This window comes from Bradyrhizobium sp. C9 (genome assembly GCF_002532045.1).
Classification (GTDB): domain Bacteria; phylum Pseudomonadota; class Alphaproteobacteria; order Rhizobiales; family Xanthobacteraceae; genus Bradyrhizobium.
The window spans coordinates 110457-164434 of the sequence record NZ_NWTG01000010.1 but is presented as its reverse complement, the minus strand read 5'-3'; the positions used below and the strand labels follow the sequence as shown (position 1 = coordinate 164434).

Sequence of the window (53978 nt, the reverse complement as noted above, 5' to 3'; positions counted from 1 at the left end):
GGCACCGGCGGCGGATGGCGATGACCGGGACGCGCGGGCTCGAATTCCTGCTCGATCTCGAAAACGCCGTCGCGCTGCGCGGCGGCGATGCACTGGTGCTGGAGGACGGCCGCCTCGTCGAGGTGGTCGCAGCTCCCGAGCCGCTCGCGGAAATCCGCGGTAGCGATCCGCATCATCTGATCCGGGTCGCCTGGCATCTCGGCAACCGCCATCTGCCAACGCAGATCATGCCGAAAGGCCTGCGCATTCGGCGCGATCACGTGATCGAGGCGATGGTGAAGGGGTTAGGGGCCCGTATCATCGAGATCGAAGCGCCGTTCGATCCCGAGGGCGGCGCCTACGCCGAGCATGCGCATGCCGACGCGCACGCGCATGGTCACACCGGGCACGATCATGCCCATAGCCATGCGCACGATCATGGACATCGCCACAGCGATGGACACCACCACGGTGATGGTCATGATCATGATCACGCGCATGACCACGACCACCATCATCATGATGAGCATTGCGACCACGCCCATCATCATCACGACCACTCCCATGCTCATGACCACAAATGAGCCTGATCCCGCTGCGGTGCGCGGCGGGATGGCGGAGGACGAGGCGGCCGCGCTGTACCGGCTGATGACGTGGCTGTCGCCGTCCTTTCCGGTGGGGGCGTTCGCCTATTCCAGCGGCATCGAATGGGCCGTCGAAGCCGGCGACATCACCGATGCCGCGTCGCTGCGCGCCTGGCTCGCGGCGATGCTCACCGACGGCAGCGGCTTTTGCGACGCCGTATTCCTTGCACAAAGCCATCGCGCGGCATCGGAGCCCGGCCACGCCGGGCTGAAGGAGATCGCCGAGCTTGCTGCTGCCTTCGTGCCGTCGCGCGAGCGGCAGCTCGAGACCACGACGCAGGGGCGCGCCTTCATCGAGATCGCCCGTGCGGCGTGGAATTCGTCCGGCCTCGATGCGATGATCGCGGCCTGCGACGGCCCGATCGTCTACCCGGTCGCGGTCGGTATCGTCAGCGCCGCGCATGGCATCCGGCTTTCGCCGTCGCTGCATGCCTTCCTGCATGCCGTGCTGTCGAACTGGATTTCAGCAGGCAGCCGGCTGATCCCGCTCGGGCAGACCGACAGCCAGCGCGTGCTGGCCGATCTCGAGCCGGTCGTTGCCGCAACCGCGGCGCGGGCCAACGCGGCCTCGCTCGACGATCTCGGCAGCGCGACCTTCCGGGCCGATCTCGCCAGCCTGCGTCACGAGGCGCAATACACGAGGCTGTTCCGGTCATGATGGGCAGCTTTCCCCACATGTTGTCCCGGCGAAGGCCGGGACCCATAACCACAGGCCTTCGTGGTTATGCAAGTCTGCGGCCCCAGCTTCGCGCAGCAATTGAATTCGGTGGTAATGGGTCCCGGCCCCCGTGCGCAATTGCGCACTAGGCCGGGACGACGATGGATGGATTGATATGGCAACCTCTCATGGCCCGTTGCGCGTCGGCGTCGGCGGTCCGGTCGGCTCCGGCAAGACCGCGCTGATGGATCTGCTCTGCAAGTCGATGCGCGAGCGCTACGACATCGCGGCGATCACCAACGACATCTACACCAAATGGGACGCCGAGTTTCTGGTGCGCTCGGGCTCGCTGACGGCGGATCGCATCGCCGGCGTCGAGACCGGCGGCTGTCCGCATACCGCGATCCGCGAGGACGCCTCGATGAACCTCGCCGCGGTCGCCGACATGCGGGCGAAATTCCCCGATCTCGATCTGGTGCTGATCGAATCCGGCGGCGACAATCTGGCGGCGACCTTCTCGCCGGAATTGGCTGACCTCACGATCTACGTCATCGACGTCGCCGCCGGCGACAAGATCCCCTCCAAGGGCGGTCCCGGCATCACGCGGTCCGACCTTCTGGTGATCAACAAGATCGACCTCGCGCCCCATGTCGGTGCGTCGCTTGAGAAGATGGACACCGACGCCAGGCGGATGCGCGGCGAGCGGCCCTTCGTGATGACCAATCTGAAGAAGAGCGACGGCCTCGACCGCATCATCAGCTTCATCGAGACCAAGGGCGGCCTTCGGTCGCAAGGCCCGGGCAAGGCGGGTACGAAGGCGGGCTAGTCGTTAATCATTGTGGCACCGGTCCCGTCACCCTGAGGTGCGAGCGTAGCGAGCCTCGAAGGGGCGACGGCCACCAGCCGGGCCGTTCATCCTTCGAGACGCGCTACGCGCTCCTCAGGATGACGGTCAGTGGTCCGGCGCACCCTGCCGCAAAAAAGCTGCGCAATCGCCGGAACAATTTCCAACTTTGACGATTAGCAACCTTTGGCGCCGCCAAAGACCGCCGGGTGGCGTCGTCGTTAATGTTGCCGACCGGCTCCTGTTGCGTACCGATGATCGCTATTCCATATTCCTTTGCGGCTGGCGTTCATCGCACCCGGATTTGTCGCCGCCCCCGCAGAAGCCAGATGCCTACCGTCCCCTTTCGCCACCCCCTGATTGCCGAGTAAGCGTGTGGTTCGACTGGGCTTCATCGTTGCATTGATTGCGCTGATCGGAGTTCTGCTCTCCGGTCTTGCCGCCTATCGGGTGCACGATCAGGAGCTCGCGATCGACGGTATCGCGCTGGCGCGGGCGATCGACGTCCATGCCAGCCTGGTGCAGGACCGCCTGACCGAGCGCGAGCTGCTGGCGCGGGTGGCCTCGGGGCTGTTCCGGACGCCCTCGATGGTAAAGGCCAACATGCTGCAGCCGCTGCGCTCGGCGATCTACGCCTTCAAGACCGACTTCGTCGTCGCCGCCTGGATCGCGCGGCTCAAGCCGAACGAGCTGACGGCCGCCGAGGCGGAGCTGAAGGCTGCCGGCTTCACCAATCCCTCGATCCGCGATTTCGACGACCAGGCCCTCGACATCAAGGCGCTGGACAAGCCGATCAACGTGCTGATGGACGTCGAGCCGCGCAATCCGGAGACCCTGAGCATCCCGGGCCGCGCCTTCGATCGTCACTCGGTGGTCGGTCCGATGCTGGCGCGGGCAATGGAGAACGCCAAGCCGGTGGCCTCGGACCCGGTGCCGCTGCTGCGGCAGAACGGCCCGGTCGGGGTCGTGCTCGCCGCGCCGGTGTTCCAGGAGGGTGGGTCCGAGCCGGCCGGCTTCATCACCTTTTCGTACGAGCTGTCGTCGCTGATGCTGACCAACGACGATTCCTCGCTGTTCGCGGTGGCGTTGAAGGACCCGCGCGATTCCAATGACGAGTTCACCGCCAACGAGCAGGGCATCGTCACCTCGCGCGCGGTGCGCCAGGACGGCCCGCTGCCGTCGATGGTGCGCACGGTGACGTTCGGCGGCAGGGACTGGTCGCTCGATTATTATGCCAAGAGCAACGCCACGGTGCGTGCGCAGCAGACCGCGACCATCGTCGCTGCGATCGGCCTCGCGCTGACCGGCATCGTCTGCGGCCTGTTCGGCTATGTCGCCTACAACAACCTTCGCCTCAGCCGCGAGATCGAGGTCCGGATCGGCTTCGAGCGCCGGCTTACCGCTGTGATCGACGAGCTCAACCATCGGGTCAAGAACATCCTTGCGGTGATCCAGTCGATCGTGACCCGCACGCTGCGGCACGGCGCCGACATGGATGTCGCGCGCGAACTGTTGATCGGGCGCATCCACGCGATGTCGAATGTCGTCACGCTGCTCAGCGAGAGCCAGTGGCAGGGCGTCAAGCTGAAGGGCCTGTTCGAATCGCGCGCGATTCCGCATGCCGACCGGATCGCGGTGAACGGTCCCGACATCACCGTCAGCGCCCGCGCCGCGCAATCGCTGTCGCTGCTGTTCTTTGAGCTCGCTTCGCATTCCGACGAAGGGCTGTCGCTGGTCGGCAAGCATCCGCACATCGTCGCGAACTGGGAGGTCGCCGGCGAGGATGCGGACGCGGTGTTCCATTTCCGCTGGGAGGAGTTCAACACCAGCCAGGCGACGCGGCGCGCCGATAGCGATTTCGGCCTGATCCTGCTCGACCGCGTCGCACCAGAGGCGCTCGGCGGCACCGCGAAGCGCTACTTCACCGACGTCTCCTACGTCTATGAGCTCACCGCGCCGATGGACACCGTGGTCGACATGACCGAGCGCGACCGCACCGAGCAGCTCTCCGCGCCGCTCCGGCCGGCGAAGAAGTAGAGCGCCGCAGCCGCCTCAGGTTGAGTGGCTACGTTATTGCGCGGATTGATCGAAATAAGGCGCGCCGGACGACGCTCACATCGTCTGTGTCGAAATCCGGCATCCGTAATAGCCCGCAACCGAGCGTTAAAACTTCGTTGAACATGCTTGGGCATATACCGAGCAGGATACCGTCTGAGGACCCCGATGAGGCTTTGGGTCAGCCTGACCTTGCTCGCGGCAGTTTTGCCTGTCGGGCTGTCGCTTGCCTTGACCCCGGCGACGGCGCCCCGCGACCCTGCGACGATCCGTGCCAGCTATCGCCGGCCCGAAATTGTTCCGTTTCCGAGCAGCAATCCCTATTCGGAGGCGAAATCGGCCCTTGGGCAGATGCTGTTCTTCGATCCGCTGCTGTCGCGGTCCAAGACGCATTCCTGCGCGAGCTGCCACAAGCCAAGCCTGTCATGGGCCGACGGCCTGCCGCGCGCCATCGGTGAGGACCCGAAAGGCCTGCCGATCCGCTCGCCGACGCTGATCGACGTGGCGTTCTTCGAGCCCCTTGGATGGGACGGCAAGTTCAGGGATCTCGAATCCGTTGCGTTCGGGCCGATCCTGAGCCCGATGAACCTGAACATGACCGAACCGGAATTGATTGCCCGCCTCGCGGCGATCCCCGGCTATGTCGATGCGTTCACCCACGCGTTCGGCGACGGCGCGATCACGCGGCCGAGGATCGAGCAGTCGCTGGCGACGTTCGAGCGCTCCATCGTTGCGGGCGAAGCCCCGTTCGACCGCTGGATCAAGGGCGACGAAAGCGCGATCGGCGCATCAGCCCAGCGCGGCTTTGAGCTCTTCAACGGCAAGGGACGCTGTTCGTCCTGCCACAGCGGCCCGTCCTTCTCCGACGGGTCCTTCCAGGATATCGGCACCGCCAAAGGCCACGACATCGGGCGCGGACGTTACTTTCCGACCTCGGCGAAGCTGAAATATGCGTTCAAGACCCCGACATTGCGCGATGTCGCGCGCCGTGCGCCCTATATGCACGACGGATCGGTCGCAACGCTGGAAGATGTCATCGAGCTCTACAACAAGGGCGGGATCGAGCGGCCGAGCCGGTCGCCCGACATCAAGCCATTGTCTCTGACGGCTGGCGAGAAGAAGGACCTCATCGCCTTCCTGCAAACCCTCACCGCCACGGCCCCACCGGTGGTGGGGATCCCTAAACTGCCGCGCTGAGCGCAACAGGGGGCGTTGAACGGGGGTTCGTCAGGCGAGGTGCGGCAGCGCGGCCCCTAGCAGGCCGAGCCCGACGACCAGAAGCGCGCCGGCGCAGGTCTCGAGGGCCGCCGTGCGCGACGGGGACGATTTTGTCACGTAGGCGAGGGCTGACCCCACCCCGATACTCACGACGCTCAGCACTCCGAACATTTAACCGGCCTCCCGATCCGATTTGTCCGGGTTTCACTACGACAGTTGAATTGAGCCCCCGTGCCGGAATTGGCTAAAATTCGATGGAACCGGCCGGAAAAGATGCACTGAGGGACGGGGTGGGGCCTGCCTGCCGCAATTAACCACAATGCAACCAGCGGATGTCGGAGGCAGGCGCAAAGCGTAAAATTTGATATAAGTTAAACAAGTCCTTAAGCGTGCAAGTCCTTAAGCGTATCTGTGTGTGGGCGGTTAGTTCAATGTTTAGTGGGCGGGAGCGAGATGCCGCGTCGGCTGTGCGCTCCTTTTTCGCCACGTGCCTTGCAGCGGTTTTGTTTTGCGTCACAGCCGCGCGCAGTGCCGAGGCACATGTCAAATGGTTTTGCGCTTACGATGTCGCCGGTCAGCCGCGCGGACTCGAGAATGTCCTTTGCCTCGATTTTGAACTGCTGCTCGGCGTCGCCGTCTTCTGGCTGTTTGCGGGCTGCCTGATCGAGCCGACGTCGCTCGGCGATGCGACCATTCGTGTGCTGGACCGCATTACCGAAGGACTTCGGCTGCACACCGAACTGATGATGCGCGCAGTCTGCGCGTTCTTCTTCATCTCGATCTGGGCCGTCGGCGGGATCCTGCTGACGCCCGAGTTGAAGACGTCGTCACCGCTGGTGGGTGCGTTGCAACTCGCCATCGCCGCCGGCATGCTGTCACGACGCACGCTGCCGCTGTCGGCCGTGGGGATGGCGATCCTGTTCGGGATCGGCGTCCGCGACTACGGCGTCTTCCATCTCGCCGACTACCCGATTTTTCTAGGCGTTGCGGCCTATTTTGCACTGATCGGGCTGAACAAGGATCTGTTTGGAATCCGGCCGATCGACGTGATGCGGTACGCGGCGGCGGTGACGCTGATGTGGGCCTCGATCGAAAAATGGGCCTATCCTGAATGGAGCTTCCCGCTGCTGATCGAGCATGCCGGGATGACCCTCGGCTTCGACAATGAGTTCTACATGCGCGCCGCCGGCATGGTGGAGTTCACGCTCGCCTTTGCCCTGATCTGGACGCCGTTGATCCGGCGCTGCGCCGCCACCGTGCTGGCGGGGATGTTCATCAGCGCGTGCTTCGAATTCGGCAAGATCGACACCATCGGGCACTCGGCGATCATCGCCGTGCTGTTTGCGATTCTCGCCGACAACAAGGTGCTGCCGCGCGATCGTCGCGCGGCATGGCTTGCTCCGGTCGCGCTCTGTGCCGCGCTGACGCTGACGCTGTTCGTCTATTATTTCGGCCACGCCGCGATCTTCAAGACCTCGGTCCTGTAGATCGTTGATGTCTGTGGGGGACTATTTGGCGACGTGGACGGCAAGCTTCATCTTCGGATGAATGCCACACAACACGGTGTAGTCGCCGGGCACCGAAAAGGTGACGTCGAACTTGCTGCCCGGCTGCTGGTCTCCCGAGTCGAAACTGAACGTATCGCTGCTCAAATAAGCGTGATGAAGCAGCTCGCCGTCATCGTTAATGAATCGTAAAATCTCGCCGCGCTTGATCGAGATTTCTGCGGGCTTGAATTCGCGATCCTTCTGCGAAATGACGTAGGGCGCCGCCCCCAGAGCGGCGCCGGCTAGCGCTCCGATGACAATCGCGGCCACCAAAGGCACGCGGCCGGACCGGCCGAGGCGCAGAATGCGCAACAAGCCTGACTGCATGAGACCCCCGCCTGGAATTCCAACACCGGCTACTTGAGCGTGCAAATGATGCGTCCCGGATTACCTGTAAGGGTGATTATCGCCAGCTGATCTTAACGATTTCAGCATGAGTTGCAGTCACTACTAAAGCAATTTTGAGCAGACAGTCATTTTTCCGCAAGCGCTGCGCGTTTCTGCGTAGCTTGAACATCGAGCACTACGGCGAAACGCGGGTATGGATAGCCTATTGGGCAACCTCAAGGTAAAGATCGGTGCAGCCTTCCGGCTCGCAACCGGCGGCCTGCCGCGTCTTGCCCTGACCACGGGTTCGATCCGCACCCAGATTCTGATTTTCTGCCTCGCGATGAGCGCCGTTGCCGTCGCGCTCGGCGGATACTCGATCCTGGGTATCCGCCATGCCGGCGATCTGGTGGCCAAGACGTTCGACGAATCCCTGATGTCGATCAATTACGCCCGCGCGGCCGGTGCGGACTTCGCCTCGATGCGGGTTGCGTCGTCACAGCGTCTGCTCACCACGGATTCGGAAATTCGTGCCAGCCTCGACAGCCAGATTGAAAAGCTCGCCAAGACGCTTTCGGAAGACCTGACGATCGCCGCCGATCGTTCGCAGTCCTCGCGCGCCGCGCAAGCCGCGGCAAAGGTTCAGGAAGCCGCCGACGCCTGGATGGCGCTGCATCGCCGTGCAATCGGATCGTCGGTCGAGGGAAATTCGGCGGCAGATCCGCATGCATCGGGAACGACGGTCGGCGATATCGACCGCTACTCCAAGATCGTCAGCCAGCAGGTCGAGCTCCTGGTCAACTATACGGCCGGTGACGGCTTTCTGTTCCGGCAAAAGGCGCTCTCGACCATCAAGCGGGATCTGCAGCTCAACGTCGCCGGGCTGACCGTCGCGCTGTTCCTGTCGGCGCTGTTCTCGTGGTTGCTGGCGCGTCGGATCATCGGGCCTGTCGCCATTGCATCGCGGGCCGCGCGGAGCATCGCCGGCGGCGACCTCGACGCGACCGTGCCCAAGGGCGGCACCGACGAACTCGGCACGCTGCTGACCGCCATGGAAACCATGCGCGACAACATCAGGCGGATGGTCGATCAGGAGGTGTCGCAACGCCGCTCCGCGCAGGCGCGGCTTTCCGATGCGCTCGAAACGTCGCGCGAAGGCGTCGTGCTGCTCGATGCGGACGGCCAGATCGCGCTGGCCAACTCGCGGGCAAGCGAATTCATCCGCCTTTCGCCGCAACTCCTGCAGTCGGATCGGCTCGATGCGCCCAGCCTGGCGCCGGTCGACGCTGACTTCGATGGCTTCGCGAGCGAGGCGCAGCTTTCCGACGGGCGCTGGCTGCGGGTCAGCCGCAGCGAGACGCAGGAAGGCGGCGTCGTTCTCGTCTACAGCGACATCTCCGCATTGAAGCAGCAGAAGGCGGAGCTGCATGAAACCAACCTGCGGCTCGACGCGGCGCTCACGCACATGTCGCAAGGGCTGTGCCTGTACAACAGCGAGGCGCGGCTGCAGGTCGCCAACCGCCGGTTCTGCGAGATCTTCGATATTTCGCCGGAGCTCGTCGTTCCCGGAATGACCATGGAGGACGTGCTCGGCCTCAGTGTCGCCGCCGGCAGTCACGGTGAGCGGAGCGTTGCCGACTTGCTGGCGGAACGCGAGCGATCGATGGCCCAGCACGAGGGCAACTATCTGCAGCATCTCAGCGATGGACGGATCATCGCCATCGCGCAGCGGCCGACATCCGACGGCGGCTGGCTCGTCACCTGCGAGGATGTCACCGAACAGCAGCGGGCCGAGTCGCAGATCGCGTTCATGGCCCGGCACGATGCCCTGACCAGGCTGCCGAACCGGACGTTGCTGGCAGAACGGATCGAGCTGGCGGTCGCTCAGGTCGGCCGCGGATCCGGCTTCGCGGTGTTCTGCCTCGATCTCGATAATTTCAAGCAGGTCAACGATACGCTCGGGCATCCGGTCGGCGACGAACTGCTGTGTGCGGTCGCGGACCGGCTCAACGCCTGCGTCCGCGAGGTCGATACCGTCGCGCGTCTGGGCGGCGACGAGTTCGCGGTCATCCAGTGCGGCGTGCAGGGCGGGGAGGAGGCCGAACGCCTCGCCCGCCGCATCGTGGAATGCGTCGGCGCCCCGTACGAGCTGAACGGGCATCGCGTCGTGGTCGGATGCAGCGTGGGCATCTCGATGTCGCCGGTCGACGGCACCACCGGCGAGAAGCTGCTCAAGAACGCCGATGTCGCCCTGTACCGCGCCAAGATGGAAGGCCGGGGCACCTGGCGCTTCTTCGAGCCCGCGATGGACGCCAGCCTGCAGCGGCGCCGGGCGATCGAGCTCGATCTCCGCGAGGCGATGCCCAAGGACGAGTTCTCGCTGTACTACCAGCCGCTTTACGATCTCCATCTCGACCGCATCTGCGGCTTCGAGGCGCTGCTGCGCTGGCATCACCCGAAGCGTGGGCTGGTGGCGCCGGACCAGTTCATCCCGATCGCGGAAGAAATCGGCCTGATCGGCCCGTTGGGGGAATGGGTGCTCAATCGCGCCTGCGAGCAGGCCGTCAGCTGGCCCAGCGAGATGAAGCTCGCGGTCAACGTCTCCGCGGTCCAGTTTCGCGATCCCGACTTCATCGATGTCGTCGTCAACGCGCTCGCGGCGTCAAAATTGTCGCCGCGTCGCCTGGAGCTCGAAATCACCGAGTCCGTCTTCCTGGCGAACAGCAGCGAGACGCTTGCGACGCTGCACAAGCTGAAGGCTCAGGGGCTGCGCATCGCGCTGGACGATTTCGGCACCGGTTATTCGTCGCTGAGCTACCTGCGCAGTTTCCCGTTCGACAAGCTCAAGATCGACAAATCCTTCGTGCGCGACGCGACCGCGACGCATGGATCGAAATCGATCGTGCGCGCCGTCATCAGCCTTGGCAGAAGCCTCGGCATGACCACGATCGCCGAAGGTATCGAGACCGTCGAGCAGCTGGACCACATGCGGGCCGAGGGCTGCAACGAGGCCCAGGGCTTCCTGTTCAGTCATCCGGTCCCGGTGACAGAGATCGCGGGCAAGATTCTCGAATTGAGGAACGGCTTCAAGCCGGCTGCCGTCAAGCAGGCGATGGCGGGCTGATGGCGCGACCGTCGCGCGACGCGCCGGGACGACACTGCAGGCTCACGACGGTCGATCGAGGCGAACGACGGTCTGCGCGATCCGGCGGGCGCGCGTGTCCGGCTTTCTGGCCGCGTTGATCGCCTCGACGCATTCTCGCTGCTGCGTGTAGCTGAGCCGATCCCAGCGGGCGCGCGCGGCGGGGGGGAGCGCCTTGTCGAGGTCGGGCGGAACGTCGACGGTTCGCTGTTCGGCATCGAGCTCGAGCGTGACCTGCAATGTCTCGCCGCCCTTTAGCCCGGCTGCCTCGCGGTTGCTCTTTCGCAAGGGGATGCAGACCTGCCCGCCCATCGAGGCGATGGTGCTTCGATAGGTGCAGCCGTTCAGCGTGACGAGAACCGGCGCGCGAACTTTTCCGAAAACAACTTTCGGATCGAACGTCACCGGTATGAAGCAGGTGCTGCCCTCAAGGACGATGGTCGCTTCGTACGTCTTGCTGGTCATGCTGCGCGATACCGTTGCGGACCAACGCCGAATGAAAAAGGCGGCCCGATCGGGGCCGCCTCTCCATTCTAGCATCGCGCCTGGCTATCCGCCATTGCCGCCGATCACGGCGCGCACGGTGTTGTCGGGACCGAAATCCTCGGCGCTGTCGACATAGAGCAGCGCGGAGAGCTTCGATCGCGCACGGTTGACGCGACTCTTGATGGTGCCGACCGCGCAGCCGCAGATCGCCGCGGCATCTTCGTAGGAGAAGCCGGAGGCACCAACCAGGATCAACGCCTCGCGCTGGTCCTGCGGCAGCTTTTCGAGCGCCGCGCGGAATTCCTCGAACTCCAGATGCGCGGCCTGCGACGGCTGGCTCTTCAGCGTCTTGGCATAATTGCCCTCGGCGTCCTCCACCTCGCGCCGCCGCTTGCGGTAGTCGGAGCGAAACAGGTTGCGCAGGATGGTGAACAGCCACGCGGGCAGGTTCGAGCCGGGTTGGAACGAGTCGATATTGGCGATCGCGCGCAGCAGGGTCTCCTGCACCAGATCGTCGGCGCGGTCGCCGTTACCGGACAGCGAGATCGCGAACGCGCGCAAGCTCGGGACCGACGCCAGGATGTCGTCGCGAAGTTCATTGGTGAGAGGCATTAGTCCCCTCCATTGTTCTTGTCGGTATCGCCCCCGGCCACGGCCGCCGCGGCAGCCTCGGGTCCGTCGAGTTTGCGGATCAGCTCCGCAAAGCGGTCGGGCACCCCCTGCCGCACCACATCATCGTACATGGCGCGCAGCTGGTGGCCGATTCTCGATTGAATCTCGGCGTTGAGACCGCCCTGCTTCTTTACTTCCTTCATGATCTGATCCACGCTTCCCCGGGAGTTAAGTCTCTGATTTCCAAGATGTTTCCTCGAAAAAAGAGGCTGGCCGCGTTGCCTCGTCGGTCAGGAGCTAATGCGAAGTTGCGCATAAAGTTCCGGAAGGCTGGAACTATTTCGTGGAACTTTTCCGGCGCTCGCGCGTAGTCGGGCATGCAGGGGAACCGGGGTTGCCCCAAATTGGTACGCCGCCCCCGGGTACGGGTTTCAGGCCGGTTGGCCTCACGAACAAGGATGGAGTGGGAATGTCCCGATCGCAGATCGTTGCCGAACACCTTCCGCTGTTGCGCCGTTATGCGCGCGCGCTGACCGGAAACCAGGCGTCCGGGGACGCCTATGTCGGGGCCATGCTCGAGGCCCTGTTGCAGGACGGATCGTTGCTGGACCAGACGCACGGCCCGCGCGCCGGCCTGTTTCGGCTGTTCACCCAGATCTGGAATTCGGTGTCGGTGAACAACAACGACACCGCCGACGTGGCGACGCTCTCGTTGCCGCCGGAGCGCCGGCTCTCCAACATCACGCCGCTGCCCCGGCAGGCCTTCCTGCTGCTGTCGCTGGAAGGCTTCTCGGAGGAGGAGGTCGGCTACATCCTCGGCACCGACATTGCCGAGACCCGCAAGCTGACCGACGCCGCCGGCCGCGAGATGGCCGCCGAGATCGCCACCGACGTCCTGATCATCGAGGACGAGACCTTCATCGCCATGGACCTCGAGAGCCTGGTGAAGAATCTCGGCCACAACGTCATCGGCGTTGCGCGCACCCATTCCGACGCGGTGGCGCTGGCCAAGAACAAGAAGCCCGGCCTGATCCTCGCCGACATCCAGCTCGCCGACGGCTCGTCCGGTCTCGATGCCGTCAACGAGCTGCTGCGCACCTTCGAGGTGCCCGTGGTGTTCATCACGGCCTATCCCGAGCGCTTCCTGACCGGCGAGCGGCCGGAGCCGGCGTTCCTGATCTCGAAACCGTTCCAGCCGGCGATGGTGTCGGCGGTGGCGAGCCAGGCGCTGTTCTTCCAGCGCAACTCGCGCAACCGCACGCCGCGCGCGGCGTCGGCATGAGCTGAGTTTACGCAAGAGGGCAAAGTGCAAGCCGGCGTACCGAGAGGTACGCCGGTTTTTTTCTTGCGGAAGGCTACGGATTTCGGGGCCGACATGCGTCGCGGACGGTGGAGCCTCGCGCTTCCGCCTGCTAAGCGCGGCCGATGGACACGACGCAACGCGACCGAACGATCGGCTTTCTCTGCCTGGTGGTGACGGCTTTCGGCTGGGCCCTGAACTGGCCGCTGATGAAGCTGCTGCTGCAGCAATGGCCGCCGCTGTTCGCCCGCGGACTCGCCGGCACCTGCGCGGCGGTGATCCTGGGCACGCTGGCGCTGGCCCGCGGCCAGTCGCTCGCGGTGCCGCGCGAGGCGGTCCCGCGGCTATTGTTCGCCTCCTTCACCAATGTCTTCGCCTGGATGGGCTTCGGCACCATCGCGATGAAGTTCGTCACGGTCGGCGAGGGTGCGCTGCTCGCCTACACCATGCCGATCTGGGCGATGCTGTTCGCCTGGCCGGTGCTGCACAGCCGGCCGACGCTGCGGGACCTGGCGGCGCTGGTGCTCGGCGTCGCCGGCGTCGCGCTCCTGCTCGGCGGAGGCGGCTTTGCGTTCAGCGCCGACAAGCTCACCGGCATTGCGCTGGCGCTCGCCTGCGCCATCCTGTTCGCGCTCGGCAACGTGCTGAACCGCAAGCCGCTGCCGATGCCGCCGCTTGCGGTGGTCGCCTGGCAGGTTGGCATCGGCTGTCTGGTGATGCTGCTGCTCGGCGTTCTGTTCGAGCACCCGAATTATGCCGCGATCACGCCGTTTGGCCTCGGCTGCTTCGCCTATATGACGCTGATGCCGATGGGCATCTGCTATCTCACCTGGTTCGAGACGTTGCGCCGGCTGCCGCCGACATCGGCATCGACGGGCATGTTGCTGGTGCCGGTCATCGGCGTGATCTCGGCCGCGATCATCCTCGGCGAGCCACTCGGCCTGCGCGAGATCGGCGCGATGGCGCTGACGCTCGGCGGCGTGATGCTGGCGCTGCAGCGGGCGTGAGTTGCCGGTCGAGGGAACCGACGTTCACGCGACGCGTTCTCCTGAAAAGGGAGCTTGGCCATGCGCAAGGCGATCGCGCGGCTGGATGCGGAGCAGAAGGCGCAGCTGCTTTATCTCGCAGATCTCGGTACGGCGATGTTCACGTCGGCGCTTGTGGTCTGCACGCTGAAAGCGGTCGTGGACCTGTTCGTCGGCGGCTGAACGGCCGCATCGGCGCCAACGCGCCGTTACTCCTCCTGCGGCGCGTCCGCTTGGGTGTGCCCATCCGGCCCCCGGTTAAACACCCCATACTCGCTCGACTTCACCCCGGCGCCTCCATCGACGCCGTCGCCGGCCAGGCCGAGCCTGAGCAGCTCGCGCACCGCAGCGGCGCGGGTCGGCATGCGGTGCTTGAAGCGGAAATCGTCGAGGGCCGATAATTCTTGAGGAGAAAGCATGACTTGAAGACGTTCAGCGCGAAGCTCATTCATCGCAAACCGCCCAGAATTAGATAGTTGAGTAATTTGCTAAACGAGCCAAGTCGCGGCGGGTTCCACAGGTTGAGACAAAAACGTCGACTGAGTAAGTTTATCAAACAAAATCAATTACTTACGAGAAAAAATAACGGAACGATCCGGCGGTCTCTCGCGTTACCTTGCGGGAGTGATGCCATGACCAACCACGTCAAGCTGCCCCGCAAACTATCCGAGGAACCGGAAGCCCCTGAGCCGCGGCGTCCGAGCCACGCACAGGTCATCGATCAACTGGACCGCTGGGCCAATAGTCCCGGTCTGCAACCGCCAAGGGTGAGTGATGCAGAAGACGATTCAGAAGCGGAAACGATCTGAACCCCACACGTTCGAGCAGCGCCTCGACGAACACCGGGCGCGGCTCGAGCGCCAGCTCGAGCAGTTGCCGCGCGGCGTCAAGCGCGAACAGATCGCGGCACGCATCGAGCAGCTGCAGACTGCGGTCGAATTGAACGCGATGCTGTCGATGAATGAGTGATAACAAGTCAGGCGCGGCGGGAGACCACTGGCTCCCGCCGCGTCGGACGAGCCGCTCAGCAACCGCGGCAGACCGAATTCAATTTTGCTTTGAGGCCGGGATCGTCCCACGGTGCCACGTCGAAGAACGCCGGCGCCTTCCCGAAATTGAATGGCACGGTCAGGACGGCGGTGTCGTCCTTCACGTCGTCGGGGATCGCGGCAAAGGGTTGGGCGCGTTCGACGATTGCCAATGCCTCTGCGTCTATCGCCGCGATGCCGGTGTTCTCGACCAGCCAACTCGACATGAGATGCCCTGCGCGATCGATTCTGAAGCTGACTTTAGCGATGCCTCCCTGCCCAGGCGCCAGCGGTGGGTAACGCCGAGCTTGGCGCAGCCGGCTGGAAATACCTTGTTTCCATGCCGCAACTGAAGGGGTGGCTTGTGGGGCTGCGCTATCCTCGGCAAGTGTGGGACCTGTGGCAGCAAAGAACAAAGCAATACAAGCAACGAGCCGTCGCAACATCCCGGTGACGATCCAATTTTGAAATTTACGGGCGGCACTCTATTCGCGCTTTGGTTGATTGCAAGGCGCGAGGCTCGCGATGCGGTGGAAATCCATCAACATCTGCCAGTGAAAGTGGCTTGCCCGTATCGGCTGCGCACCGTAGCATTAGACGTGTTGATGGGGATGGAGTCCCCCGATAACCGCCGCAAGGCTGATGACTCCTACCGGGCGCGACAGCGTCGGTAGGAGCATGCGCCACCGCCGATCCGCAGCGCGCCCCGCGAATGAGAAGGGGCAGAGCATGACGGGTCTTCCTGGGTCACTCTCAATCGCATTGTCGCTGGTCGGGTCGATCTGGCTCGTCGGTGTCGTCGCCCTGTTGGTCGGCGCCCCGGGCGAGCTGGTCGCCGCGACTTTCGTTGTTGGGCTTGTGACGGGCATCGCCGAGTGGCGAGGCATGATCCGGAAAAGTGGGCACCGGTTTTCCGACAGAGGATCATGCCCAAACCAGAAACAGAGCACGATGACGAGTCATCGTGCTCGGGAAAGGTGAGACCTTGAACGTTCAATTGTTGGCGGCGGTCGCGATCGGTGGTTCGCTGGGATCGGTCGCACGCTATCTGGTGGCGATCGGCGCGGGGCGCCTGGTCGGCACCGAATTTCCCTGGGGTACGCTGGTAATCAATATCGTGGGCTCGTTCCTGATCGGCGTCTTCGCGGAGTCCTTCGCGCTGAGCTGGAACGTCAGCCAGGCGGTGCGGGTGTTTCTTACCGTCGGCATCTGCGGCGGCTTCACCACCTTCTCGACCTTTTCGCTCGATGCGATCGTGCTGATGCAGCGGGGCGAGCTATGGCCGGCCGCGGCCTACATCGTAGCCTCCGTCGCACTCTCGATCCTCGCGCTGTTCGGCGGCCTCATGCTGGTGCGGGCGTTAGCAGCTTGATCGGTGAACGGTGGCCCATTGCGGCCTCCGCGCTGGTTCAACCTGATCTACGTTGCCTGCGGACCGTTCAAAAAAAGTGAAGGGCTGGAGGTATCGCCTGCCGCCGGAATCCTTGGCGTGCGCGGGGCCAGCCGGTAGGATGGAACCCGGATTGAGGTCAGGGACCAAGGAGAGTCTGGAGAATGAAGCACGTCGACGTCGCGGTGATTGCTGCCACGCTGTGGCTGCTGGCGTCGATGGTGCTGGACATCCTGACGCCGAAGTCGATCACCGCGCTGATGATCGCCGCCGCGCTCGCCCCGCCGTTCCTGATCGGGATCGGCATCCATTTCGCACGCGAATATTTCAAGGCCAAGCGGCGCAGCTACCCGCCGCCGCGGTTGGACGAACACTTCGAGAACTAAGCACAACAGGTCTGCAAGACGGGTTGCACTTGCTGCATTGAACTGCGCCGATGGCTTGCTAAGGTTGCGCCATGACCGAGCATCTCCCCGAGACGATCAGCCGCCTCTACACCGACCCCGGCGAATATGTCGACAGCGACCATCCCGCCGTCGAGGCGTTCGCCCGCGCCGCCGTCCCACCCGACGCCAGCGTGCGCGACATCGCGAGCCGGCTCTACACGGCAGTGCGCGACGGCATCCGCTACAACCCCTATGTCAGCATGCGCTCGTCGGAGAGCTACCGGGCTTCCAGCGTGCTCGCCGCGGGTAACGGCTATTGCGTCGGCAAGGCGGCGCTCTATGCCGCGGCCTGCCGGGTCCATGGCATCCCGGCCCGGGTCGGCTTTGCCGATGTCCGCAACCATCTCACCACCGAGAAGCTGCGCCAGAGCATGGGCTCGGACCTGTTCACCTGGCACGGCTTCACCGAAGTGTTCGTCGACGGCGCCTGGCGCAAGGCGACCCCGACCTTCAACGACACGCTGTGCGCCAAGCTCGGCGTCAAGCCGCTCGATTTCGACGGCCATTCGGATGCGCTGCTGCATCCGTTCGACGGCGCGGGGCGTGCCTACATGCAGTACGTCAACGACCACGGCACCTATCACGACGTCCCCGCCAAATTCCTGATGCGCGAGATGGCGCGCGAATACGCCAACATGCAGGGCGAGGACATGACCGGCCGCGACATGGAGCGGGAGGCGGCGGAGCAGTAGCGCGGGGGCGTGCTGCGCTGACGCGAGCCGTCCTGGGTGAACGTGCGCCCGCTGAGGGGGCGGTGTCATGGATGCGGAGCTGCCGAAAGCTCAGGTCGGCCGTCCGGCCACGGGCTGGGAGGACGCGGTCGCGCTGACCGGGTTCATCCTGGTCGCGGTCGGGCAGGCCTCCAACCAGGTGCTGGCGCGCGGCCTTGCCGGCTCGGTACCGCCGTTCTCGCTGGCCTTCTTCCGCTGGAGCATCATCGCCATTGGCCTTGCGCCGTTCGCGATCGCGGCGGTCAGGGACGGCAAGATCCCGCTGGCGCAGAATTTTTGGCCGATCCTCGCCGCGGGCTTCCTCGGCATGTTCCTGTGCGGCGGCCCGGTCTACATCGCGGGCGTCACCACCACGGCGATCCATATCGCGCTGATCTTCGCGCTGTCGCCGATCATGGTGCTGTTGATCTCGGCCGCGCTCGGCATCGAGCATATCGGTCCGCTGCAATGGCTGGGCACGGCGCTGGCGCTCGCCGGTGCGCTGTTGATCGTCTCCGGCGGCCATCTGGAAAGCCTGACGCAATCGAGCGCGGCCTGGGGCGACCTCCTGGTGGTGTGCGCGATGCTCGGCTGGTCCGGCTATACGCTGGTGCAATCGCGCGTCGCGGCGCGCGCCTCGCTGCTGGCGCGGGTCAGCCTGTTCTCGGCGGCCGGCGCGCTGTGCTCGTTGCCGCCCGCGCTCCAGGAGATGTGGGCGACGCCGGCTGCGGTCTTCAACGCCCGGGCGTTGGAGGCCTATGTCTTCGCCGGCTTCGTCCCGGGCCTGATCGCCTATGCCGGCTTCGCCTGGCTCGGCGCACGGTTCGGATCGGTGCGGACCTCGCTCGTGCTTTACGTGGCGCCGATCGCAAGCGCACTGCTGTCCTGGATCATCCTTGGCGAGCCGCCGAAGCTGATCCACCTGGTCGGCGGCCTGCTGATCCTCGGTGGCGTCTGGGCGAGCCTGCGCAAGTAATCCAGCTCCTTCCCCGGCGGAACCTTTTCCCGCCTCGTGCGTTGAATCCAACGTTGATTCAAGGACTTAGTTGGAGGTCGTATGAATCTTACTCCCGAGCAGCGCAAGGTTCGTAACGAACAGCGCCAGCAAGACGCGTCGCAGGCGATGAAGGAGCACCTCGCCCACGAGAAGGCGTTCTACGACAATTTCCACCGCCTCAAGGCGGAACGGCAGGCGCGTGAAGCCGCGGAATCACGCAAGCAATCCGCTGCAAAATAAGCGCCGGGAGCCAAACCCACCGACCGGATTGCCCGGATCCGACAGACCGAGAAGGAGCGGAAGCAAGGGGGCGGGCACGGTGCAAGCGAGCTCGCTCCAATGACGCGATGAAATCTCCAGGCTTTTGGAGGACCTCCGATGTATTTTGCCGACCAGAAGACGGTCACCTGCAAATGCGGCGAGCCCTTGAGCGAATTGATGCCCGTCGACGACCAGACGACCGGAATCAAGTTTCATGTCGGTCGTTGCCCGTCATGCCGTGAAGTGACGGTGGTTCGATCCCAGGACATGCCATCAAACGACAATGCCTGAAGCGGACGTCCTCGCGCCAGCGGGAGGACCGCTTTTTCAGTGCCCAATTGCAACGGCTGAGTGACAGGTCGGCTGACGCATCGTTCGCGACACAGCCGAAAAAAAGAGCAGGGCGCGACCGGCATCACCACGGTCGCGCCCTACGTCGCCGGTCAATGGGGCAGGGGGAATAACCGGCTCTTCCAATGACTCGCAGACCCCCGGACTCGTTCCGCGCGAATCAAAATTATTTCGTACACGGTTAAGTGATGGCTGGACGCGAGAACCCCACAGGTTTTGCTCGCGTTGTCTCCGTGATCGCCAACGGGAATTTCCATGGGGCGAGGGACATCACCATGTCAAAGATTCAAAAGGGAATTTTCGCTGCGTTGGCGGCTGGACTGACGCTGGGCGCGGTCCAGCTGGCGTCCGGCCACGATCTCATTGGCGGGCAGCAGGTCACCATCCAATTGGCGCCGGAGAGCGCGGTCAATCGCGCTGCCAAGACGGATCGTGCGGCGGTTCCGATGACCAGCCTCCCGAGCCGGACGGTGGCGCTGAAGCTCGACCGGCTTCCCGATACGTCGGTCCTTGTCCGCGTTCCCGTGGCACGGGAAGAGGCCCGCAATCACCCCGCAGCGCCCGCCCGTGCGCGGCCCGGCGACACCCGCAAGGTGGCCTGCGAGCCCGTGGTCAGCGTCCTGACCGAAGTGGCCAAGCTGCTGCAGCCCGGCCGCTGTGTGACCTGAGAACCCCTTGAACGGTGTCATCGCCCGGTCGAGTCGGGCGATGACAGCCGTGCTTGTTGGTGGCTATTCCTCTTCGTCCGGCTCGCCGCTGCCGGCAACGCTGCGGCTGGCCATCAGGCCGAGTGCGATGCCGCCGACCGCCAGGATCGGAATAAGTCGCTTCACGCCGATGGCGCGCACGATCTGCAGGCCGGTGGCGATCAACGCGGGGTCGGTGAGCATCGTCGCCGCGGCAGATTTCGCGGCCTTTGCCGCCTCCTCGGCACGGCGGCGCATCTCGCGCTTTCGTGCCGTGTAAACGCCGACGGCGATCAGCGTGACGACCAGAAACACCGCGGCGCCGGACAGGCACGCCTCCACCGGCCCATAGCGCTGCAGCACATAGACAAAGGCGGCCGCGCACAGGAAGGCGATGGTGACGAACAACGCGATCGCGGCGGCGGCCGCAAGCGACGTCAGCCGCAGCGCCCCTGCAGTGGATTCCTTGACGTCATGGATCAGCCGCTGAAGCATTGACCAGCCTTGTCCTGAAAAGCTCTGCTTTGAACCTTGCCTTGACGAGCGCGTCGACGAACGCGGCGGCGGCGTGCCCGCGCCGCCATCGCGTCCAGAACGGTGGCGCATGACCTAGCGCCGCCAGGTGACGCCGATCAGAAAGCCGAGGCCGAGCGCAAGGCCGACGGTCGCCAGCGGCCGCTGCGTGATCACCTCTTCCAGCGATTCCTCGATCGAGGATGCCGCATCCTGCGCCGCGCCCATCATCGCGCTGCCGCGCTCCGACATGTCGTCGAGCGTCGATTCGGCGTTGGCGCGCGCATCCTTGTAGTGGCGGCGGGCCTGCTTGCCCGCGTTGTTGGCAAACGAGTTGAGCGCGTCGGTGATCTGTTCGGTGAGAGCTGCGATATCGTTCTTCACGGCAGTGACATCCTTTTCGAGGCGTTCGTAGGTCGCTTTGTCGGTCATGTTCCTGATCCCAAATGCGCTGTCCGTGCTCGACATCGAAAGCTCCCGGAGAACGTGTGTGTTCGGAGAAAAACGCGTCGCACCCTGCAAGGTTCCAGATGCGAAACCCAGGTTAGTCCTCAGGCAGCTGCGGCGAATTGACCGGCATCAAATGCTCCTTGACGATCAACGCCACGATCAGCAGCGGTGACGACAGGAAGGCGCCCATCGGACCCCACAACCAGGTCCAGAATGCGAGCGCGAGAAAGACCGCGAGCGCATTCAGCGACAGCCTGCGGCCGACGATCGTCGGCGTCACGAAATGCCCTTCCATGAAAGTCACGACGGCAAAGCACGCCGGCGCGATCAGCCCCGCGCCGATGGTCGGCGAGGAGACGATGCCGACCGCCACCAGCACCACGAACATCGCGACCGGGCCGATGATCGGAATGAAGTTCAGTGTGGCGGCGAGCGCGCCGAGCCCGGCCGCGTTGGGCGTGCCCGTCGCCGCGCAGATCGCACCGGTGACGATGCCGACGCCGGCATTGATCATCGTGACCGTCAGCAGGTAACTGCCGAGGTGCGTTTCGAGCTCGTTGAGTATCCGCAGCGTCCGCAGCCGCGCCGCGCGGTCGCTGAAGGTCATTACCAGGCCGCGGCGCAGATCCTTCCAGCTCGCGATGAACAGGATCAGGGTCGCGATGAACAGCAGGAATTCGGCGAAGGTCGGCGACACGAATTCCAGCGTCGGCTGCACCCATTCGAATTTCGGCAGCGGCAGTGTCGCCAGCGTATCGGAGCCGCCGACCATGCTCTGCAGCTCCTGCCACAGCGCCAGCGGCCGGTCGAACACATGCAGCTTCTCTTTCAGGATCGCGGCGAGCTCGGGCAGCCGCGAGCTCCAATCCATGACTGGCGAGGCGATCAGTCCAACCATGAAGGCGACGGCTGCGCCGACCGCGACCACGATCAGCACCGCGCCGAGCGCGCGCGGGATCCGGTAACGCTCGAGCAGGCTCGCCGCCGGCGACAGCATGGTGCCGATGATGAAAGCCATGGTGATCGGAAGGAAGACGGCACGCGCCAGATAGAGCACCGCCACCACGACGATCACCAGCAGCGCGACCAGTGCGAAGGCGACGACCTCGGCGCGGCTGATCACCGGGGGCGTTTCGGCTTTGCTGTCGGGGAGGGGCGTGCCTTCGGGCGCGTTGCCAAGCATACGTTCACCCGGAAAGGCGCGCACCAGACTCCTCCCGAATGGGGACAAATGAATTTCGCATCAAATTGCGCACGACAACGGCGTCGCCCCGGCAAAGGTTCCATCGCGCTCTCGTGAGAGATGGCGGGTTGACAATCGCGACTTCGCGACGATTCGCAGCGGAACTGTCTGATGGTCGCGCGCGTTGGTTCGTCATCGCATCACCATGATGCGCATCCCGTCCAGGGGCAGCACATGACACAGCAGTCTCTTTCCAGCCGCCGGCTTGCGTCGCGCGCCGCGCGCACCTTTGCTCGTAATCTTGCCTTCGCCGGCGTCCTGTTCGCGACGCCGTTCATGGTCGCCAATTCGGCCAGTGCGCAGGTGCTCGGCTATGCATCGACGCAGCCGGGCGCATTCCCCTCCGACGAGGCGATGAACGATGCTTCGGCCGGCGCCACCGAGGACGGCGTGCTGCCGGAGCGGCTGCGCCGCACCACCGTCGCGCTCAACACGTCTGAGGCGCCCGGCACCATCATCATCGATACCGGCAACACCGCGCTCTATTACGTGCTCGGCGGCGGCCGGGCGATCCGCTACGGCGTCGGCGTCGGCCGCGAAGGATTCACCTGGGCGGGCACCCAGACCATCAGCAACAAGGCCGAGTGGCCGGACTGGCATCCGCCGGCCGAGATGATCAAGCGCCAGCCCTATCTGCCGCGCTTCATGGCCGGCGGCCCCGGCAATCCGCTCGGTGCCCGCGCGATGTATCTCGGCTCGAGCGAGTACCGCATCCACGGCACCAACGATCCGTCGACGATCGGCAAGTTCGTGTCGTCAGGCTGCATCCGCCTGACCAACGAGGACGTCACCGACCTGTTCAACCGCGTCAATGTCGGCACCAAGGTGATGGTGTTGCCGAAGAACGCACCGCATATCGCCGCGCGCGAACTCGGCCCGGGTACGACGCAGATCTCGGTCCGGCCGGCGCCGATGCAGCCGCGCCCCGCCGTGATGACGCTGCCGTCCGGCCGTCAGGCGATGAACATCCCGGCGACATCCTCGTTGTATTGAGGAGTGTTGTAGCGAGAGGTCGGTGATGGTGAAGCGATATTCCAGGCGGTTGGCGTTCGGGACGGCGGCAATGCTCGGCCTTTCGCTTGCGCCCGCGGCGCAAGCCCAGGATTTCTTCTCGCAACTGTTCGGCGGCTTCATGCAAGGCCGTCCGCCGGTGATCCGGATGCCGTTCGACGATGGCCCTGCGCCGGTGCCGCGGGCCGAACGCCGCGCGCGTTATGACGGCGGTCAGGCCTATTGCGTGCGCACCTGCGACGGCCGCTATTTCCCGCTGGCGGCGACCGGCAACCAGAGCAAGGCGGAGAGCTGCAACAGCTTCTGCCCGGCGAGCGCGACCGAAGTGGTCTATGGCGGCAACATCGACAACGCCGCGACCGAAGATGGCAAGCCGTATTCCGAGCTGCCGAACGCCTTCCGCTATCGCGACGAGATCGTCTCGGGCTGCACCTGCAACGGCAAGGACACTGTCGGGCTCGCCGCGGTGAAGATCGAGGACGATCCGACCCTGCGCAAGGGCGACATCGTCGCCGGCAAGGATGGCTTGATGTCGGTCGGCCGCCCCGACCGGCGCGGGGCATCGCTCAGCTTCACGCCGGCGCCGGATCGCATCCGCGCCAAGTATCAGCGCGCGCCGGTGCTGGCGCGCGAATAGCGCTGCTCAAGCGAGATCGGCGACTTTCGGTTCCGTTGGCAGGAACCGGCCTTGCTCTCGCAAGTTAGCAACAAGCGAACAGCACATTCACCGATGCCATCAGGGGGCCCCGCATGCTCGTCGGCGTACTCGTCACTTTCCTTGTCATTATTCTGGTTCTTTATCTCATCAACATGCTGCCGCTCGACGGCCGCGCCAAGCAGATCGCGCGCGTCGTCGTCATCATCATCGGCATCGTCTCGCTGCTGAAGTATTTGGCGGTGTTCTAGAGTGCGATAGTCGGTACGCGCGGCTTGTCCCGGTGTCGTTCCTGCGAAAGCAGGGACCCATACTCGGCGGCTTCTATGTGAACGGGATGCGTCGTTCCGGCGCGATCCAACAACTACCATTCGTGGTTATGGGTCCCTGCTTTCGCAGGAACGACGATGAGGGTGGGTCGCGATTCAAGGATGGCCGCAGGTCCATCCGCAAATTTCGGGAAAGTAGAATAATACCGTGGATGTCAGGTTGGTGTGCCCGCCTCCTACTGTGCATGGGGTTGTTTTCGATATTTTGGCAGTGCCTCCCCTGCGACGGCGGGCGCGGTGCCAGAAAAAAAGCCCCGGCTCGCACCGGGGCTTTGTTCAATCGTTGCGATCGCTCGCGGATCAGCCCGCGGCCTTGGCCTCGCGGCGGCGTGCGGTGAGGATGTATTCGGTGTAGCCGTTCGGCTGGGTGCGTCCTTCGAACACGAGGTCGCAGGCCGCCTTGAAGGCGACGCCGTCGAACGCCGGCGCCATCGGCTTGTAGAGCGCATCGCCGGCGTTCTGCTTGTCGACGACGACGGCCATCCGTTTCAGCGACTCCATCACCTGATCCCTGGTGATGACGCCCTGATGCAGCCAGTTCGCCAGATGCTGGCTCGAGATGCGCAGCGTGGCGCGGTCTTCCATCAGGCCGACATCGTGGATGTCGGGCACCTTGGAGCAGCCGACCCCCTGGTCGATCCAGCGCACGACGTAGCCGAGGATGCCCTGGCAGTTGTTGTCGATCTCCTGCTTCACGTCATCCGGCGCCCAGTTCGACTGCGACACCGGAATGGTGAGGATGTCGGAGAGTTTGGCGCGCGGCCCGCCCTTGGCGAGCTCCTGCTGGCGGGCGGTCACGTTGACCTGGTGATAGTGCAGGGCGTGCAGCGTGGCTGCGGTCGGCGACGGCACCCAGGCGGTGGTGGCGCCGGCCTGCGGATGGCCGATCTTCTGCGCCAGCATGTCGGCCATCTTGTCGGGCGCGGCCCACATGCCCTTGCCGATCTGGGCATGGCCGGGCAGGCCGTCGATCAGACCGTTGTCGACGTTCCAGTCCTCATAGGCCTTGATCCACGGCTGCGCCTTCATGTCGTTCTTGCGGATCATCGGACCCGCTTCCATCGAGGTGTGGATCTCGTCGCCGGTGCGATCGAGGAAGCCGGTGTTGATGAACATGATGCGCTTGGAGGCGCGCTGGATGCAGGCCTTGAGGTTGACCGTGGTGCGGCGCTCCTCGTCCATGATGCCGACCTTCAGCGTGTTCTCGGGCAGGCCCAGCATCTTCTCGACTTCGGCGAACAGGTCGCAGGTCAGCGTCACCTCGTCGGGGCCGTGCATCTTCGGCTTGACGATATAGGCCGAGCCGGTGCGGCTGTTCTTGACCTTGGAATTGCCTTTGAGGTCGTGGATCGCGAGCAGGCCGGCGACCGCGGCGTCGAGCAGGCCTTCCGGGATCTCCTCGCCCTTGGCGTCGAGCACCGCGTCGGTGAACATGTGGTGGCCGACATTGCGCATCAGCAGCAGGCTGCGGCCGTGCAGCTTCAGCTCGCTGCCGTCGGGCTTCTTGTAGACGCGGTCGGCATTGAGCGAGCGCGTCAGCGTCTTGCCGCCCTTGTCGAAATCGGCCGACAGCGTGCCGTTCATCAGGCCGAGCGTGTTGCGATAGACCAGCACCTTGTCCTCGGCGTCGACGGCGGCAACCGAGTCTTCCATGTCGAGAATGGTCGAGACCGCCGATTCCAGGATCATGTCGGCGACGCCGGCAGGATCATCCTTGCCGATGACGTTGCTGCGGTCGATCTTGACCTCGACATGCATGCCGTTGTTGACGAGCAGGATCGCGGTGGGCTGGGCGGCATCGCCCAGATAGCCGGCGAACTGGGCGCCGTTCTTCAGCGCGGTCGAATTGCCGCTCTTCAGCTTGACCGAGAGCTGGCCCGCGATCACGCTGTAGGAGGTCACGTCGGTGTGGCTTCCGGTCGCGAGCGGCACGGCGGCGTCGAGGAACGCCTTTGCCTTTGCGATCACCTTATCGCCGCGGGCCTTGTTGTAGCCCTTGCCGCTTTCGCTCGGATCATGCGGGATCGCGTCGGTGCCGTAGAAGGCGTCGTACAGCGAACCCCAGCGCGCGTTGGCGGCGTTCAGCGCGTAACGCGCGTTGGTCAGCGGCACCACGAGCTGCGGCCCGCAGATCTTGCCGATTTCCTCGTCGACATTCGCAGTCTCGACCTTGTGGGTCGCGGGCTCGGGCAGCAGATAGCCGATGTCCTTGAGGAACGCGGTGTAGGCGTTGATGTCGAACGCCTTGCCCTTGTTGGCGCGATGCCAGTCGTCGATCTTGGCCTGCAGCGCGTCCCGGACCGCGAGCAACTCGCGATTCTTCGGGCCGAGCTTCTGGATGATGGCGGCGAGTCCTGCCCAGAACGCGTCCGGCGCGATCCCGGTTTTCGGCGTCGCCTCCTTGGCGATGAAATCGAACAGGACAGGGGCGATCTTCAATCCATGGGCATCGACACGAGTCATGATGGGCTTTCTCAAAGAAATGGGGCGTTTAGGGGCTGTTTTCGAAAGAAATCAGCAAAAAACGCGCCAAAGGGCGGCGTTCACGGCTCTTTTAGCCCTAAAGCCACGGTTCTGAGAAGGCCCCCTTTCCCCCGGCGCCGTACCGGCAGCGCGCGCGATCAGGGCGCCCTGGTCCGTACCTTGGTGGCGATCAGCAATGCGGCGAGCAGCAAGGGAATTGCGCCCGCCACGAACACGGCCGCCGCGCCCATCAAATCGAGCACCAGCCCGCCACCGGCCGCGCCCATGGTGATGCCGAGGAAGATCGAGGCCACAGTCAGCCCGGTGCCGCTTTCGGTCTCATCGGGCACCATGCGGGTGATCCAGGTCGTTGTCGCCACCGGTACGCCGCTGAAGGCAAATCCCCAGAGGGCGACCAGCGCCAGCGCGGGCATGACGTCCTTGCCATAGACCGAGAGCAACAGACCGAGCACGCTGATCGCCAGCGGCATCGCGATCAGCGCGAGCTTGAGATTGCGCTCGGCCATTAGCCCGCTGGCGAAGGAGCCGACATAGTTGGCAACGCCGAAAGCCAGCAACGTCGCCGCGACGCCGGCAGCGCCAAGCCCGGTCACGCTTTCAAGGAAGGGACGGATGTAGCCGAAATAACCGAAGTGCCCGGTGAACACCAAGGTTGCCGCCAGGATGCCGGCGCCGATTCCCGGCCGTGTCAGGATGTCGATCAGGGTGTCGAGTCCGGCCTCTCCCTTCGGGGCGAGGCGCGGCAAAGCCAATGCCTGGATGACAAACACCGCTGCGCCCAATGCCGTCGCGAGCAGGAACACGATGCGCCAGCTTGCCACCTCGCCGAGATAGCTGCCGAGCGGAACGGCGATGATCATCGCGGCGGGAATGCCGCTCATCACGATCGACAACGCCCGTGCAACCAGCGACGGCGGCACCAGCCGGATCGTCGTGGCTGCCGCCATCGCCCAAAAGCCGCCGATGGCAAGGCCGAGCACGATCCGCGCGGCGAGCAGGAACGTGATGCTCGGCGCCAACGCCACCAGCAGGTTGGAGATGACCAGCAGAATCGAGAAACTGAGCAGCACCGGTTTTCGGTTGAAGCTGCGCGTCAGTCTCGGCGTGAATAATGCCCCGACCAGGCCGGCCAGCGAGGTCGCCGTCACCGCCTGACCGGCGAGGCCCGGACTTACACCGAGGTCCCTCGCCATCGGCGTCAACAGGCCTGACGGCAGGAACTCCGCCGTCAGAAGTGCGGTGACGCCCAGCATCACGGCGACGACGGCGCCCCAGGCGGGCTTCTCCAACGCGGCGGGCCTGTCACCAGCCTTGAGAGCGACTTCGCCCGGTATCAGCGCAACGGCATCGGCGTGCGCCAGCGCGGGGTCCACTTCTTGATCCATTGACCGAAACTTCCATCTTATGTTGCAGCGCCGCAGACATAGGTTGGACGAATTGGACAATCTATGCCATAAACACCCGAATGTTTGATCGTTCGTCCAGATCGTCCGCCGCCGATACGACCGACGCCGCCGTCGATCTGGTGAGCGAATTGTTGCTCGGGATGCGGCTCGAGGGCGTTCACTACCGCCGGGTCGAGACGCGAGCGCCGTTCGGGTTCCGGTTCGAGACGCCGTACGGACGGGCGCAATTCCACTTCGTTGCCCATGGCACGGCGCTGCTGCGCTACGCCGACGCGACGCTGCTTCCGCTTGGATGCGGCGACGCGATTTTCCTGCCGCGCGGCGGTGCGCATGATCTGGTCTCGGCCCCGGACGAGCCGAGCTGCGACGTCGAGCGCTTCGAGACCGAGACGCTCTGCGGCAATGTCGATGTGACGTCGGCCTGCCCTGATGGATGCCCGCAGGACGATCAGGTCCTGGTCTTCAGCGCCTGCATGAATTTCGATCTTGGTGGCATGCGCCCGCTGATCGCCCTGATGCCGGAGGTGATGCGGGTCGACACGTTGCTCGCGCGCCAGCCGGAAATCGAGCCGATGCTGAAGGCGATGGAGCGCGAGACCTGCACGCCGCGAGCCGGCTCCGTCGGCGTGATGGCGCGGCTCGCCGACGTTCTCGCCGCGTCGATCGTGCGCGGCTGGGTCGAATGCGGCGGCGACAACGCCATGGGCTGGTTCGAGGCCTTGCGCGATCCGCGTCTCGGCCGCGCGATCGGCGCGCTGCATCGCGCGCCCGGCCGCAACTGGACTGTTGCCGAACTAGCGGCGGAGGCTGGTTGCTCGCGCTCGCTGTTCGCAGAGCGATTCCAGTCAATGACCGGGCAATCGCCGCTGCGCTACCTCGCCGAACTGCGCATGCGGCTCGCGACACAGTGGATCGAGCATGAACGCCAGCCGATCGATGCGATCGCCCAACGGCTCGGCTATGCGTCGCAGGCGGCGTTCAGCCGCGCGTTCAAGCGCATCACCGGGCAATCGCCGGGGATGCTGCGGCACGGGGCCGGAAGCCGCCGCGCGGCCGCCGAATAGGGCCTCAACCGAACCGGCTTTTGACACCGCCGTCATGCCCCGCTTGATGCGGGGCATCCAGCACGCCGCGGCCTCTCGGCACAATGGCTGATGTCTCTGGAATATCGGATCGCCCGGTCGAGCCGGGCGACGACACTGAGCGGAAGCTAGATATTCGCCGCGAGGTCGGTTAGTTCGTCGAACAGGATGCCTGTCGTGGCCAACATCCGCTCGATCTCGTCGGTGGCATCGCTGACCGAGCGGTTCGAGGTGTCGATGGTCAGTTCGTTGCCGGTCGGCGGCTGGTAGTCGTTGGTGATGCCGGTAAAGGACGGCAATCCGCCGGAGCGCGCCTTGGCGTAGTGGCCCTTGGGATCGCGGGTCTCGCAGACCTCGGCAGGCGTCGCGACATAGATTTCGCGGAACGCGCTGTCGGCGATACGGCGAGCGGCCGCGCGGTCGGCGGTCGACGGCGAGACCGCAGCGACGATGGCGATATGGCCGTTGCGCGCCAGATGGGTCGCGACCTCGGCGAGGCGGCGGATGTTTTCAGCGCGATCCTGCGGCGAGAAGCCGAGGTCGCTGTTCAGCCCGGCGCGGAAGGTGTCGCCGTCGAGCAGGATCGGCGAGCCGCCATTGCCGAACAGGCGCCGTTCCAGCGCCCGCGCCAGCGTCGACTTGCCCGAGCCGGGCAGGCCGGTCAGCCAGACCACCGCGCCATTGTGATGGTAGCGCGCCGAGCGTTCGTCCGGCCGCAGCGCGGATTCCACCGGCACGATGTCGATCGGCACCGCAGGCCGGCCGGCGTCGACCGACAGCACGAGGCCGCCGCCGGCGATGCGCCCGTTGACCTCGATCACGAGGCGGCCGGTGCGCGGATTGTCGGTGTAGGGATCGGTCGCAACCGGCTGCGCCAGCGAGATGTCGATCTCGCCGACATGGTTGCGCGCGATCGCGGTGTTCTCTTCGTTGGACAGCGCGCCGGGATCGATCGCCTTTTCAATCGCGACCACGGTGGCGCGGCTTTCCCTGGTGCCGAGCCGGATCAGGATCTGCTCGCCCTTGGTCAGCGGCTTGTCGTGCAGCCAGAAAATACGCGCACGGATGCGGCGGGTGTCGCGCGGGCTCTGCCCGCTATGTCCGATGACGTCGCCGCGCTCGAGGAACAGCTCGCGGTCGAGCGTGATGCCGACCGAGCGCCCGGCGCCTTGCGGGGCGTGCACCGGCGTCACCGGCCAGCTTTCGACCGTCTTGATCTTCGCGATCTTGCCCGTGGGCATGATGACGATCTCGTCACCGGCCTTGAGGCTGCCGGACTCGATGCGGCCCGCAACGATGCGGCGGTCGTCGAACTTGTAGATCGCCTGCACCGGCAGCCGCAGCGGCAGCTCCGCCAGCGGCGGCGCCGGCTCGAGCGCATCGAGCGCCTCGACCACGGTCGGTCCCTTGTACCATCCGATCCGCGGCGTGTGTTCGGCGACGCCGTCGCCGTCGCGCGCGGAGATCGGGACCACCGCCGTCGGCGTCACGCCGAGACCGATCAGATGCGCGGAAATCTCGTCGCTGATCTCCTTGAAGCGGTCAGCACTGAAATCGACCCGGTCCATCTTGTTGACGACGACCGCCACCTGCTTCACGCCGAGCAGATGCAGGAGATAGCCGTGCCGCCGCGTCTGCGAGCGGACACCTTCGAGCGCGTCGATGATCAACACCGCGCCGTCGGCCTGCGAGGCGCCGGTGATCATGTTGCGCAAGAATTCTGCATGGCCGGGCGCGTCGATCAGCACGACGTCGCGCGAGCGGGTGCGGAAGCGGATCTGGGTGGTGTCGATGGTGATGCCCTGGTCGCGCTCGGTCTGCAGCGCGTCGAGCAGGAACGACCATTCGAACGGCATGCCGCGCCGCGCGCTGACCGCCTTCAGCATCTCCAGCTTGCCGTCCGGCAGGCTGCCGGTCTCATGCAGCAGGCGGCCCACCAAAGTGGACTTGCCGTGGTCGACATGGCCGACGATGACGATGCGCACCTGGGGACGGGTGGTGCCGTTGGGAGTCGCCGAGATCGAGGCGGTGGGGAGGATCATGTTCATCAGAGCACTCACGCCAAACTGGGGTCAGAGATAGCCGGCGACACGCAGTCGCTCGAACGCATCCTCGGTCTCGTGATCGAGTGCGCGGCCGGCGCGCTCCGGGATCTTGGTGTTCTCGAGCTCATCCAGGATTTCATCGATGCTGGATGCGCTCGAAGCCACCGGGTTGGTGATGTCCTGATCCCCCAGCGAGCGATAGCGCTTGCCGTCCTTGGCGAGATAGAGCGGGATGATAGGAATGCCTTCGCGCTTGGTGTAGGCCCAGATGTCGGCCTCGGTCCAATGCAGGATCGGATGAATGCGCAAGTGCGCGCCTTGCGGCGGCGACGCATTGAAGTGATCCCAGAATTCCGGCGGCTGGTCGCGCACATCCCATTCGCCTTCCAGGCCGCGCGGCGAGAACACGCGCTCCTTGGCACGCGTCGCCTCTTCGTCGCGGCGGATGCCGGCGATCAATCCGTCAAAGCCGTATTTATTGAGCGCGAGCTTCAGGCCCTCGGTCTTGCGTGCGGCGGAACGCGCGGCCGGCGGAAGGGTCGGGTCGACGCTGTCGATCGGCGGGCAGGGCTCGACGCGCAGGTCGAGATCCCATTCCTTTCCGAAGCGATCGCGGAACGCATACATCTCCGGAAACTTCTTGCCGGTGTCGACATGCAGCGCCGGGAACGGGACGCGGCCGAAGAACGCCTTGCGCGCCAGCCAGATCATCACGTTGGAGTCTTTGCCGAGCGACCACAGCAGCGCGAGCTTCTTCAGCCGGGCGAACGCCTCGCGCAAAATGTAGATGCTCTGGGCCTCCAGCTCATCGAGATGATCCATGGTCGGGGGAGCCTGATTGGCAGGAATCCCCGGCACGGAAGATGCATTGCGGAGTGCTGCGGACCGTGTTCCGGCAGCGGCGGATTCGTTGTCGAGAAGATGCATCTCTTGGCCTTGGCCTGTGGAGTTGAAAATTCTAAAGTTGCGCTGCAATAGAGAAGAAATAATTTTCTCTTTGCTGGGCTTGATCGAGAGATAAATAGAAAATAATTTCAGTCAACCCCCAAATTGGGGAAGCGAGTGTCTGATGCGATATCTGCCGGTGTTTCTGGATCTGCAAAGCGGCAAGGTGCTGCTCGTTGGAGCGGGCGAGCTCGTGCGCGCCAAGTTGCGGCTGCTCGCAGCTGCCGGCGCCGCGGTTCGCTGGTACGCGACCGACGGCGATCATGAACTCGCCGGTATCGCGGCGGAGGACGCCGCGCGCATCGAGCGCGCCGAAGGCGATCCGCTCGCAGCCGATCTCTCCGATGTCATCGCCGTGCTCTGCGCCGGTGCGGGTGACGTTGGTGTTGCAATGTCAGCGCGCGCCAAGGCGATTGGCCTGCCGGTCAACGTGATGGACGACCTCGTGCACTCCACCTTCATCATGCCTGCGATCGTCGATCGCGGCGATGTCGTGGTCGCGGTCGGAACCGGCGGCACGTCGCCGGTCGTGGCGCGTCGCATTCGCGAGAAGATCGAGGCGGTGCTGCCTGCGCGGATCGGCGATCTCGCCGGCTTCATCGGCCGCTTCCGCAAACCGATGCATGCGCGGATTGAAGAGTTTCCGCTGCGTCGCCGCTTCTGGGAGCGCATCGTCGACGGTCCGATCGGCGCGCTGGTACTGGCCGGCCGCAACGGCGAGGCCGAGCAGGCGCTGAACGCGATCAGCGATCCCGCTGCGTTCGCAGGCGCTGATACCGAAGGCAAGGCTGTCGGTCATGTGGCGCTGGTCGGCGCCGGTCCCGGCGATCCGGATCTGCTCACCGTGAAGGCGCTGCGCGCGCTGCAGGACGCCGACGTCGTGTTCTATGACGAATTGGTGTCATCAGAAATTCTCGACCGCATCCGGCGCGATGCCGCGCGGATTCCCGTCGGCCGCCGCATCGGCAAGCCCGGCATCGGCCAGGACGCGATCAACCGTCTGATGATCGAGGCGGCGCAGTCGGGCCAGCGCGCGGTGCGGCTGAAGGGCGGCGATCCCTTTGTGTTCGGTCGCGGCGGCGAGGAAATCGAGGCGCTGCGCGATGCCGGCGTCGCCTACTCCATTATTCCCGGCATCTCCGCCGGTCTGGGCGCGGCCGCGCAGTTCGAGGTGCCGCTGACCTTCCGGCACGAGGCGCTGCGCATCACCTTCCTGACCGCGCACAAGGCGCGCGATGCCGAGGTCGTCGACTGGTCGGTGCTGACCGATACCAAGATGACCGTCGTCGTCTACATGGGCATGACCGCGGCGCCCTCGATCCGCGAAGGTTTGCTCGCCGCGGGCCGCTCGCCGGAGACGCCGGTCGGCGTGTTCGCGCGCGTGACGCGGCCCGATGCCAAGGCCGCGGTCGGCACGCTGGCGCGGCTGCCCGAACTGGTCAAACAGGTCGATGGCGGACCCGCTGTCCTCATCATCGGCGACGTGGTCGCGCATTCCGCGCCGTGGAGCCGATCCAACGTCACCCAACTGTTCTCCAACCAGATGTTCTCCGAACTGCTGAAAGCTGCCGAATGACCTCTCCGCTCGAACAGAAGAAAATCAGGATCACAGGCCCCTCGATGGTGACCGCCAACCGGACCTGGGACGGTGCCGTGGTGTACCGAACCGCCAAGCAAGGCTGGTCCACCGAACTCTCCGACTCTGCGATCGTGACCACGTCTGACGAGGCCCGCGCGCTGCTGGCCGAAGCTACCGCCGACGACGTCGGCGCGGTCGGGCCCTATATCGCGCCGGTCGAGCTCAAGGACGGCGGCAAGGTCAAGCCGGGCAATCTCCGCGAACATATCCGCGCCAAGGGCGTCACCATCGATCTCCAGGTCCCAGCGTAAGGCGCCGGCGTAAGGCTCATCGAACATGTATGCTTATGACGAACTCGACCGCACGCTGATCAACGAGCGTGTTTCGGAATTCCGCGACCAGGTGAAGCGCCGCCTCTCGGGCGAGCTCACCGAGGACGAATTCAAGATCCTGCGCCTGCAGAACGGCGTGTATTTGCAGCTGCACGCCTACATGTTCCGCGTCGCGATTCCGTACGGCACGCTGTCGTCGAAGCAGCTGCGCCGGTTCGCCCATGTCGCGCGCCGCTACGACCGCGGCTATGGCCACTTCACCACGCGGCAGAACATCCAGTTCAACTGGATCAAGCTCGCCGAGCTGCCCGATGCGCTGGCCGATCTCGCCGAGGTCGGCATCCATGCGATGCAGACCTCCGGCAACAACATGCGCAACGTCACCTCGGACCAGTGGGCCGGCGTCGCGCCCGGTGAGATCGAGGATCCGCGCATCTGGTCGGAGCTGATCCGCCAGCACACCACCCTGCATCCGGAATTCTCGTTCCTGCCACGCAAGTTCAAGATCGCGATCACCGCCGCCGAGCACGATCGCGCCGCGATCAAGATTCACGACATCGGGCTGCGCCTGCACAAGAACGCCGACGGCGAGACCGGGTTCGAGGTGCTGGTCGGCGGCGGCCTCGGCCGCACCCCGTTCATCGCCAAGACCATCAAGCCGTTCGTCTCTGGCCGCGATATCCTGAGCTACATCGAGGCGATCCTGCGCGTCTACAACCAGTACGGCCGCCGCGACAACATCTACAAGGCGCGTATCAAGATCCTGGTGCACGAACTCGGGATCGAGAAGTTCGCCAAGGAAGTCGACGAGGAGTGGAAGGCGATGGGCGATGTCGGGCTGACGCTCGATCACACCGCCATCGAGGAGGTCCGCTCGCGCTTCTCTTACCCGGCCTACGAAAAGCTGCCGCACATGCCGGACGAGCTGAAGCAGGCCGCGCATGACAAGCTGTTCGAGCGCTGGCGCAAGAACTCGGTGTCGGCGCACAAGGTGCAGGGCTATTCGATCGTGACGCTGTCGCTGAAGCCGGTCGGTGGCCCACCCGGCGATGCCACCGCCGAGCAGATGGACGCGGTCGCCGACCTCGCCGACAAATACTCGTTCGGCGAGATCCGCGTCGGCCACGAGCAGAACCTGGCGCTGCCGCACGTCGCCAAGCGCGATCTGCCGGCGCTGTTCAAGGCGCTCGACCGCCTCGGCCTCGCGACGCCGAATGTCAACCTCGTCACCGACATCATCGCCTGCCCGGGGCTGGATTACTGCTCGCTGGCCAATGCGCGCTCGATCCCGATCGCGCAGGAGCTGACGCGGCGTTTCGCCAACCACGACACCGCCGACCTGATTGGCCGGCTGCACATCAACATCTCCGGCTGCATCAATGCCTGCGGCCATCACCATGTCGGCCACATCGGCATTCTCGGCGTCGAGAAGAACGGTGAGGAGTTTTATCAGATCACGATCGGCGGCCGCGCCGACGAGAACGCGCAGTTGGGCACCTTGATCGGCCCGGCCGTTCCCTATGCGGAAGTCGCCGATGTGATCGAAGACATTGTCGAAGCTTATCTCGCGCTGCGCGACCGTCCCGAGGAATTGTTCGTCGATACGGTGAAGCGTCTGGGCGTCGAGCCTATCAGGGAGCGCGTCTATGCCACTCGTTAAGCAGGGAAGACTGACCACCGATCTGTTCGTGCATGTCGCCGACGGCGCCGAGTTGCCGGGCGACGGCGCGGTGCTGGTGACGGCCGAGCGCTTTCTCGCCGATCCGCAGGCGCTGCTGCGCCGCCCCGGCAAGCTCGGGGTGATCTGGCCGAACAACCGCAACCTCGACGAACTGGTGCCGCATCTCGATGGGCTGGCCTCGGTCGCGTTGGTGTTCCCGACCTTCCGCGACGGCCGCGCCTACAGCCAGGCGCGCCTGCTGCGCGAGCGTTACGGCTATGACGGCGAGCTGCGCGCCACCGGGCAGATCCTGCGCGACCAGTTCGTGTTCATGACCCGCGCCGGCTTCGACGCCTTCGAGGTCAAGAAGGATGCCGACGCCGACGCGTTCGCCCAGACCATGAAGCGCTATTCGGTGTTCTATCAGCCGACCGGCGACGGCCGCGTCACGGCGCTGAACCGCCGTATGCAGCTGCGGCATTCGGAGAGCGCCGGCCAGTGAGCACGCTTGCACCAGAGCTTGCAGTCGCGTCAGTCGCATTGCCCGCGGCCGATGCGCTCGATCGCGCGCTGCGCAAGGCGTCGCCCGCCGAGGTGATCGCGGCCGCATTGCAAACGGTCGGCCGCGAGAGGCTGGCGCTGGTGTCGTCGTTCGGCACTGAATCCGCCGCGTTGCTCAAGGTGATGGCGGACGTCGATCCAGCGATCCCGGTGGTCTTCCTCGACACCGGCTGGCTGTTCGAGGAGACGCTGGCCTATCGCGACACGCTGATCAAGACGCTCGGCCTCACCGATGTGCGCTCGATCAAGCCCGACGAGCAGGCGCTGGCGCGTCTCGATCCGGACCGCGAATTGTGGTTCAACGATCCCGACGCCTGCTGCCGCATCCGTAAGGTCGAGCCGTTGGCGCGCGCGCTGAAGCCGTTCGCCGGCTGGATCAACGGCCGCAAGCGTTTCCAGGGCGGCGCCCGCGCCGATATCCCTGTCGTCGAGGACGACGGCGTCAGACTGAAATTCAACCCGTTCGCCAATGTCTCGCGCGAGGAGATCGAGGCGATCTACACGCTCGGCGGGCTGCCGCCGCATCCACTTGTCGCATCGGGATATCAGTCGGTCGGGTGTATGCCTTGCTCGAGCCGGGCTGCAGCCGGCGAGGATGCACGCGACGGCCGCTGGCGTGGCCGCGCGAAGACGGAATGCGGCATCCACACAACCAAGATGTCGTAGAGCACCGCGCTCAGTCGCATTGATCGCGCATGCGATCCGGCGACGTGACAAAGCCTTCGCAGCGCGGCGGCTTCGTAGCACAAGCGCGCTGCGCCGCTGAAAACTAAGAAAACCGGTTTCGTTGACTTCAGGCCACTTCACCGTGAGTTATGTCTTGCGTGTTCCCTGACATTCTCAGGTTGAATGGAGACAGAAATGATCCGTCGTATGCTGCCGCTGGTCGCGGGATTGTTGTGGGCGAGCTCGGCCTTCGCGGCTGACTATTCGCTACTCAACGTGTCCTACGATCCGACGCGCGAGCTCTATGTCGATTTCAACAAGGCGTTCGCCGCGGCCTATCAGAAGGACACCGGCAAGAGCGTCGAGATCAAGCAGTCGCATGGCGGCTCGGGCTCGCAGGCGCGCTCGGTGATCGACGGATTGCAGGCCGATGTCGTGACACTGGCGCTGGCCTATGACATCGACGCGATCGCCGGCAAGGGCCTGCTCGCCGCCGATTGGCAGAAGAAGCTTGCGCTCAACGCCTCGCCCTACACCTCGACCATCGTGTTCCTGGTGCGCAAGGGCAATCCCAAGGGCATCAAGGATTGGGACGATCTGATCAAGCCCGGCGTCGCCGTGATCACGCCGAATCCGAAGACGTCCGGTGGTGCGCGCTGGAACTATCTCGCCGCCTGGGGCTACGCGCAGAAGAAGTTCGGCTCGGTCGACAAGGCGAAGAAGTTCGTCGCAGACCTTTATCAGAACGTGCCGGTGCTCGACACCGGCGCGCGCGGTTCGACCGTGACCTTCGTCGAGCGCGGTGTCGGCGACGTGCTGCTGGCGTGGGAGAACGAAGCCTTCTTGGCGTTGCGCGAGTTCGGTGCGGACAAGTTCGAGATCGTGGCGCCGCCACAGTCGATCCTCGCCGAGCCGCCGGTCGCCGTGGTCGATGCCGTCGCCGACAAGAAGGGCACCCGCGCGGTCGCCGAAGCCTATCTGAAGTACTGGTACACCAAGGAAGGCCAGGAGATCGCCGCGCGCAACTCCTACCGGCCGCGCGATCCGGAGATCGCCAAGGAGTACGAAAAATCCTTCGCCAAGGTCGAACTTTTCACCATCGACGACGTTTTCGGTGGTTGGACCAAGGCGCAGAAGGAGCACTTCGCCGAGGGCGGCATCTTCGATCAGATCTACAAAAACTGATCAACAGGGGGGCATGTGAGCACAGCGGTTGCAAGGCGCAGCACCCTGCCGGGGTTCGGTCTCACCATGGGACTGACCCTGACATGGCTCTCCGTTATTATCCTGATTCCGCTGGCCGCGCTGTTCCTCAAGACGTTCGAGCTGAGCCTCGACCAGTTCTGGAGCATCGTCGCCAGCCGCCGTACCCTGAACGCGCTGAAGATTTCGTTCGGACTTTCGTTTGCGGCCGCCTGCGTCAATCTGGTGATGGGCACCATCATCGTCTGGGCGCTGGTGCGCTACCGTTTTCCAGGCCGGCGACTGTTCGACGCCATCGTCGATATTCCGTTTGCCTTGCCGACCGCGGTCGCGGGCGTCGCGCTGACGCAACTGTTCGCCCAGAAGGGCTGGCTCGGCGCGCCGCTCGCCGAGCTCGGCATCAAGGTCGCGTTCACGCCGATCGGCATCTTCATCGCGATGATCTTCATCGGCATTCCCTTCGTGGTGCGCACGGTGCAGCCGGTGCTGATCGATCTCGATCCCGAGATCGAGGAGGCTGCGGCGAGCCTTGGCGCCAATCGCTGGCACACGGTGTTTCGCGTCATCCTGCCGAGTTTGATTCCGGCGCTGCTCACCGGTTTTGCGCTGGCCTTTGCCCGCGCCATCGGTGAATACGGTTCGGTGATCTTCATCGCCGGCAATCTGCCCAACGTCTCCGAGATCGCACCGCTCCTGATCGTGATCCGGCTGTCCGAATTCCGCTACGCCGACGCCACCGCGATCGCGGTGGTGATGCTGGTGGCCTCGTTCCTGATCATCTTCCTGATCAACCGGCTGCAGCGCTGGGCGCAAGCCCGCATTCCCGTGCATTGAGGTTCGAGATGTCGATGCAGACGGGATTGGCGACCTCGACCACGCAACTGCGGACCTACGCGCCCGCGACCGATGTCAGCGTTGCGGCCCCGGCGCCGCGGCTCGAGATCGCGCGCGCCGAGCCGGTCGCGGCGCGGCGCAACCCGCGCACCGAGCCGGGCCCGGTCCGCCTCATCATCATCGCGCTCGCGATCGCCTTCCTCAGCATCTTCGTCGTGCTGCCGCTGGTCGTCGTGTTCGCCTCGGCCTTCTCGAAAGGCATCGTCGCCTACTTCGCGGCGCTGGCCGAGCCCGAGGCGCTCGCTGCGATCAAGCTGACGCTGCTGATCGCGGCGATCTCGGTCACGTTCAACCTCGTGTTCGGCGTGGTCGCGGCCTGGGCGATCTCGAAATTCGAATTCACCGGCAAGACCTTCCTGATCACGCTGATCGACCTGCCGTTCTCGGTCTCGCCCGTGATTTCGGGCCTGGTCTTCGTGCTGCTGTTCGGCGCGCAGGGCTATTTCGGGCCGTGGCTGCAGGCCCACAACGTCCACATCCTGTTCGCGGTGCCCGGCATCGCGCTGGCGACGATCTTCGTCACCTTCCCCTTCGTGGCGCGCGCGCTGATCCCGCTGATGCAGGAACAGGGCACCCAGGAAGAGGAGGCGGCGATCTCGCTCGGCGCCTCCGGCCTGCAGACCTTCTTCCGCGTCACGCTGCCCAACATCAAGTGGGGCCTGCTCTACGGCGTCCTGCTCTGCAACGCGCGCGCGATGGGCGAGTTCGGCGCGGTGTCCGTCGTCTCCGGCCACATCCGCGGCGAGACCAACACGATGCCGCTCTTGGTCGAGATTCTCTACAACGAATATCAGTTCGTCGCCTCGTTCGCGATTGCGTCGCTGCTGGCGATGCTGGCGCTGATCACGCTGGTGGCGAAAACCGTTCTCGAGCGGCGGCTCGACGAGGCAGAGGTGCCCGATGGCGATTGAAGTCACGAATATCGTAAAGAAGTTCGGCAGCTTTGCCGCGCTCGACAATGTCGATCTCAAGGTCGCTGACGGCGAGCTGCTGGCGTTGCTCGGCCCGTCCGGCTCCGGCAAGACGACGCTGCTGCGGATCATCGCCGGGTTGGATTGGCCCGACTCGGGCGAGGTCGCGATCGACGGCGAGAACGCGCTGTCGCGCGGCGCCAGCGAGCGTCAGGTCGGCTTCGTGTTCCAGCACTATGCGCTGTTCCGCCACATGACGGTGTTCGAGAATGTCGCGTTCGGCCTGCGCGTGCAGCCGCGCGCGATCCGCAAGGACGAGGCGACGATCCGCGCCCGCGTCAAGAACCTGCTCGATCTGGTGCAGCTCGACTGGCTCGCCAACCGCTATCCGAGCCAATTGTCAGGTGGTCAGCGTCAGCGCATCGCGCTGGCGCGCGCGCTCGCGATCGAGCCCCGGATCCTGCTGCTCGACGAGCCGTTCGGCGCGCTCGACGCCAAGGTCCGCAAGGAGCTCCGGCAGTGGCTGCGCTCGTTGCACAACGAGATCCACGTCACCTCGATCTTCGTCACGCACGACCAGGAGGAGGCGCTCGAAGTCGCCAACCGCGTCGTGGTCATGGACAAGGGCAGGATCGAGCAGATCGGCTCGCCCGGCGAGGTCTATGACAACCCGGCGACCGCCTTCGTGCACGGCTTCATCGGCGAATCCATCGTGCTGCCGGTGGATGTGGCCGGCGACGCGGTGCAGCTCGACGGCCGTCCGCTGAACATTCCCGCCTTGGGCGCTGCGTCCGGTGCGGCAAAACTGTTCGTCCGCCGCCACGACATGGCGGTCGGCCCGGCGGGAACCGGGGCGCTGGAAGGCGCCATCCGGCATGTCCGCTCGTTCGGTCCGATCCAGCGCGCCGAGGTGGCCCTCGCGGGGACCGAGGGCAAGACCGTGATCGAGATCGACGCCCCGCGCGACCGCGAGCTGCAGGCCGGCGAAATCGTCTCGCTGCAGCCCCGCCGCTACCGGATTTTTGCCGCCCAGGGGTAGCGCCCAACCGCTGCTTCAAACCTCCCCCCGAAAAGTCTCGTAGCCCGGAGATCGGTGGCTATTGATGGCCGAAAGTTAGCCCCTGTTCACCATTCAGCCACGGTTGGTATGCAACAACGGCGGGCCAACCTTGGGGGTTTTCAGTAGTGAAACGGACGACGGTCGCCCTGTTCGGGCTTCTGGTGCTTGCCGGCTGCGGCACAGAGACCAAAATCCCGGAAGAACCGGCCATGTATCTCAACATGGCGCAGCCCGGCGCCGTGCTGGACAGCCAGGCCGCCGCGATCATGTTTTCGCAGTATCGCCAGAACAATGGCCTCGGCACCGTCGTGGTCGATCCCGACCTGACCAGGCTCGCCGAGCAGCAGTCGCAGGCGATGGCCGCCCGCAACAAGATGGACCACGACGTGAAGGCGCCGCTCGGCAAGCGGCTGGAGGCCGGCGGCTACCCGGCAACCATCGCCGTCGAGAACATCTCGGCGGGCTATCACACGCTCGCGGAAGCGTTTTCGGGCTGGCGCGATTCACCGCCGCACAAGGCCAACATGCTCAAGAGCGGTGTCACAAAAATGGGCATCGCAGCCGTCTACGCTCCGAATACCAAATACAAGGTGTTCTGGACGCTCATTTTGGCGGCAACCTGATCGCGATAAATTCCGCGTGAACTCCCGCTCCGTATCTCGTTGATTGACGCGGCTGCGAACAGCCGCCACGGTGCGCCCTCAAGTCATTTCGAACCGAACGGTTACGAATGGATACTTCGGATTCCGCGCCCGGCTCGACGCCGGCGCAAGCGCAGCGTGTGCTGGTTCTTCAGGGCGGCGGTGCGCTCGGCTCCTATCAGGCCGGCGCCTTCCAGGCGCTCTGTCATGCGGGCTTCGAGCCGGAATGGATCGCCGGCATCTCGATCGGCGCCATCAATGCCGCGATCATCGCCGGCAACGAGCCGGACAAGCGGGTGCCGCGGCTGAAGGAATTCTGGGAGATGGTGTCGGCGCCGGTGCCGTGGAATCCGGTTTCGAAACATGAGCGCGCTCGCTCGCTTTTCAACGAGACCAGCGCCGCCATCATCGCAACTTTCGGCGTGCCCGGCTTCTTCACGCCGCGGATTCCGCCGGCGCCGTTGTGGCCGCCCGGCAGTTCGCAATCGCTGAGCTATTACGATACCGCGCCGCTGAAGAAGACGCTGGAGCGGCTGGTCGACTTCGATCGCATCAACGATCTGAAGACGCGGCTGTCGGTCGGTGCGGTCGGCGTCACCTCGGGCAACTTCCGCTATTTCGACAATTACGAGTTCAAGAAGCTCGGCAAGAAGATCGGTCCCGAGCACATCATGGCCTCGGGCGCGCTGCCGCCGGGCTTTCCCGCCGTCGTGATCGAGGGCGAGCATTACTGGGACGGCGGCATCGCCTCCAACACCCCGCTCGACTTCGTGCTCGACGAGGAGACCAGCCGCGACCTCCTGATCTTCCAGGTCGACCTGTTCAGCGCGCGCGGGCCGGTGCCCGAGACGCTGCTGGAGGCCGCCGAGCGCGAAAAGGACATCCGCTATTCCAGCCGGACGCGGATGAACACCGACAAGAACAGGCAGATCCACAACGCCCGCATGGCGGTGCGCGACCTGATCGGCAAGCTGCCCGATTATTTGAAGAACGATCCGTCGGTCGAACTGCTGCGCAAGGCGTCGAAGGAGAACACCGTCACGGTGGTTCACCTGATCTACAAGAGCAAGAACTACGAGAGCTCGTCGAAGGACTACGACTTCTCCCATGTTGCGATGGTCGAGCACTGGGGCGCGGGCGTCCGCGACGTGCATTTGTCGATGCGTCACAAAGAATGGCTAGAACGGCCGCAGTCCGGGGAAACCATGGTGACTTACGACCTCACGGGGGATGAACCCACACCCCCCGCAAGCAAATAGGAGCGAAGAACAATGGGTACGTTGACAGGCAAGACCGCCGTTGTGACCGGCTCGACCAGCGGCATCGGATTGGCTTATGCGCGCGCCTTCGCCGGCGCCGGCGCCAATATCGTGCTCAACGGCATGGGCGTTCCGGCCGACATCGAGAAGGAGCGTTCCGGCATCGAGACCGACTTCAAGGTCAAGGCGGCCTATTCGCCGGCTGACATGACCAAGCCGGCCGAGATCGCCGACATGATCGCGCTCGGTGAGAAGACCTTCGGCTCGGTCGACATCCTCGTCAACAATGCCGGCATCCAGTTCGTGTCGCCGATCGAGGAATTCCCGCCGGAGAAGTGGGAAGCGATCATCGCGATCAATCTGTCGTCGGCGTTCTACGGTATCCGCGCCGCGGTGCCCGGCATGAAGAAGCGCGGCTGGGGCCGCATCATCAACACGGCTTCCGCGCACTCGCTGGTCGCTTCGCCGTTCAAGTCGGCCTACGTCTCGGCCAAGCACGGCATCGCCGGCCTCACCAAGACCGCGGCGCTCGAGCTCGCGCAGTTCAAGATCACCTGCAACTGCATCAGCCCGGGCTATGTCTGGACGCCGCTGGTCGAGCACCAGATTCCGGAGACGATGAAGGCGCGCAACATGACCAAGGAGCAGGTCATCAAGGACGTGCTGCTCGCCGCCCAGCCGACCAAGGAGTTCGTCACGTCGGAGCAGGTCGCAGCCCTGGCGCTGTTCCTGTGCGGCGACGATGCCGCGCAGATCACCGGCGCCAACCTCTCGATCGACGGCGGCTGGACCGCGGAGTAGTTTTCCAGCGCGATTTGCTGCAGGATTTGTCAACTAGAGCAAAGCCGGCCCTGACTGGATCAGGGCCGGCTTTTGCATTCTGCATCTGACCAACACGGTCTCATTTCTTGTCCACTTCAACCCCCCGGCCAAGGCATCTTTTCGGAGATCGTCGCGGAGCGCTGTGAGCCGGCGCTCCAGTGCAGGGACGTCGGGGCGATCATAGGGATTGAACTTCTCATAGAGCAGGTCGGCCAGCGCCCGCCGGGTCTTGTCGTCGGCCAGCGTTGCAATCTCTCGGACGAGAGCTGCGGCGATGGGTGAATAGATATCGGCCTTGCCGAACACGATATCGGTGTATGGATGATCGCCTGGCTTACCGTTAGGCATCCGACTTGCCTTCTCGCGGAGGATTTGGCTTCTCAGCCACCAGCCGCTGCATGCTCTCCACGATGTCGATCTCATCCGCGCTCGAACTGGCGTCGGGGGTGGCTTCGATGGAAGTGATCGCAGCCTCGCTTATCTGCAGCTCATCGTCGGAAGCGACGTGCTGGTGAGCCTGGAATACGTTTTCGATCGCGTTTGCCAGTGACAGCAATTCGTCCTGCGCCGCTTTCGGCCAGGATTGTACGCGATCAAACAATTCCCTCAGGTCGGCGGCGGGCATAACGGCAAAATATACACCGCATCCGGCGGAAAGCTACGGTCCCGACCGGGCCTTCCCGAACGCCAGCACGTGCAGCCCGAGGCGCGAGCGCACCACGTAGAACAGCAGGATCGTCTCGAAGGTCAGCGACAGCGAGGTCGAGGCGGCGGCGCCCATGCCGCCGTAGCGCGGGACCAACGCGATGCAGAGCCCGACATTCATGAAGAACGACACCGCGTAGGCGGTGGCGCAGATGCTCTGGTGGCCGAGCATGTTCAACAGGCGCTCCACCGGCCCGATCGCCGAGCGCACCACGAGCCCGATCGCGGCGACGAACATGATGCTGTAGCCGTCGACGAATTTCGGGCCGAACAGCCACAACAGCGGCTTGCCGAACGCGAGCAGCGCGATGGTCGCGAGCAACGAGGGCCAGAACGTCCAGCTGATCGCGTGTGCGACATAGGCCGACAGCCGCTCCTTGTCGCCGAGCGCGTTGTACTCGGCGAAGCGGTGCGCCGTCGTCGCCGACATCGCGTAGTGGACGAACGACACCAGCGCCAGCGTCTTCACCACGGCGAAATAGATGCCGACTTCCTCGGACGAGCGGAATTGCTGCAGCATCAGCACGTCGGTGTAGCCGAGCAGCAGATAGAAGCTCTCGACCAGCATGATCGGCAGCGAGATCGCAAACCAGCCCCGGACGTCGTAGGTCTTCTCGCCCGCCCCGAGATGGGCCTTGAGGCGGCGGTTCAGCACGATCATCTGGCCGATCGCCGCGACATAGACCGCAGCGGCGCTCGCGATCATTGCCGCCGTCGCGCCGAGATTGAAGCCGAGCGCCAGCGCGCCGGCGGTCAGCGCGATGATCAGTCCCTGCCGCACGATGAACTGCGGCATCAGGCCGAGCTGCATCCAGTCATGCGCGCGCGAGATGCCGTCCTGGGTGTTGGCGACCACGAAGGGCGGCAATGTCAGGCAGCCGATATAGAGCGGCACCACCGCATTCGGATCGATCCAGGGCGAGGCGAAATGGATCACGCCGGCGAGCAGCAGCGCCACCGTGCTGGAGGCGGCAAGCACCACCCAGCGGCCGCCGGAGAGGAAGCCGCGCAGCGCGGCGAGGTCGCCGCGCGCGCGATATTCCGGGATGATCTTCTGCGAGGACGGCGCGATGCCGAAATCCATGGTGCTGCCGAGCAGCAACACCCAGGTCCAGACATAGACATAGATGCCGTAGTCCGAGCCGCTCATCCAGCGCGCGAGCAGGATCTGTGCGAGATAGGCGATGGCGGCGCTGATGACGCGGATGACGAAGATCATGCCCGCGAGGCGCTTGGTGACTGACGCCTCCTTGGTGCCGCCGAGCAGGCGCGCGGCGAGGCCGCGTAGGCGTGCGGCCAGGCCCGATGGCGCAGAGGTTGCGGGTTGTGTTTCCATCACAGCCAAGGCGGAAAATTCCTAAAGCGCCGCAAGGCGGCAATGGCCCCCGATCTATCAACGAAACGTTAAGATTGGGTTGGACGGGCTGTTCCCGTCGTCCTGGCGGAAGCCAGGACCCATAACCACAAATGTCTATTTGGGAGCACGCTGTGTCCCTAGCCTGCCTCAAATAGCCGCCGCGGGGTATGGGTCCTGGCTTCCGCCAGGACGACGATCGGAGAGGCCGCCGTCAGTTCAAATTGATATTGAATTCGTAGCTTTTGTCGCCGCCGACCAGCGTCAGCTTCAGCGCAGCGCCGTCCGCCTTGGCGCCCGGCGGCAGGCCGTCGAGCTCGAAAGCGAAGCGCTTCACGCCCGGCGGCGCGTGCTCGACGAGCTTGGGTACCGGCAGCGCCCAGTCGGGTGTCGGCCCCTCGACGAACAGGCTGAGGTCCTTGGACTCAGGCGCGGTGACATCGACCAGCACGTTGTTGCCGTCGCGCTTGACGTCGCGGATCGTGAACGGGATAGGGTCGCCGATATTGGCGGGCTTCGGCACCGCGTTGAGCGCTTCGGACAGCGCGGCGTCCTCAGTCGAGGCGACGCTGGCGAATGCCAGCTCGGCCTTCGCCTCCACCGGCACGCACAGCTTCTCGCACACCGCGTAGTTGATGTCGGCGCGCAGCACCAGCGGCTTGTCGGGATTCTTCGCCACGATGCGCAGCGGCAGCACCACCTGGTGCTTGTAGCCGAGCGAGGTACCTCCGGCGCCGTCGTCGAACTGGCGCGGCGCCGGCCACATCACCGTGACCGCATCGACATTGTCAGATTTGGAGAAATCGAACCGCGGCGGCACACCGGAATCGCCCGGCGTGCGCCAGTAGGTTTTCCAGCCGTCTTGCAGCTGGAAGGCAATGCCGCCGAGCAGCACCGCGCCGCTGCGCGATCCCGCCAGCAGCCTGACCGCCGAATGCGTGTCCTGCTGCCACGGCGAGGCGTCGTCGGCGCGGGCTTCCGTTGCCACGGATGCGACGGAAAATATGGCGGCGACGGCAAATGCGGCACGCATGGGAACTGTGACGATCATGAGACGTCTTTACCTGCAACTTTCGTTGCAAACCATTGAATTGCTTGTGATGCATCGCCGCACGGCGGCCGAAGGTTGATTGACAGAACCGCGACCCAATATCAGGATGCCAAATCAGCAGGAAAGGCCTTTGTGGATGCGCCCTGAAGGCAAAACAGGCAAGACTCGCAAGGCCGCCGCCGGCAGAAACCCGGCCGTCGGTCCCCATGCCACCGAAGATGGCTATCTCGATGGCCAGATGCTGATCGCGATGCCTGTCATGAACGACCCGCGCTTCGAACGCTCCGTGATCTACATGTGTGCGCATTCCTCGGAGGGCGCGATGGGCATCATCGTCAACCGCCCGGCCGGCAGCATCGATTTCCCGGGGCTGCTGGTGCAGCTCGACATCATCGAAAAGTCGGACCAGATCACGCTGCCCGAGAATGCCGAGATGATGAAGGTGATGAAGGGCGGCCCGGTCGATACCGGCCGCGGCTTCGTGCTGCATTCCAGCGACTTCTACATTCAGGACGCGACGCTTAACATCGACGACGGTATCTCGCTCACCGCGACGGTGGACATCCTCAAGGCGATCGCCAAGGGCTCAGGCCCCAAGCACGCGATCCTCGCGCTGGGTTACGCTGGCTGGGCGCCGGGTCAGCTCGAGAACGAGATTCAGCACAATGGCTGGCTGCATTGCGACGCTGATCCGGAGCTGATCTTCGGCACCGACGTCGACGAGAAATACGCGCGCGCCCTGCGCAAGATCGGCATCGAGGCCGGCATGCTGTCGAACGACGCCGGGCACGCGTAGCGCCACACACCCACAGTGTCGTCCCTGCCTAGTGCGCAATTGCGCACGGGAGCAGGGACCCATAACCATCGCACGTGCGGATGGAGCGAACTGGGGCCACAGCGTCGCGCAACGACGACGCCCTGTGGTTATGGGTCGCGGGTCGCGCGGAGCCTGTCATCGGGCGCGCGTTCGCGCGACCCGTTGGCTTGCCCGGGACGACGGCGGTGGGTTGGCCGCGCTACGACGGCTATTATTGTGCCCGCGCTACTCCGCCGCCTCCTGCGCCACCGTCGGCTGGGTGCCGGCCACCGTGGCACGGCGCATGTCGCGGGGTTGCGACTGGTCGTAGCGGCGCACGCGGTGCACGGTCTGGCGGTTGTCCCACATCACGAGGTCATGCACCGTCCATTTGTGCACATAGACGAATTCCGGCTGCGTGGCGTGCTCGGTGAGATCCCGCAGCAACAGCCGCGCCTCCGGCATGCTCATGCCCCTGATGGCGCCCGCATGCGAGGACAAATACAGCGACTTGCGGCCGTGTACCGGATGCGTGCGCACCAGGCGCTGCAGCACCGGCTTGAACATCTCCTTCTCCTCGTCGGTGTAGTCGAGGAAGCCGAGCGAGCCGCGCGAATACATCAGCGAATGCTCGCAGATCATGTCGTCGATCTCGGTCTTGGTGTCGTCGTCGAGCGCGTCATAGGCGGCACGCATGTCGGCGAACTCCGTGTTGCCGCCCTTCGGGTTGACCACGCGCGCCGAGAGCAGCGAGAACTTCGCCGGGATCGGCCGGAACGAGCTGTCGGAGTGCCACAGGCAGTTGCCGAGGTTGAACAGGTGAGTGCGGTGATCCTTCGGCAGCGGCTTGCCGTCCTTGCCTAGATTGGAGACATCGTTGAGCCCGGAGGAGAGGCGGTAGTCTTCCTTCTTGGTCACCGTGCCGCCGCGCGCGTTCTCGCGCTCGCCGAAGTTCAGCGCGAACGCCATCTGCTGTTCGTCTGAGATGTCCTGGCCGTGGAAGACGAGCACGGCGTATTTGTCCATGCCGGCCTCGATGTCGATCGCTTCCTGCTTCGTCAGCGGCTTGCGCAGATCGACGCCGGAGACCTCGCCGACGAAATGCTTGTGAAGCTGCCGGATCAGGACCGTCATTGGCGTATCTCCCCGTATCTCGCGGGCGGTTGTCCCGCTTCGTTTGACGCAAAGGCTACTCTCGACGCACGCGCTGTCAACGCTTCGCAGCCAGATGCGGGTCAGGCATTCCGCGCCATCAACCCGCCGTCGACCGGAATCACGGCGCCGGTCAGGAACGATGCCGCCGGCAGGCACAGGCTCAGCGTCATGTGCGCGACCTCTTCCGGATCGCCGTAGCGCGCAAGTGCGGTGCGGCGCTTGGCGTAGATCGTCTTGTGCTCCTCGGAGATGCGATCGGTGATCCCCGTGCGGATCGGGCCCGGGCAGATGCAGTTCACGGTGATGCCTTCGCGCCCCAGTTCCACCGCGAGCGAGCGGGTCAGGCTGGTGACGCCGCCCTTGGCCGCGGAGTAGGGGCTGTGCAATCCGGTCGCACCCAGCGCTTCGGTCGAAGCGATGTTCACGATGCGCGGCGATCGCGACTTGCGCAGGTAGGGCAGTGCGGCACGGATGATGCGCGGATGCGCCGTCAGCATCACGGCGATGCCCTTGGCCCAGGCGTCTTCATAACCGGGATCGTCGATCGGCACCCGCACCGAGATGCCTGCATTGTTGACGATGATGTCGAGCCCGCCGAAATGCGCGGCGACATCGTTGACGACCCTGGTAATGGCGTCGCGATCGCTGACGTCGAGCGTCCAGGCCTTGGCCGAGCCGCCGCTTGCTGCGATCTCCTTCGCCACCGCTTGCGTGCCTTCTTCGGTGAGATCGGTGACCGCGACATTGGCGCCTTCATCGGCGAACACGCGCGCAGTGGCACGGCCCATGCCGCTGGCGGCGCCGGTGACGAGAACGGTGAGGCCCTTCACCGAGCGGCTGAGCTGTTTGAATTCGGACATGACGGACCTCCCGTTGATTTTTTTGTGGTGCAAGGCGGCAACGCTGGCACCGATCCGCAAAGACGTCAAACCGGCGATCCGTATCCGGCACGCGCGCGCGCGTTAACGCAAGTTCTGCGTCGGCATTTGCGTTGGCTTTTCGAAAGGGATCATGCTCAATCAAGAAAACAACACGGGAGAGGAACGCGATGAACGAGCTCGATTTCGGCGGCAAGCAGGTACTGGTGGTCGGCGGTTCCAGCGGCATCGGCAACGGCATCGCGCAGGCCTTCCGCGCCAAGGGCGCGCGCGTCGCCGTGTGCGGCACCCGCGCGCAGGCGAGCGACTATTCCGCTGAGGAAGGCTCGCATCTCGATGGCCTTGCCTATGCGCAGCTGGATGTCTCTGATCCGCAGGCGATCGAAAGCCTGACGCCGTCGTTCGATCGGCTCGACGTGCTGGTGCTGGCGCAGGGCGCGGTGATTTACCGCCGCGGGGAATTCCAGATGGAAGGTTTCCGCAAGGTGATGGAAGTCAATTTGATGAGCCTGATGGCCTGCGCCACGAAATTCCATGCGATGCTGAGCGCGAGCAAAGGATCGCTGATCATCGTGAGCTCGACCGCGGCCTATCATTCCACCATGGGCAATCCGGCCTACAACGCCTCGAAGACCGGCGCGGTCGGCCTGACCCGCACGCTCGGCGAGGCCTGGGCGGAGAACGGCATCCGCGTCAACGGCATCGCGCCGGGCCTCGTCGACACCAAGATGACCAAGGCGACGACGGCGAATCCGAAGCGGCTCGAGGGCGCGCTCGAGCGCATTCCGCTGAAGCGTCTCGGTACGCCCGCCGACATGGCCGGCGCCGCGCTGTTCCTGGCCTCGCCGCTCGCGTCCTACATCGTCGGCCAGACCATCATCGTCGATGGCGGGTTGATCCTTTAGCCGCAGGAACTTGTGCGAGGCTCGGCGGTTGGCTCCCTGACAGTTTCAGGGAGCGGTCATGATGGACAAGGATCGGATTTTCGGAACGGCAAAGGAATTTGCAGGCAAGGCCGAAAGCGCCGTCGGCGATGCGACCGGCGATGCACAGACGCAAGCCTCGGGCCGCGCGCGCGAGGCAGCAGGCGCAGTGCAGGATCTCTACGGCCAGGCCAAGGATGCCGCGCGCGACGCCGCCGACACCGCGGTCAACTATGCCAAGGATACTTTCAAGGATGCTTATGAACATCGCGGCGAGACCGTTCGCAGCGGACAGAAGGCGGTGGCGCAAACCGTGCAGGACAATCCGCTCGGTTCGCTCTTGATCGCCGGCGGCATCGGCTTCGCGCTGGCGCTGTTGATGACGCGCCAGCCGCGCCGTCCGCCGTCACGCTGGCGCTATTACGGTTGAGCTGCGTAGGGCGGGTTAGCGATAGCGTAACCCGCCGTCTCTCCGCGCATACGACATCGGCGGGTTACGGCTTCGCCTAACCCGCCCTACGGTTTTTCCATGATCGAAACGCGCGCCGCTTACTGCCAGGGATTCCCCGGCGCCGCGGCTCGCTGTCCGATATTGCCGGGCGGCCGCGGCGGGCGTGGCGGCGGCGCCACCAGCGGGCGCTGCTGCGGCGCGCCGAATCCGAAGATGTCACGCAGCCAGGGCTGCGTCTGCGGCTGCTGTTGCGGCTGGGCCTGCGCCGGACGGAACACGCGCTTGGGCGGCTTCGGCGCGGTGATGATCGAGCCGTCGGGCGCGATCGCCGTGGTGGAGGGTGGCGGATTGGCAGGGCCACCCGCCGGGGCGGCCGGCGTGGCCGCGGCAACCGGCACGTCGCCCTTGGCCTGCTCGCGTCCGATCTCGCGGCGCGGCCAGGCGAAATCATCGGCGCGGCCGGCCGGCGGCGCCAGCGCCTCGCCCTTCACCAGCGTGCGCGCGGCGAGCGCATCTACCGCGGCGGGACGCGAGCCGGGGCCGCCGAGCAATTGATCGGTGCCGACCGTGGAGGCGACCAGCGGCAGCACGGGGCCTGCCAGCGGCCGCGGTGCGGGCTTGCCGGGCTCGGTGCTGGTCTCGGGCGTTGCCGGTTCGCTCGGCAGCGCGATCGGACCGGTGCGCACCGCGAGCAGGCGCGTCACCTCGCGCTCGACATAATGCGCGAGCTTGCGCGCGCCGGCCTTGGTGAAGAACACGCCGTCATCGGAGCGCAGCTTGCGCGGCTGGCCTTCGAAGTCCGGACCCTTCGGCATGAAGCGGCCGGCCTCGTCGACAAAGCCGTCCCAGACGTCGACATAGGTGATGCCGGCCTTGCCGGCGCCGTCGCGATAGAGTGCGTCGAGGAACAGCATGTCCGACGTGCCCTTCTGGCCGCGGATCGCGGGCAGGCCGACCCACAGCACCGGCACGCCCTTGCTCTTCAGCACGTTGATCAGCTCCTCGATCTTCTTGCCGTAGAGCTCGACCCAGCGGTCGTCGCGGAAGTCATAGAGGCCGTTGGGTGAGCGCGCGGTCTTTTCCGGCGCGGCCTGCGAGTCGGTGTCGGCATCGTCGGCCGGCAGCTCGGCATCGGCCGGCTTGCTGTCGGTCTTGCCGTCAGTCTTGGCGGCGGCGTCGGGCTTGTCGCCGGGCTTTGCGTCCGGCTTGCCGCGTGCGTCCTTTTTCTCGTCCTTCTTGTCGACCTTTTTCTCCGCGATCGGTTCGCGGATCGATGTGCGGTCGTTGAGGCCGAGCATCACGACGATCGCGTCGGGGTTCTCGGTGGCGAGAATGCCCTTGGCGGCCGCAGCCCAATCCGCCGGATCGCCCTTGGGCTGATAGCGGATCAGGCCGGAGACCGTCTTGTGCCTGCGGATCACGCCCATGTCGGGCTGGTCGGAATAGGCATCTTCCAGGCCGTAGGCGAGCCAGTCGGCCATCGCGTCGCCGATCACGAGCACGTTGCGCTCGGCCGCGGCTTCGCGCTTGGCCGGTGGCGGCGCGCGCGAGAAATCCTCGCGCGGCCGCTGCGGCTGGGATGATTGCGGCTGCTGCTGGAACGGCGCGAAGAAATCGCCCCCGAACCAGCCGCCACCGCCGCCATGCTGCGGCGGAGCGCGGCGCTGCGGTTGCGGCGGTCCGCCACCGAAGCCGGGGAAGCCGAAGAACTGCGCCGAGGCGGGCTCGGCAATGCCGATCAACAGCGCAAGCGCCACCGTCAGCACGACCAGCGGCCCGGCTTCGGTGAATATGCGCAGGAAGGACTTTGGCTTTGCCATCGAGTTCGGTCGCAAATGATCTGGAAGTACGTGAGCATATTAGCGGAATCGGGCCGCAAGCGGGCAGCTTTTCCACCATAAATCGGGTGCCTCCGGCCGCCGTCAAGGCGCCGGGCAAATATCGGATTTCACGGTTACTTTCCGGGGAGGGGGCTACGGGGCAATATGGCCGCCGGCCTACCGCCCCCGCAGCCGCTCCAGCACTTCGGCGGTGGCGAAACCGTCGGCTGGTGCCCCGATCGAGACCTGGAATCCGCGCAGCGCCTCGCGGGTCTGGCCGCCGAACTGGCCGTCGGGCGTGCCCTTGTAGAAGCCGCGCTGAGCGAGCAGCTGCTGCAGTTCCAGCCGCTCGGCGCGCGACAGCACCCGCTCCTGGCGCGGCCAGGGCTGCACGAAGGGCTGACCGCCGCGCAGCCGATCGGCGAAATGACCGATCGCGAGCGCGTAGGCCTCGGCCGGGTTGTACTTCATGATCACCCGGAAATTCTGCAGCATCAGGAAGCCCGGCCCCTCGGCACCGGCGGGCGCCAGCAGATAGGCCTTGTCGGACGGCCGCGGGAACGCCTGCCCGTTCGGTCGCTTGACGCCGAGTTGCTCCCATTGCGACAGCGGCATCGCCTTGGCTCGGTCGGCCAGCATGTAGTTCAGGCCTTGCGGCAGCACGACTTCGTAGCCCCAACTCGCGCCGGTCTGCCAGCCGTCCTTCTTCAGATTGTTGGCGGTCGAGGCGATCAGGTCGCTGGGATTATCGACGACGTCGCGGCGACCGTCGCCATCGCCGTCGACGGCATAGCGCTTGAACGCGGTCGGCATGAACTGGGTCGGGCCAAACGCGCCGGCCCAGGAGCCGCGCATCTGCTCGGGCCTGAGATCGCCGCGGTTGAGAATCTCCAGCGCCGACAGGAACTCGTCCTTGAAATAGGCCTGCCTGCGGCCGATGCAGGCGAGCGTCGCGGTCGACTGCACCACGCTACGATCGCCCATCTGGGTCGAATAGTTCGACTCGATGCCCCAGATCGCCGCTATGATATAGCGATCGACGCCATAGGCCTTCTCGGTCGCGTCGAACTGCGGCTTGTACTTCGCAAGGATCTCGCGGCCCTTCGCGAGCCTGGTGTCGCTGACGAGAATGTCGAGATAGTCCCAGATCGCCTTGGTGAATTCGGGCTGCGAATCCAGCAGGTCCATGATGCGCAGGTCGGGCGTGAGGCCCGCGGTGAAACGCTCGAAGTTCTGCTGGCTGATGTTGCGCCGCGCCGCATCCGGCCACATTCCAGCGACGCAGTTCGGGAAGTCGGATGCGGCCTGGCGGATCGCGGCGGCCGTCATCAGAGGATGGCCGGAGGCGCCGTCTTCGCCGCTCCAGGGCGGCGCTGCGCCGTCCTGCC

General features: G+C 64.9%; 60 protein-coding genes and 1 riboswitch (2 of these 61 cut by a window edge). Of the genes, 38 read left to right on the top strand and 22 right to left on the bottom strand.

The annotated features are described in order from the left end of the window. The 5 genes from ureE to CO675_RS21070 form a co-directional block, all read left to right on the top strand. Positions 1–563: the 3' portion of an urease accessory protein UreE gene (ureE, locus tag CO675_RS21090; protein WP_097673791.1), read on the top strand. The gene continues 82 nt to the left of window position 1, outside the view; only the last 563 of its 645 coding nucleotides appear in the window; the start codon falls outside the window, past its left edge; it ends in the stop codon at positions 561–563. Beyond that, positions 544–1281 (top strand): urease accessory protein UreF, encoded by a 738-nt coding sequence (locus CO675_RS21085; RefSeq protein ID WP_097673790.1) that lies wholly within the window; start codon positions 544–546, stop codon positions 1279–1281. The genes ureE and CO675_RS21085 overlap by 20 nt, the downstream gene beginning before the upstream one ends. 175 nt (positions 1282–1456) lie before the next feature. Beyond that, positions 1457–2107 (top strand): urease accessory protein UreG, encoded by a 651-nt coding sequence (gene ureG, locus CO675_RS21080; protein ID WP_097673789.1) that lies wholly within the window; start codon positions 1457–1459, stop codon positions 2105–2107. A 393-nt stretch (positions 2108–2500) separates the two neighbouring features. After that, positions 2501–4162, top strand: a complete 1662-nt coding sequence (locus tag CO675_RS21075; RefSeq protein WP_097673788.1) for a CHASE domain-containing protein — start codon at positions 2501–2503, stop codon at positions 4160–4162. Positions 4163–4348: 186 nt separating this feature from the next. Beyond that, complete coding sequence (locus tag CO675_RS21070; RefSeq protein WP_097673787.1) at positions 4349–5377, top strand: cytochrome-c peroxidase; 1029 nt, start codon at positions 4349–4351, stop codon at positions 5375–5377. Positions 5378–5407: 30 nt separating this feature from the next. Here the strand turns inward: CO675_RS21070 and CO675_RS41775 are convergent, their stop codons facing one another. Then, positions 5408–5536 (bottom strand): hypothetical protein, encoded by a 129-nt coding sequence (locus CO675_RS41775; RefSeq protein WP_283808114.1) that lies wholly within the window; start codon positions 5534–5536, stop codon positions 5408–5410. A gap of 365 nt (positions 5537–5901) precedes the next feature. Between CO675_RS41775 and CO675_RS21065 the strand changes: the two genes are divergently transcribed. Beyond that, on the top strand, positions 5902–6885 hold the full coding sequence (locus tag CO675_RS21065) for a hypothetical protein (RefSeq protein ID WP_097673786.1): 984 nt from the start codon (positions 5902–5904) through the stop codon (positions 6883–6885). A gap of 21 nt (positions 6886–6906) precedes the next feature. Here the strand turns inward: CO675_RS21065 and CO675_RS21060 are convergent, their stop codons facing one another. Next, entirely contained in the window at positions 6907–7272 is a 366-nt protein-coding gene (locus tag CO675_RS21060; RefSeq protein ID WP_097673785.1) for a methylamine utilization protein, read from the bottom strand. A gap of 214 nt (positions 7273–7486) precedes the next feature. On the opposite strand from CO675_RS21060, the gene CO675_RS21055 reads away from it, so the two are divergent. Further along, positions 7487–10396 carry an EAL domain-containing protein gene (locus CO675_RS21055; protein WP_097673784.1) on the top strand — a complete coding sequence of 970 codons (2910 nt, stop codon included), beginning with the start codon at positions 7487–7489 and terminating at the stop codon, positions 10394–10396. Between the two features lie 42 nt (positions 10397–10438). On the opposite strand, the gene CO675_RS21050 is transcribed toward CO675_RS21055, so the two are convergent. The 3 genes from CO675_RS21050 to CO675_RS21040 all read right to left on the bottom strand — a co-directional run bounded on the left by CO675_RS21050 (position 10439) and on the right by CO675_RS21040 (position 11715). Beyond that, positions 10439–10879 carry a YdeI/OmpD-associated family protein gene (locus CO675_RS21050; protein ID WP_158231283.1) on the bottom strand — a complete coding sequence of 147 codons (441 nt, stop codon included), beginning with the start codon at positions 10877–10879 and terminating at the stop codon, positions 10439–10441. Positions 10880–10963: 84 nt separating this feature from the next. Continuing rightward, positions 10964–11512 (bottom strand): sigma-70 family RNA polymerase sigma factor, encoded by a 549-nt coding sequence (locus CO675_RS21045; RefSeq protein ID WP_016847265.1) that lies wholly within the window; start codon positions 11510–11512, stop codon positions 10964–10966. Next, a complete protein-coding gene (locus CO675_RS21040) occupies positions 11512–11715 on the bottom strand; it encodes a NepR family anti-sigma factor (protein ID WP_018269610.1) in 204 nt (67 codons plus the stop codon). Before CO675_RS21040 ends, CO675_RS21045 begins: the two co-directional genes overlap by 1 nt. A 266-nt stretch (positions 11716–11981) precedes the next feature. Between CO675_RS21040 and CO675_RS21035 the strand changes: the two genes are divergently transcribed. The 3 genes from CO675_RS21035 to CO675_RS40615 all read left to right on the top strand — a co-directional run bounded on the left by CO675_RS21035 (position 11982) and on the right by CO675_RS40615 (position 14020). Next, positions 11982–12794 carry a response regulator gene (locus tag CO675_RS21035; RefSeq protein ID WP_097673782.1) on the top strand — a complete coding sequence of 271 codons (813 nt, stop codon included), beginning with the start codon at positions 11982–11984 and terminating at the stop codon, positions 12792–12794. 143 nt (positions 12795–12937) lie between these two features. Beyond that, positions 12938–13819 carry a DMT family transporter gene (locus CO675_RS21030; protein WP_097673781.1) on the top strand — a complete coding sequence of 294 codons (882 nt, stop codon included), beginning with the start codon at positions 12938–12940 and terminating at the stop codon, positions 13817–13819. Between the two features lie 60 nt (positions 13820–13879). Next, complete coding sequence (locus CO675_RS40615; RefSeq protein ID WP_158231282.1) at positions 13880–14020, top strand: hypothetical protein; 141 nt, start codon at positions 13880–13882, stop codon at positions 14018–14020. A gap of 26 nt (positions 14021–14046) precedes the next feature. Here the strand turns inward: CO675_RS40615 and CO675_RS21025 are convergent, their stop codons facing one another. Continuing rightward, positions 14047–14289, bottom strand: a complete 243-nt coding sequence (locus tag CO675_RS21025) for a hypothetical protein (RefSeq protein WP_097673780.1) — start codon at positions 14287–14289, stop codon at positions 14047–14049. 180 nt (positions 14290–14469) lie between these two features. On the opposite strand from CO675_RS21025, the gene CO675_RS41050 reads away from it, so the two are divergent. After that, on the top strand, positions 14470–14646 hold the full coding sequence (locus tag CO675_RS41050) for a hypothetical protein (protein WP_198964680.1): 177 nt from the start codon (positions 14470–14472) through the stop codon (positions 14644–14646). Beyond that, a complete protein-coding gene (locus tag CO675_RS21020) occupies positions 14612–14806 on the top strand; it encodes a hypothetical protein (RefSeq protein WP_097673779.1) in 195 nt (64 codons plus the stop codon). Before CO675_RS41050 ends, CO675_RS21020 begins: the two co-directional genes overlap by 35 nt. Positions 14807–14861: 55 nt before the next feature. Here CO675_RS21020 and CO675_RS21015 read toward each other — a convergent pair whose 3' ends face one another. Beyond that, a complete protein-coding gene (locus CO675_RS21015; protein ID WP_097673778.1) occupies positions 14862–15311 on the bottom strand; it encodes a TonB family protein in 450 nt (149 codons plus the stop codon). 152 nt (positions 15312–15463) lie between these two features. Further along, a riboswitch (Fluoride riboswitch) is annotated at positions 15464–15524 on the top strand. Between the two features lie 326 nt (positions 15525–15850). Here CO675_RS21015 and crcB point away from each other — a divergent pair. The 7 genes from crcB to CO675_RS20980 all read left to right on the top strand — a co-directional run bounded on the left by crcB (position 15851) and on the right by CO675_RS20980 (position 19688). Next, the gene (crcB, locus tag CO675_RS21005; protein ID WP_198964679.1) at positions 15851–16237 is read left to right on the top strand and encodes a fluoride efflux transporter CrcB; all 387 of its coding nucleotides are present in this window, start codon (positions 15851–15853) and stop codon (positions 16235–16237) included. A 182-nt stretch (positions 16238–16419) separates the two neighbouring features. Next, positions 16420–16641, top strand: a complete 222-nt coding sequence (locus CO675_RS21000; RefSeq protein WP_097673775.1) for a hypothetical protein — start codon at positions 16420–16422, stop codon at positions 16639–16641. A gap of 71 nt (positions 16642–16712) precedes the next feature. Next, positions 16713–17393 carry a transglutaminase-like domain-containing protein gene (locus CO675_RS20995; protein ID WP_097673774.1) on the top strand — a complete coding sequence of 227 codons (681 nt, stop codon included), beginning with the start codon at positions 16713–16715 and terminating at the stop codon, positions 17391–17393. 67 nt (positions 17394–17460) lie between these two features. Continuing rightward, entirely contained in the window at positions 17461–18387 is a 927-nt protein-coding gene (locus tag CO675_RS20990; RefSeq protein WP_097673773.1) for a DMT family transporter, read from the top strand. Positions 18388–18468: 81 nt separating this feature from the next. Further along, complete coding sequence (locus CO675_RS20985; protein ID WP_097673772.1) at positions 18469–18648, top strand: hypothetical protein; 180 nt, start codon at positions 18469–18471, stop codon at positions 18646–18648. A 138-nt stretch (positions 18649–18786) separates the two neighbouring features. Then, a complete protein-coding gene (locus CO675_RS41045) occupies positions 18787–18960 on the top strand; it encodes a hypothetical protein (protein ID WP_198964678.1) in 174 nt (57 codons plus the stop codon). 335 nt (positions 18961–19295) lie between these two features. Further along, positions 19296–19688, top strand: a complete 393-nt coding sequence (locus CO675_RS20980) for a hypothetical protein (RefSeq protein WP_097673771.1) — start codon at positions 19296–19298, stop codon at positions 19686–19688. Between the two features lie 63 nt (positions 19689–19751). Here CO675_RS20980 and CO675_RS20975 read toward each other — a convergent pair whose 3' ends face one another. From CO675_RS20975 to CO675_RS20965, 3 genes are all read right to left on the bottom strand, one after another. Then, the gene (locus CO675_RS20975; RefSeq protein WP_097673770.1) at positions 19752–20201 is read right to left on the bottom strand and encodes a hypothetical protein; all 450 of its coding nucleotides are present in this window, start codon (positions 20199–20201) and stop codon (positions 19752–19754) included. A gap of 114 nt (positions 20202–20315) precedes the next feature. Next, positions 20316–20687: an ElaB/YgaM/YqjD family protein gene (locus CO675_RS20970; protein ID WP_097673769.1), complete on the bottom strand. Its 372-nt coding sequence runs from the start codon at positions 20685–20687 to the stop codon at positions 20316–20318. 76 nt (positions 20688–20763) lie between these two features. Further along, positions 20764–21876: an AI-2E family transporter gene (locus CO675_RS20965; protein WP_097673768.1), complete on the bottom strand. Its 1113-nt coding sequence runs from the start codon at positions 21874–21876 to the stop codon at positions 20764–20766. A 210-nt stretch (positions 21877–22086) separates the two neighbouring features. Between CO675_RS20965 and CO675_RS20960 the strand changes: the two genes are divergently transcribed. The 3 genes from CO675_RS20960 to CO675_RS20950 all read left to right on the top strand — a co-directional run bounded on the left by CO675_RS20960 (position 22087) and on the right by CO675_RS20950 (position 23829). Further along, a complete protein-coding gene (locus CO675_RS20960) occupies positions 22087–22905 on the top strand; it encodes a L,D-transpeptidase (RefSeq protein ID WP_097673889.1) in 819 nt (272 codons plus the stop codon). A 25-nt stretch (positions 22906–22930) separates the two neighbouring features. Beyond that, complete coding sequence (locus CO675_RS20955) at positions 22931–23560, top strand: DUF2865 domain-containing protein (protein WP_097673767.1); 630 nt, start codon at positions 22931–22933, stop codon at positions 23558–23560. Positions 23561–23673: 113 nt separating this feature from the next. Continuing rightward, the gene (locus CO675_RS20950) at positions 23674–23829 is read left to right on the top strand and encodes a Thivi_2564 family membrane protein (protein ID WP_021076357.1); all 156 of its coding nucleotides are present in this window, start codon (positions 23674–23676) and stop codon (positions 23827–23829) included. Between the two features lie 378 nt (positions 23830–24207). Here the strand turns inward: CO675_RS20950 and CO675_RS20945 are convergent, their stop codons facing one another. Both CO675_RS20945 and CO675_RS20940 read right to left on the bottom strand, forming a co-directional pair. After that, positions 24208–26370 carry a malate synthase G gene (locus tag CO675_RS20945; protein WP_097673766.1) on the bottom strand — a complete coding sequence of 721 codons (2163 nt, stop codon included), beginning with the start codon at positions 26368–26370 and terminating at the stop codon, positions 24208–24210. Positions 26371–26528: 158 nt separating this feature from the next. Then, on the bottom strand, positions 26529–27776 hold the full coding sequence (locus tag CO675_RS20940; protein WP_245452837.1) for an MFS transporter: 1248 nt from the start codon (positions 27774–27776) through the stop codon (positions 26529–26531). Between the two features lie 80 nt (positions 27777–27856). Here CO675_RS20940 and CO675_RS20935 point away from each other — a divergent pair, with 80 nt between their 5' ends. Further along, a complete protein-coding gene (locus CO675_RS20935) occupies positions 27857–28861 on the top strand; it encodes an AraC family transcriptional regulator (RefSeq protein WP_097673765.1) in 1005 nt (334 codons plus the stop codon). Positions 28862–29007: 146 nt separating this feature from the next. On the opposite strand, the gene cysC is transcribed toward CO675_RS20935, so the two are convergent. Both cysC and cysD read right to left on the bottom strand, forming a co-directional pair. Continuing rightward, complete coding sequence (gene cysC, locus CO675_RS20930; protein WP_097673764.1) at positions 29008–30927, bottom strand: adenylyl-sulfate kinase; 1920 nt, start codon at positions 30925–30927, stop codon at positions 29008–29010. 24 nt (positions 30928–30951) lie between these two features. Then, the gene (cysD, locus tag CO675_RS20925; RefSeq protein ID WP_097673763.1) at positions 30952–31746 is read right to left on the bottom strand and encodes a sulfate adenylyltransferase subunit CysD; all 795 of its coding nucleotides are present in this window, start codon (positions 31744–31746) and stop codon (positions 30952–30954) included. 247 nt (positions 31747–31993) lie between these two features. On the opposite strand from cysD, the gene cysG reads away from it, so the two are divergent. The 12 genes from cysG to CO675_RS20865 all read left to right on the top strand — a co-directional run bounded on the left by cysG (position 31994) and on the right by CO675_RS20865 (position 43436). Next, positions 31994–33445, top strand: coding sequence for a siroheme synthase CysG (gene cysG, locus CO675_RS20920; protein ID WP_097673762.1), 1452 nt, complete (start codon positions 31994–31996; stop codon positions 33443–33445). Continuing rightward, positions 33442–33759 (top strand): DUF2849 domain-containing protein, encoded by a 318-nt coding sequence (locus CO675_RS20915; RefSeq protein ID WP_074131355.1) that lies wholly within the window; start codon positions 33442–33444, stop codon positions 33757–33759. Before cysG ends, CO675_RS20915 begins: the two co-directional genes overlap by 4 nt. A gap of 25 nt (positions 33760–33784) precedes the next feature. Then, positions 33785–35440, top strand: coding sequence for a nitrite/sulfite reductase (locus CO675_RS20910; RefSeq protein WP_097673761.1), 1656 nt, complete (start codon positions 33785–33787; stop codon positions 35438–35440). Continuing rightward, positions 35427–35942 carry a DUF934 domain-containing protein gene (locus CO675_RS20905; protein ID WP_097673760.1) on the top strand — a complete coding sequence of 172 codons (516 nt, stop codon included), beginning with the start codon at positions 35427–35429 and terminating at the stop codon, positions 35940–35942. The genes CO675_RS20910 and CO675_RS20905 overlap by 14 nt, the downstream gene beginning before the upstream one ends. Continuing rightward, positions 35939–36667, top strand: a complete 729-nt coding sequence (locus CO675_RS20900) for a phosphoadenylyl-sulfate reductase (protein ID WP_097673759.1) — start codon at positions 35939–35941, stop codon at positions 36665–36667. Before CO675_RS20905 ends, CO675_RS20900 begins: the two co-directional genes overlap by 4 nt. 195 nt (positions 36668–36862) lie before the next feature. Beyond that, complete coding sequence (locus tag CO675_RS20895) at positions 36863–37852, top strand: sulfate ABC transporter substrate-binding protein (protein WP_198964677.1); 990 nt, start codon at positions 36863–36865, stop codon at positions 37850–37852. A 15-nt stretch (positions 37853–37867) separates the two neighbouring features. Next, positions 37868–38704: a sulfate ABC transporter permease subunit CysT gene (gene cysT / locus CO675_RS20890; protein ID WP_097673757.1), complete on the top strand. Its 837-nt coding sequence runs from the start codon at positions 37868–37870 to the stop codon at positions 38702–38704. An 8-nt stretch (positions 38705–38712) separates the two neighbouring features. Further along, positions 38713–39675: a sulfate ABC transporter permease subunit CysW gene (gene cysW, locus CO675_RS20885; RefSeq protein WP_502693394.1), complete on the top strand. Its 963-nt coding sequence runs from the start codon at positions 38713–38715 to the stop codon at positions 39673–39675. Beyond that, entirely contained in the window at positions 39665–40714 is a 1050-nt protein-coding gene (locus tag CO675_RS20880) for a sulfate/molybdate ABC transporter ATP-binding protein (RefSeq protein ID WP_097673756.1), read from the top strand. Before cysW ends, CO675_RS20880 begins: the two co-directional genes overlap by 11 nt. 146 nt (positions 40715–40860) lie before the next feature. Continuing rightward, positions 40861–41358, top strand: coding sequence for a CAP domain-containing protein (locus CO675_RS20875; RefSeq protein ID WP_097673755.1), 498 nt, complete (start codon positions 40861–40863; stop codon positions 41356–41358). A 107-nt stretch (positions 41359–41465) separates the two neighbouring features. Then, positions 41466–42635, top strand: a complete 1170-nt coding sequence (locus CO675_RS20870) for a DUF3734 domain-containing protein (RefSeq protein ID WP_097673754.1) — start codon at positions 41466–41468, stop codon at positions 42633–42635. 12 nt (positions 42636–42647) lie between these two features. Continuing rightward, positions 42648–43436 carry a 3-hydroxybutyrate dehydrogenase gene (locus CO675_RS20865; protein WP_092118875.1) on the top strand — a complete coding sequence of 263 codons (789 nt, stop codon included), beginning with the start codon at positions 42648–42650 and terminating at the stop codon, positions 43434–43436. 33 nt (positions 43437–43469) lie between these two features. Here the strand turns inward: CO675_RS20865 and CO675_RS20860 are convergent, their stop codons facing one another. From CO675_RS20860 to CO675_RS20845, 4 genes are all read right to left on the bottom strand, one after another. After that, positions 43470–43805: a hypothetical protein gene (locus CO675_RS20860; protein ID WP_097673753.1), complete on the bottom strand. Its 336-nt coding sequence runs from the start codon at positions 43803–43805 to the stop codon at positions 43470–43472. After that, positions 43798–44082, bottom strand: coding sequence for a hypothetical protein (locus tag CO675_RS20855; RefSeq protein WP_097673752.1), 285 nt, complete (start codon positions 44080–44082; stop codon positions 43798–43800). The genes CO675_RS20860 and CO675_RS20855 overlap by 8 nt, the downstream gene beginning before the upstream one ends. A 33-nt stretch (positions 44083–44115) precedes the next feature. Continuing rightward, entirely contained in the window at positions 44116–45498 is a 1383-nt protein-coding gene (locus CO675_RS20850; RefSeq protein ID WP_097673751.1) for an oligosaccharide flippase family protein, read from the bottom strand. 232 nt (positions 45499–45730) lie between these two features. Continuing rightward, positions 45731–46567, bottom strand: a complete 837-nt coding sequence (locus CO675_RS20845; protein WP_097673750.1) for a protein-disulfide reductase DsbD domain-containing protein — start codon at positions 46565–46567, stop codon at positions 45731–45733. Between the two features lie 136 nt (positions 46568–46703). Between CO675_RS20845 and CO675_RS20840 the strand changes: the two genes are divergently transcribed. Further along, positions 46704–47363 carry a YqgE/AlgH family protein gene (locus CO675_RS20840; protein ID WP_097673749.1) on the top strand — a complete coding sequence of 220 codons (660 nt, stop codon included), beginning with the start codon at positions 46704–46706 and terminating at the stop codon, positions 47361–47363. A 246-nt stretch (positions 47364–47609) separates the two neighbouring features. Here CO675_RS20840 and CO675_RS20835 read toward each other — a convergent pair whose 3' ends face one another. Then, positions 47610–48497 (bottom strand): TauD/TfdA dioxygenase family protein, encoded by an 888-nt coding sequence (locus CO675_RS20835; RefSeq protein WP_097673748.1) that lies wholly within the window; start codon positions 48495–48497, stop codon positions 47610–47612. A gap of 101 nt (positions 48498–48598) precedes the next feature. Further along, on the bottom strand, positions 48599–49378 hold the full coding sequence (locus CO675_RS20830; protein WP_198964676.1) for an SDR family NAD(P)-dependent oxidoreductase: 780 nt from the start codon (positions 49376–49378) through the stop codon (positions 48599–48601). Between the two features lie 188 nt (positions 49379–49566). On the opposite strand from CO675_RS20830, the gene CO675_RS20825 reads away from it, so the two are divergent. Beyond that, positions 49567–50301, top strand: a complete 735-nt coding sequence (locus tag CO675_RS20825) for an SDR family NAD(P)-dependent oxidoreductase (protein ID WP_097673747.1) — start codon at positions 49567–49569, stop codon at positions 50299–50301. A gap of 61 nt (positions 50302–50362) precedes the next feature. Further along, positions 50363–50749: a CsbD family protein gene (locus CO675_RS20820; RefSeq protein WP_097673746.1), complete on the top strand. Its 387-nt coding sequence runs from the start codon at positions 50363–50365 to the stop codon at positions 50747–50749. 119 nt (positions 50750–50868) lie between these two features. Here the strand turns inward: CO675_RS20820 and CO675_RS20815 are convergent, their stop codons facing one another. Both CO675_RS20815 and CO675_RS20810 read right to left on the bottom strand, forming a co-directional pair. Further along, positions 50869–52590, bottom strand: a complete 1722-nt coding sequence (locus CO675_RS20815; RefSeq protein WP_097673745.1) for an SGNH/GDSL hydrolase family protein — start codon at positions 52588–52590, stop codon at positions 50869–50871. 177 nt (positions 52591–52767) lie between these two features. Beyond that, a protein-coding gene (locus CO675_RS20810) for a lytic murein transglycosylase (RefSeq protein WP_097673744.1) crosses the window boundary here: on the bottom strand, positions 52768–53978 show its 3' portion. The gene runs 169 nt beyond the window's last position; the window shows 1211 of its 1380 coding nt (coding positions 170–1380); the start codon falls outside the window, past its right edge; its stop codon occupies positions 52768–52770.

What these genes read in the sequence shown, in the direction of transcription:
- CO675_RS21085 (WP_097673790.1), top strand. Translation starts at nt 544, where the DNA reads ATGCTCATGACCACAAATGAGCCTGATCCCGCTGCGGTGCGCGGCGGG.
- ureG (WP_097673789.1), top strand. Translation starts at nt 1,457, where the DNA reads ATGGCAACCTCTCATGGCCCGTTGCGCGTCGGCGTCGGCGGTCCGGTC.
- CO675_RS21070 (WP_097673787.1), top strand. Translation starts at nt 4,349, where the DNA reads ATGAGGCTTTGGGTCAGCCTGACCTTGCTCGCGGCAGTTTTGCCTGTC.
- CO675_RS21060 (WP_097673785.1), bottom strand. Translation starts at nt 7,272, where the DNA reads ATGCAGTCAGGCTTGTTGCGCATTCTGCGCCTCGGCCGGTCCGGCCGC.
- CO675_RS21055 (WP_097673784.1), top strand. Translation starts at nt 7,487, where the DNA reads ATGGATAGCCTATTGGGCAACCTCAAGGTAAAGATCGGTGCAGCCTTC.
- CO675_RS21050 (WP_158231283.1), bottom strand. Translation starts at nt 10,879, where the DNA reads ATGACCAGCAAGACGTACGAAGCGACCATCGTCCTTGAGGGCAGCACC.
- CO675_RS21045 (WP_016847265.1), bottom strand. Translation starts at nt 11,512, where the DNA reads ATGCCTCTCACCAATGAACTTCGCGACGACATCCTGGCGTCGGTCCCG.
- CO675_RS21040 (WP_018269610.1), bottom strand. Translation starts at nt 11,715, where the DNA reads ATGAAGGAAGTAAAGAAGCAGGGCGGTCTCAACGCCGAGATTCAATCG.
- CO675_RS21035 (WP_097673782.1), top strand. Translation starts at nt 11,982, where the DNA reads ATGTCCCGATCGCAGATCGTTGCCGAACACCTTCCGCTGTTGCGCCGT.
- CO675_RS21030 (WP_097673781.1), top strand. Translation starts at nt 12,938, where the DNA reads ATGGACACGACGCAACGCGACCGAACGATCGGCTTTCTCTGCCTGGTG.
- CO675_RS40615 (WP_158231282.1), top strand. Translation starts at nt 13,880, where the DNA reads ATGCGCAAGGCGATCGCGCGGCTGGATGCGGAGCAGAAGGCGCAGCTG.
- CO675_RS21025 (WP_097673780.1), bottom strand. Translation starts at nt 14,289, where the DNA reads ATGAATGAGCTTCGCGCTGAACGTCTTCAAGTCATGCTTTCTCCTCAA.
- CO675_RS41050 (WP_198964680.1), top strand. Translation starts at nt 14,470, where the DNA reads ATGACCAACCACGTCAAGCTGCCCCGCAAACTATCCGAGGAACCGGAA.
- CO675_RS21020 (WP_097673779.1), top strand. Translation starts at nt 14,612, where the DNA reads ATGCAGAAGACGATTCAGAAGCGGAAACGATCTGAACCCCACACGTTC.
- CO675_RS21015 (WP_097673778.1), bottom strand. Translation starts at nt 15,311, where the DNA reads ATGTTGCGACGGCTCGTTGCTTGTATTGCTTTGTTCTTTGCTGCCACA.
- CO675_RS21000 (WP_097673775.1), top strand. Translation starts at nt 16,420, where the DNA reads ATGAAGCACGTCGACGTCGCGGTGATTGCTGCCACGCTGTGGCTGCTG.
- CO675_RS20995 (WP_097673774.1), top strand. Translation starts at nt 16,713, where the DNA reads ATGACCGAGCATCTCCCCGAGACGATCAGCCGCCTCTACACCGACCCC.
- CO675_RS20990 (WP_097673773.1), top strand. Translation starts at nt 17,461, where the DNA reads ATGGATGCGGAGCTGCCGAAAGCTCAGGTCGGCCGTCCGGCCACGGGC.
- CO675_RS20985 (WP_097673772.1), top strand. Translation starts at nt 18,469, where the DNA reads ATGAATCTTACTCCCGAGCAGCGCAAGGTTCGTAACGAACAGCGCCAG.
- CO675_RS41045 (WP_198964678.1), top strand. Translation starts at nt 18,787, where the DNA reads ATGTATTTTGCCGACCAGAAGACGGTCACCTGCAAATGCGGCGAGCCC.
- CO675_RS20980 (WP_097673771.1), top strand. Translation starts at nt 19,296, where the DNA reads ATGTCAAAGATTCAAAAGGGAATTTTCGCTGCGTTGGCGGCTGGACTG.
- CO675_RS20975 (WP_097673770.1), bottom strand. Translation starts at nt 20,201, where the DNA reads ATGCTTCAGCGGCTGATCCATGACGTCAAGGAATCCACTGCAGGGGCG.
- CO675_RS20970 (WP_097673769.1), bottom strand. Translation starts at nt 20,687, where the DNA reads ATGTCGAGCACGGACAGCGCATTTGGGATCAGGAACATGACCGACAAA.
- CO675_RS20960 (WP_097673889.1), top strand. Translation starts at nt 22,087, where the DNA reads ATGACACAGCAGTCTCTTTCCAGCCGCCGGCTTGCGTCGCGCGCCGCG.
- CO675_RS20955 (WP_097673767.1), top strand. Translation starts at nt 22,931, where the DNA reads ATGGTGAAGCGATATTCCAGGCGGTTGGCGTTCGGGACGGCGGCAATG.
- CO675_RS20950 (WP_021076357.1), top strand. Translation starts at nt 23,674, where the DNA reads ATGCTCGTCGGCGTACTCGTCACTTTCCTTGTCATTATTCTGGTTCTT.
- CO675_RS20945 (WP_097673766.1), bottom strand. Translation starts at nt 26,370, where the DNA reads ATGACTCGTGTCGATGCCCATGGATTGAAGATCGCCCCTGTCCTGTTC.
- CO675_RS20940 (WP_245452837.1), bottom strand. Translation starts at nt 27,776, where the DNA reads ATGGATCAAGAAGTGGACCCCGCGCTGGCGCACGCCGATGCCGTTGCG.
- CO675_RS20935 (WP_097673765.1), top strand. Translation starts at nt 27,857, where the DNA reads ATGTTTGATCGTTCGTCCAGATCGTCCGCCGCCGATACGACCGACGCC.
- cysC (WP_097673764.1), bottom strand. Translation starts at nt 30,927, where the DNA reads ATGAACATGATCCTCCCCACCGCCTCGATCTCGGCGACTCCCAACGGC.
- cysD (WP_097673763.1), bottom strand. Translation starts at nt 31,746, where the DNA reads ATGGATCATCTCGATGAGCTGGAGGCCCAGAGCATCTACATTTTGCGC.
- cysG (WP_097673762.1), top strand. Translation starts at nt 31,994, where the DNA reads ATGCGATATCTGCCGGTGTTTCTGGATCTGCAAAGCGGCAAGGTGCTG.
- CO675_RS20915 (WP_074131355.1), top strand. Translation starts at nt 33,442, where the DNA reads ATGACCTCTCCGCTCGAACAGAAGAAAATCAGGATCACAGGCCCCTCG.
- CO675_RS20910 (WP_097673761.1), top strand. Translation starts at nt 33,785, where the DNA reads ATGTATGCTTATGACGAACTCGACCGCACGCTGATCAACGAGCGTGTT.
- CO675_RS20905 (WP_097673760.1), top strand. Translation starts at nt 35,427, where the DNA reads ATGCCACTCGTTAAGCAGGGAAGACTGACCACCGATCTGTTCGTGCAT.
- CO675_RS20895 (WP_198964677.1), top strand. Translation starts at nt 36,863, where the DNA reads ATGATCCGTCGTATGCTGCCGCTGGTCGCGGGATTGTTGTGGGCGAGC.
- cysW (WP_502693394.1), top strand. Translation starts at nt 38,713, where the DNA reads ATGTCGATGCAGACGGGATTGGCGACCTCGACCACGCAACTGCGGACC.
- CO675_RS20880 (WP_097673756.1), top strand. Translation starts at nt 39,665, where the DNA reads ATGGCGATTGAAGTCACGAATATCGTAAAGAAGTTCGGCAGCTTTGCC.
- CO675_RS20870 (WP_097673754.1), top strand. Translation starts at nt 41,466, where the DNA reads ATGGATACTTCGGATTCCGCGCCCGGCTCGACGCCGGCGCAAGCGCAG.
- CO675_RS20865 (WP_092118875.1), top strand. Translation starts at nt 42,648, where the DNA reads ATGGGTACGTTGACAGGCAAGACCGCCGTTGTGACCGGCTCGACCAGC.
- CO675_RS20860 (WP_097673753.1), bottom strand. Translation starts at nt 43,805, where the DNA reads ATGCCTAACGGTAAGCCAGGCGATCATCCATACACCGATATCGTGTTC.
- CO675_RS20855 (WP_097673752.1), bottom strand. Translation starts at nt 44,082, where the DNA reads ATGCCCGCCGCCGACCTGAGGGAATTGTTTGATCGCGTACAATCCTGG.
- CO675_RS20850 (WP_097673751.1), bottom strand. Translation starts at nt 45,498, where the DNA reads ATGGAAACACAACCCGCAACCTCTGCGCCATCGGGCCTGGCCGCACGC.
- CO675_RS20845 (WP_097673750.1), bottom strand. Translation starts at nt 46,567, where the DNA reads ATGATCGTCACAGTTCCCATGCGTGCCGCATTTGCCGTCGCCGCCATA.
- CO675_RS20840 (WP_097673749.1), top strand. Translation starts at nt 46,704, where the DNA reads ATGCGCCCTGAAGGCAAAACAGGCAAGACTCGCAAGGCCGCCGCCGGC.
- CO675_RS20835 (WP_097673748.1), bottom strand. Translation starts at nt 48,497, where the DNA reads ATGACGGTCCTGATCCGGCAGCTTCACAAGCATTTCGTCGGCGAGGTC.
- CO675_RS20830 (WP_198964676.1), bottom strand. Translation starts at nt 49,378, where the DNA reads ATGTCCGAATTCAAACAGCTCAGCCGCTCGGTGAAGGGCCTCACCGTT.
- CO675_RS20825 (WP_097673747.1), top strand. Translation starts at nt 49,567, where the DNA reads ATGAACGAGCTCGATTTCGGCGGCAAGCAGGTACTGGTGGTCGGCGGT.
- CO675_RS20820 (WP_097673746.1), top strand. Translation starts at nt 50,363, where the DNA reads ATGGACAAGGATCGGATTTTCGGAACGGCAAAGGAATTTGCAGGCAAG.
- CO675_RS20815 (WP_097673745.1), bottom strand. Translation starts at nt 52,590, where the DNA reads ATGGCAAAGCCAAAGTCCTTCCTGCGCATATTCACCGAAGCCGGGCCG.